This window comes from Kitasatospora sp. NPDC001309 (assembly GCF_042896295.1).
Taxonomy (GTDB): domain Bacteria; phylum Actinomycetota; class Actinomycetes; order Streptomycetales; family Streptomycetaceae; genus Kitasatospora.
This window is the reverse complement of sequence record NZ_JBIAXC010000055.1, coordinates 1-54,537: the sequence shown is the minus strand read 5'-3', so window position 1 is coordinate 54,537 and position 54,537 is coordinate 1. Positions and strand designations below refer to the sequence as shown.

The window sequence follows — 54,537 nt, the reverse complement described above, 5'->3', positions numbered from 1 at the left end:
CAGGCACTCGACGTCCCCGCCTTCAGCGTGCAGTACCACCCCGAAGCGGCCGCCGGCCCGCACGACGCCGCCTACCTGTTCGACCGCTTCGTGAAGCTCATGGAGGGCCAGCGTGCCTAAGCGCAGTGACATCAAGTCCGTCCTGGTGATCGGCTCCGGCCCGATCGTCATCGGCCAGGCCGCCGAGTTCGACTACTCGGGCACCCAGGCCTGCCGCGTCCTCAAGGCCGAGGGCCTGCGGGTCGTGCTGGTCAACTCCAACCCGGCCACGATCATGACCGACCCGGAGATCGCCGACGCCACCTACGTCGAGCCGATCACCCCGGACTTCGTCGAGAAGATCATCGCCAAGGAGCGCCCCGACGCGCTGCTGCCGACCCTGGGCGGCCAGACCGCGCTCAACACCGCGATCTCGCTGCACAGCGCCGGCACGCTGGAGAAGTACGGCGTCGAGCTGATCGGCGCCGACGTCGTGGCGATCAACAAGGGCGAGGACCGCGAGCTGTTCAAGGGCGTCGTCGAGGCCGTCAAGGCCAAGATCGGCCACGGCGAGTCCGCCCGCTCGGTCATCTGCCACACCATGGACGAGGTGCTGGCCGGCGTCGACACGCTCGGCGGCTACCCGGTCGTGGTGCGCCCCTCCTTCACCATGGGCGGCGCCGGCTCCGGCTTCGCCCACCACGAGGAGGACCTGCGCCGGATCGCCGGCCAGGGCCTGGCCCTCTCGCCGACCACCGAGGTGCTCCTGGAGGAGTCCATCCTCGGCTGGAAGGAGTACGAGCTGGAGCTGATGCGCGACAAGAACGACAACGTCGTGGTCGTCTGCTCCATCGAGAACTTCGACCCGATGGGCGTGCACACCGGTGACTCGATCACCGTCGCCCCGGCGATGACCCTCACCGACCGCGAGTACCAGATCCTGCGCGACATCGGCATCGCCGTGATCCGCGAGGTCGGCGTCGACACCGGCGGCTGCAACATCCAGTTCGCCGTCAACCCCGACGACGGCCGGGTCATCGTCATCGAGATGAACCCGCGCGTCTCCCGCTCCTCGGCGCTCGCCTCCAAGGCCACCGGCTTCCCGATCGCCAAGATCGCCGCCAAGCTGGCCGTCGGCTACACCCTGGACGAGATCCCCAACGACATCACCGAGCAGACCCCGGCCTCCTTCGAGCCGACCCTCGACTACGTCGTGGTGAAGGTCCCGCGGTTCGCGTTCGAGAAGTTCCCGAGCGCCGACGCCACGCTGACCACCACCATGAAGTCGGTCGGCGAGGCCATGGCCATGGGCCGCAACTTCCCCGAGGCGCTGCAGAAGGCGCTGCGCTCGCTGGAGAAGAAGGGCTCCCAGTTCACCTGGACGAGCCCGCTCGGCGAGAAGACCGAGCTGCTGGTCAAGGCCACCGTGCCGACCGACGGCCGGATCAACACCGTGATGGACGCCATCCGGGCCGGCGCCACCCCGGAGGAGGTCTTCGAGTACACGAAGATCGACCCGTGGTTCGTCGACCAGCTCTTCCTGCTGGACGAGATCGCCGGCGAGCTGGCCGAGGCCGAGGAGCTCACCCCCGAGCTGCTGCGCCACGCCAAGCGGCACGGCTTCTCCGACCAGCAGATCGGCGAGATCCGCGGCCTGCGCCCGGACGTCGTCCGCGAGGTGCGCCACGCGCTCGGCATCCGCCCGGTGTTCAAGACCGTCGACACCTGCGCCGCCGAGTTCGCCGCCAAGACCCCGTACTTCTACTCGTCCTACGACGAGGAGAGCGAGGTCGCCCCGCGCACCAAGCCGGCCGTGATCATCCTCGGCTCGGGCCCCAACCGCATCGGCCAGGGCATCGAGTTCGACTACTCCTGCGTGCACGCCTCCTTCGCGCTGGCCGAGGCCGGGTTCGAGACCGTCATGGTCAACTGCAACCCGGAGACCGTCTCCACCGACTACGACACCTCCGACCGGCTCTACTTCGAGCCGCTCACCCTGGAGGACGTGCTGGAGATCGTCCACGCCGAGCAGCAGGCCGGTCCGCTGGCCGGTGTGATCGTCCAGCTCGGCGGCCAGACCCCGCTCGGCCTGGCCCAGGCGCTCAAGGACAACGGCGTGCCGATCGTCGGCACCCAGCCCGAGGCGATCGACCTCGCCGAGGAGCGCGGCGCCTTCGGCCGCGTGCTGCGCGACGCCGGACTGCCCGCCCCCAAGCACGGCACCGCCTTCTCCTTCGCGGAGGCCAAGGCGATCGCCGACGAGATCGGCTACCCCGTCCTGGCCCGCCCGTCCTACGTGCTCGGCGGCCGCGGCATGGAGATCGTCTACGACGAGGCCTCGCTCGCGTCCTACCTGGAGCGGCACGCCGGTCTGATCTCCGAGCACCCGGTGCTGATCGACCGCTTCCTGGACGACGCGGTGGAGATCGACGTCGACGCGCTCTACGACGGCACCGAGCTCTACCTCGGCGGCGTCATGGAGCACATCGAGGAGGCCGGCATCCACTCCGGCGACTCCGCCTGCGCGCTGCCCCCGATCACCCTCGGCGGCTACGACATCAAGCGCCTGCGCACCTCCACCGAGGCCATCGCGCGCGGTGTCGGCGTCCGCGGCCTGATCAACATCCAGTTCGCGCTGGCCGGGGACATCCTCTACGTGCTGGAGGCCAACCCGCGCGCCTCCCGGACCGTCCCCTTCACCTCCAAGGCGACCGCGGTGCCGCTGGCCAAGGCCGCCGCCCGGGTCTCGCTCGGCGCCACCATCGCCGAGCTGCGCGCCGAGGGCCTGCTCCCGGCCGAGGGCGACGGCGGCACCCTGCCGGCCGACGCGCCGATCGCGGTCAAGGAGGCCGTGATGCCGTGGAGCCGCTTCCGCGACATCCACGGCCGCGGCGTGGACACCGTGCTCGGCCCGGAGATGCGCTCGACCGGTGAGGTCATGGGCATCGACAAGGTCTTCGGCACCGCCTACGCCAAGGCCCAGGCCGGCGCCTACGGCGCGCTGCCGACCAAGGGCAAGGTCTTCGTCTCGGTCGCCAACCGGGACAAGCGCAACCTGGTCTTCCCGGCCCGGGCGCTGGTCGGCCTCGGCTTCGAGGTGCTCGCCACCGCCGGCACCGCCGAGGTGCTCCAGCGCGGCGGCATCCCGTCCACGCTGGTGCGCAAGCACAGCGAGGGCGAGGGCCCGAACGGTGAGAAGACCATCGTCCAGCTGATCCACGACGGCGAGGTCGACCTGATCATCAACACGCCGTACGGCACCGGCGGGCGCCTGGACGGCTACGAGATCCGCACCGCGGCGGTCTCCCGCGGGGTGCCCTGCCTGACCACCGTCCAGGCGATGGGCGCGGCCGTCCAGGGCATGGACGCGCTGCTGCGCGACGAGGTCGGAGTGATGTCGCTCCAGGAGCACGCCGAGCTGATCAACGCCGGCCGCAAGTAGCACCACCGCAGTGGGGGGCACCGGAGCCGGATTGGTGCCCCCCACTCGTATGCCCGCCCGTCGCCCGCCACCACCCTTCCTTCGACGGGCTGCGCCCGCGCCCTGAACCCGCTGCTGCCTTCGGAGTTGATCCCGCTTTGTACAAGTTCCTGTTCGACCTCGTCTTCAAGAGGATGGACCCGGAGAAGGCCCACCACCTGGCCTTCTTCTGGATCCGCCTCGCCTCCTCGGTGCCCGGCCTGCGCACCCTGGTGCGGCTGGTGCTCGCCCCGCGCGACCGGGCGCTGCGCACCCGTGCCCTCGGCCTCGACCTGCCCGGCCCGTTCGGGCTCGCGGCCGGCTTCGACAAGAACGGCGTCGGCATCGACGGCCTGGCCATGCTCGGCTTCGACTACGTCGAGATCGGCACCATCACCGGGGAGCCCCAGCCCGGCAACCCGGCGCCCCGGCTGTTCCGCCTGGTCGAGGACCGCGCGCTGATCAACCGGATGGGCTTCAACAACCAGGGCTCGGCCCGGGTCGCGGCCCGGCTGGCGGCCCGCCCGCACACCAGCTCCACCCCGGTGATCGGCGTCAACATCGGCAAGACCAAGGTGGTCGAGGAGGCCGACGCCGTCGCCGACTACGTCAAGTCGACCGAGCGGCTGGCCAAGTACGCCGACTACCTGGTGGTCAACGTCAGCTCCCCGAACACCCCCGGGCTTCGCAACCTCCAGGCCGTCGACCACCTGCGCCCGCTGCTCGCCGCCGTGCGCGAGGCCGCCGACCGCGCCACCGCGCACCACGTGCCGCTGCTGGTCAAGATCGCCCCGGACCTGGCCGACGAGGACGTCGACGCCGTCGCCGACCTCGCCCTGGAGCTGGGCCTGGACGGCATCATCGCCACCAACACCACGATCGGCCGCGGCGGCCTGCTCGCCGACCCGCAGCGGGTCGAGGAGATCGGCATGGGCGGCCTGTCCGGCGCCCCGCTCAAGGCCCGCGCCCTGGAGGTCCTCCAGCGGCTGCGCGCCCGCACCGGCGGCCGGCTGACCCTGGTCTCGGTCGGCGGCGTGGAGACCGCCGAGGACGCCTGGCAGCGGATCATCCACGGCGCCGACCTGGTGCAGGGCTACAGCGCCTTCATCTACGAGGGTCCGTTCTGGTGCCGCCGGATCCACAAGGGCCTCTCCGCCCGGATCCGGGCCGCGGGCTTCCGCGACCTCGCCGCGGCCGTCGGCAGCGCCGTCCGCGGCGCCTGAACCCCCTGACCGGTCTCGCAGCAGGCCGTACCACCCCTGGAAAGGACGACATGACCCTCGCCCCGTTCGGCGCCCGGCTGCGCCAGGCCCTCGACGCCCGCGGCCAGCTCTGCGTCGGCATCGACCCGCACGCCTCCCTGCTCTCCGCCTGGGGGCTCGGCGACGACCTCGCGGGGCTGGAGACGTTCAGCCGCACCGTGGTGGAGGCCCTGGCCGACCGGGTCGCGGTGCTCAAGCCGCAGGCCGCCTTCTTCGAGCGCTTCGGCAGCAAGGGCGTCGCGGTGCTGGAGAAGGCCGTCGAGGAGGCCCGGGCGGCCGGCGCGCTGGTGCTGATGGACGCCAAGCGCGGCGACATCGGCTCCACCATGGCCGCCTACGCGGAGGCCTTCCTGTCGCCGAGCAGCCCGCTGTTCTCGGACGCCGTCACGGTCAGCCCGTACCTGGGCTTCGGGTCGCTGCGCCCGGCCCTCGACCTGGCCCGCGAGCAGGGCTGCGGGGTGTTCGCGCTGGCGCTCACCTCCAACCCGGAGGGCGCCGAGGTGCAGCGCGCCGTCGGGGCGGACGGCGAGCCGGTCGCGGCCTCCGTGCTGCGCCAGCTGGCGGCGGAGAACGCGGACGCCGCGCCGCTGGGCTCCTTCGGCGCGGTGGTCGGCGCGACGCTGGCCGACGCGGGCGTGGACCTGGCCATCAACGGCCCGCTGCTGGCCCCCGGGATCGGCGCCCAGGGTGCGACCATGGCGGACCTGCCGCGGGTGTTCGGCGCCTCGGTGATCAACGTGGTGCCGAGCGTCAGCCGGGACGTGCTCAAGCACGGGCCGTCGGTTCCGGCGCTGCGGGCGGCGGCGGAGCGCTTCGTCGGCGAGTTCGCGGACGCCGTCAAGTAGGCACCGGCGGACGCCGTCAAGTGGCCGGAGCGGTCCGGCCGGTGGGGCCGCGGTAGCCGATCGGTGACCGTGCGCAGTGTCCGCAGGACGGCGGGGCGGCACCGGAGTTGACGTGAGCGCCGTCACATCGAGCCCGCCAAAGTCTCGCAATCGCGGTCATTTTGCCCTGGAAAGTCCTGGTCGGCCTTGGCTGACCAGGACTTTTCGTGTTCTTTTCCTGACGCGGCGCCGCAATCCGGGTAGTGTCCGGCGATAGGTCATCGGCGAGCCGCGAACCCGTAGCTCCCGCAGGTCAGGGCCCTGTGGTTCCCCATTGGGCTCCCCTTGCGGACGGTGTCCTAGGTACCGAACCAGTCATAGCTCAATCCCTTCCTTCCACACCCTGAGGTGAACGGCGTGGCTCTTCCGCCCCTTACCCCTGAACAGCGCACCGCCGCGCTCGCCAAGGCCGCCGAGGCTCGCCGGGAGCGCGCCGAGGTCAAGAACCGGCTCAAGCACTCCGGCGCCTCCCTGCACGAGGTGATCAAGGCCGGCAAGAATGACAACGACGTCATCGGCAAGATGAAGGTCTCGGCCCTGCTGGAGTCCCTTCCGGGCGTCGGCAAGGTTCGTGCCAAGCAGATCATGGAGCGCCTCGGCATCAGCGAGAGCCGCCGTGTCCGCGGTCTCGGAACGAACCAGATCGCCTCCCTGGAGCGGGAGTTCGGCGGTGGCGCCGCCTGACCGTGCCCCCGTGGTCCCAGGATCGTCCGCGATCCGGGATAATCGGTGCATGAGTGAGCGTCCGCGGCTGACCGTGCTCTCCGGCCCCTCGGGGGTCGGCAAGAGCACGGTCGTCGCTCATATGAGGAAGATGTACCCCGAGGTCTGGCTCTCGGTGTCGGCCACCACCCGTCACCCGAGGCCCGGCGAGAAGAACGGGGTCCAGTACCACTTCGTCGACAACGACGAGTTCGACAAGCTGATCGCCAACGGCGAGCTGCTGGAATGGGCCGAGTTCGCGGGGAACCGCTACGGCACCCCGCGCGCGGCGGTGCTGGAGAAGCTGGAGCGCGGTGAGCCCGTCCTGCTGGAGATCGACCTCCAGGGCGCCCGCCAGGTGCGCGAGTCGATGCCCGACGCCCAGCTGGTCTTCCTGGCTCCGCCGAGCTGGGACGAGCTGGTCCGTCGGCTGACCGGCCGGGGCACCGAGCGGCAGGACGTGATCGAGCGGCGGCTGGAGGCGGCCACGATCGAGCTCGCGGCCGAGACCGAGTTCGACACAACCCTTGTCAACACCTCCGTCGAGCAGGTAGCGGCCGAACTGCTAGCCTTGCTCGGTGTAGCCTGACCTGTCAGTCTTTTCCACCCTTTCGGAAGGTTTTCGCGTGTCCTCTTCCATGACCGCGCCCGAGGGCATCATCAACCCGCCGATCGACGAGCTGCTTGAGGCCACCGACTCGAAGTACAGCCTCGTGATCTACGCCGCCAAGCGCGCGCGCCAGATCAACGCTTACTACTCCCAGCTCGGCGAGGGCCTGCTGGAGTACGTCGGCCCGCTGGTCGACACCCACGTGCACGAGAAGCCGCTGTCGATCGCGCTGCGCGAGATCAACGCCGGCATGCTGACCGCCGAGGCGGTCGAGGGCGCCGCCTGAGGCAGCCCCGCAACTTCCCCGGAGGGCCGGGCGGAATTCTTCCGCCGGGCCCTCCGGCGTTTTCCGGTAGGGGTCGCCGGGCCCTCCGGCGTTCTCCGCTCGCCGTCCCCCGGTCGGGGTGGGGCACGGTGCGAGTGATCGTCGAGGGGTCGTAGGGTGGGCGGGTTCCCGATCTGTCGGGTGCCCGATGCGGAGAAAGGCCGGTAGATGAGCGCGAGTGCGGACGCCCCCCGCGTGGTCCTCGGTGTCAGCGGCGGGATCGCCGCCTACAAGGCGTGCGAGCTGCTGCGCCGGTTCACCGAGTCCGGCCACCAGGTCACCGTGGTGCCCACCGCGGCGGCGCTGCACTTCGTCGGCGAGGCCACCTGGGCCGCGCTCTCCGGCCGCCCGGCCGCCACCGAGACCTGGGAGCGCGTGCACGAGGTGCCGCACGTGCGGATCGGCCAGCAGGCCGACCTGGTGGTGGTCGCCCCCGCCACCGCCGACCTGATCGCCAAGGCCGCCCACGGGCTCGCCGACGACCTGCTCACCAACACCCTGCTCACCGCCCGCTGTCCGGTCGTGGTGGCGCCCGCGATGCACACCGAGATGTGGGAGCACCCCGCCACCCGGGAGAACGTCGCCACCCTGCGCCGCCGCGGCGTGATCGTGCTGGAGCCGGCCGTCGGGCGGCTGACCGGCAAGGACACCGGCAAGGGGCGGCTGCCCGAGCCCGGCGCGATCTTCGAGGCCTGCCGGGCCGTGCTGCGCCGCGGCGGGGCGGTGCCGACCGACCTGGCCGGCCGGCACCTGGTGGTCTCGGCCGGCGGCACCCGGGAGCCGCTTGACCCGGTGCGCTACCTCGGCAACCGCTCCTCCGGCAAGCAGGGCTACGCGCTCGCCGTGACCGCCGCGGCCCGCGGGGCGCGGGTGACCCTCGTCTCTGCCAACGCCGAGCTGCCCGACCCGGCCGGGGTGGACGTGGTGCACGTCTCGACCGCGCTGGAGCTGCGCGAGGCGGCGCTGGCGGCGGCCGCGGCCGCGGACGCCGTGGTGATGGCCGCGGCGGTGGCGGACTTCCGGCCCGCCGAGTACGCCACCGGCAAGATCAAGAAGGTCGAGGGGGTCGAGCCGGCGCCGGTCGCGCTGGTCCGCAATCCCGACGTGCTGGCCGAACTGTCGGCGCACCGCCCCCGTTCGGGCCAACTGGTGGTGGGTTTCGCGGCGGAGACCGACGACGTGCTCGCCAACGGCCGCGCCAAGCTCGCCCGGAAGGGGTGCGACCTGCTGGTGGTCAACGAGGTGGGCGACGGCAAGGCCTTCGGGCAGGACGTCAACGAGGCCGTGGTACTGGGCGCGGACGGCACCGAGACCCCCGTACCGGTGGGCCCCAAGGAGGTGCTCGCGGACGTGGTCTGGGATCTGGTGGCAAAGCGGCTGGAATCGGGTCGGAACTGATCGATTCCCGCTCGATTCCCGATGGATTCCCGCTGGAGAACGTTCTTGATTTCCGGAAGCGGGTGACGTTCGGCGGAAGCAGCCGGTTAGACTCCAGGAATCAAGTCTTTCCGGATGTCCCCGGTTCGCCGGGGGCCTTCAGTCAGCAGCCGCTGCAACCCCAGGGAGCGCTGTGTCTCGCCGCCTGTTCACCTCGGAGTCCGTGACCGAGGGACACCCCGACAAGATCGCTGACCAGATCAGCGACACCATCCTTGACGCTCTCCTGCGGGAGGACCCGACCTCCCGGGTCGCCGTGGAGACGCTCATCACGACCGGCCAGGTGCACGTGGCCGGCGAGGTGACCACCAAGGCGTACGCCCCGATCGCCCAGCTCGTCCGGGACAAGATCCTGGAGATCGGCTACGACAGCTCCAAGAAGGGCTTCGACGGCGCCTCCTGCGGCGTGTCGGTGTCCATCGGTGCCCAGTCGCCCGACATCGCGCAGGGTGTCGACACCGCGTACGAGGCCCGGGTCGAGGGCGACGAGGACGACCTGGACAAGCAGGGCGCCGGCGACCAGGGCCTGATGTTCGGCTACGCGTCCGACGAGACGCCCGAGCTGATGCCGCTGCCGATCACCCTGGCGCACCGCCTCTCCCGCCGCCTCACCGAGGTGCGCAAGAACGGGACCATCCCGTACCTGCGCCCCGACGGCAAGACCCAGGTCACCATCGAGTACGACGGCGACAAGGCCGTCCGCCTCGACACCGTGGTCGTCTCCACCCAGCACGCCAGTGACATCGACCTGGAGTCGCTGCTCACCCCGGACATCCGCGAGTTCGTCGTGGAGCCGGAGCTCAAGGCGCTGGCCGACCAGGGCATCAAGCTGACCACCGAGGGCTACCGCCTGCTGGTCAACCCGACCGGCCGCTTCGAGATCGGCGGCCCGATGGGCGACGCCGGCCTCACCGGCCGCAAGATCATCATCGACACCTACGGCGGCATGGCCCGCCACGGTGGCGGCGCCTTCTCGGGCAAGGACCCGTCCAAGGTGGACCGCTCGGCCGCGTACGCGATGCGCTGGGTGGCGAAGAACATCGTTGCCGCCGGCCTCGCCCGCCGCGCCGAGGTGCAGGTCGCGTACGCGATCGGCAAGGCCGAGCCGGTCGGCCTGTTCGTGGAGACCTTCGGCACCGAGACCGTCCCGGTCCTCAGCATCCAGAAGGCCGTCTCCGAGGTCTTCGACCTGCGCCCGGCCGCGATCATCCGCGACCTGGACCTGCTGCGCCCGATCTACTCCCAGACCGCCGCGTACGGCCACTTCGGCCGTGAGCTGCCGGACTTCACCTGGGAGCGCACCGACCGCGTGGAGCAGCTCAAGGCTGCCGTCCAGGACTGACGTCCCGGCTCTGCCGAGCGGCGCCCACCCCCGTCGCGGGGTGGGCGCCGCTCCGCTTTGTGCGTCCTGTCGGTGTGACCTGGTAGTACTTGGGAGCGATGAGCAGCACAGGGGAGAACGGGGGCGCCGAGCCGGAGCAGCTGGCGTTCATCCGGGAGACGGTCAAGCGGGCCAAGCCCCGGTCGTGGCGCGGGGCCAAACGGGCCGAGCACCTGCCGGTGGCCCGGGTCGTGGTGGACAAGGGCGTGCTCACCATCGACAAGCTCTTCGACTACGAGGTGCCCGCCGCGATGGCGGAGGAGGCCCAGCCGGGCGTCCGGGTGCGGGTGCGTTTCGGAGCGCGGGTGGTCAAGGGCCAGCGCGAGGGGGGGGAACTGCACGACGGGTTCATCGTCGCCCGGCTGGAGAAGAGCGATTTCGCCGGCCCGCTCGCCCCGCTCGCCCAGGTGCTCTCGCCCGAACCCGTGCTCAGCCCGCAGCTGCTGCGGCTCTGCCGCACCGTCGCCGACCGGTACGCCGGGACGCTGGCCGACGTGCTCCAGCTCGCCGTGCCGCCCCGGCACGCCAAGGCCGAGGCCGAGCCCTCCCCGGCGCCGCTGCCGCGCCCCCAGGCCCCGGCGCCCGGGGGCTGGCAGCGCTACCCGGCCGGGCCGGACTTCCTCACCGCGCTGGCCGACGGCGGCTCGCCGCGGGCGGTGTGGGCGGCGCTCCCGGGGCCCGGCTGGCCGTACGAGATCGCCCGGGCGGTCGCGGCGACGCTGGCCGGCGGGCGCGGCGCCCTGGTCGTGCTGCCGGACCGCCGCTCGGTCGCCCGGGTCGACCGGGCGCTGACCGAGCTGCTCGGCCCCGGGATGCACATGGCACTGGAGGCGGACCTCGGCCCGCGCGAGCGCTACCGGCGCTGGCTGGCGGTCAGCCGCGGCTCGGTGCACGCCGCGATCGGGACCAGGGCCGCCATGTTCGCGCCCGTCCGCGACCTCGGCCTCGTCGTGGTCTGGTCCGACGGGGACGGCAGCCACAGCGACCCGCGCGCCCCCCACCCGCACGTGCGCGAGGTGGCGCTGCTGCGCGCCGCCGAGGAGGGCGCGGCCGTGCTGCTCGGCGGGCACACGGTGACCGTGGAGGGCGCCCAGCTGGTCGCCACCGGCTGGGCCCGGCCGCTGGTCGCCGACCGGGAGACGGTGCGGCAGGTCGCGCCCCGGGTGCGGACCGTCACCGACCAGGACCAGCACCGGGACGCCGCCGCCCAGGCCGCCCGGCTGCCCTCGGTCGGCTGGGAGGCCGCCCGGGAGTCGCTGGCGGCCGGGCACCCGGTGCTCATCCAGGTGCCCCGGCGCGGCTACGTGCCCCGGCTCGCCTGCGGCCGCTGCCGCACGCCCGCCCGCTGCCGGCGCTGCGAAGGGCCCCTGGAGGCGCCCTCGGCCGACGCCCCGCTCAGCTGCGGCTGGTGCGGGGAGGCGGAGAACGACTGGCACTGCCCCGAGTGCGGCTCCTTCCGGCTGCGGGCCCAGGTGGTCGGCGCCCGGCGCACCGCGGAGGAACTGGGCAAGGCGTTCCCGCGGATCCCGGTCCGGACCTCGGGGCGGGACGCGGTGCTGGACACCGTGCCGGACGAGCCCTCGCTGGTGATCTCCACCCCGGGCGCGGAGCCGGTGGTCGAGGGCGGCTCCGGGTACGGGGCGGTGCTGCTGCTGGACGGCTGGGCCCTGCTCGGCCGGCCCGACCTGCGGGCGGGGGAGGAGACCCTGCGGCTCTGGCTGGCCGCCGCCGCCCTGGCCCGGCCCGCCGGGGAGGGCGGGACGGTCGTCGTGGTCGCCGAGCCCTCGGCCCGGCCGGTGCAGGCCCTGGTCCGCTGGGACCCGCTGGGGCACGCCGGGCTGGAACGGGACGAACGGGCGCAGCTGCACTTCCCGCCGGTGTCGCGGATGGCCGCCGTCAGCGGGAGCCCGGCGGCCGTCGCCGACCTGCTGAACCTGATCCGGCTGCCGGAGGGCGCGGACGTGCTCGGCCCGGTGCCGGTGCCCGCGCTGCGCGGGGAGGAGCAGGAGCGGGCGCTGCTGCGGGTGGCGCCCGGGCAGGGGGCCGCGCTGGCGGCGGCGCTCAAGGCGGCGCAGATCGCGCGGATCGCGCTGCGGACGCCGGAGCCGGTGCGGGTGCGGGTGGATCCGACGGACATCGGGTAGCGGTGGGGGTGGCTGGGGGCTGCTGACCGGTGGTGGCCGGCGGGGGTGACGGACCTGCGGGGGCGGGGTGAGTGGGCCACCCCGCCCCGGGGCGGCCCGGTCGGCGGCGCGGGTGGTCAGCCGCGGAGGGGGATGCCGGTCGGCGGGCGCTCGGCGGGCGTGCGGTCGCGGTCGACGGGGGTGCGGTCGAGCGGCGTCCGGTCGACGGGGGCGCCGACGGGGGTGCGGTCGAGGGGCGTCCGGTCGACGGGGGTGCCGACGTGGGTGCGGTCCATCGGGGTGCGGTCCAGGGTGTTGCGCTCCAGGCTGGAGCGGTCCAGGCCGCCCTGGCGGGCCGCCGGGACGGTGGCGGCCAGGCCGCCGCTGCGCTCGGCGGGGACGGGCAGCTCCTCGGAGCGGTCCGGGCGGGCGGGGCCGGGGACGGCGCCGCTGGCGGCGAGGAGTTCGCTGGTCGGGCGGCGCATCCCGTAACGGCGGTGGACCGCCTGCTTGGTGACCCCGAGGGCGGAGCCCACCGAGTCCCAGGAGAAGCCCAGCGCCCGGTCGAACTCGACCGCCGCCGCCACCAGGGTCTCCACGCTCTCCCGCAGCTCCTGCGCCAGGCGCACGGTCGGCGCGGGCGCCCGCCCGTACACCACGAAGCCGGCCGAGGTGCTCGGCCGGCGGGGTCGGTAGACGTTGCCCAGCTGGGCGGTGAGCGTCCGCAGCGCGTCGACCTGGCGCCTCACCCGCTCGATGTCCCGCACCAGCAGGTGCAGGCTCGCCCGCGCCCGGGCGTCGTGGTTGATCTGCTCGGCCATGGCCTACGTGCCACCTTCCGTACGGTTCAGCTCGGCCGGAGCGCGGTGTCCCGTGCGCCCGGCCCCGGTCAATCTCTCTTGACCAACGCCGAAGCGGGGGCCGGGGTAACGCGGCTCGGCAGACTCGGGATATGCCAGAAGCCGGTGCGGGCGTCCGAGGACGGCCCGTCGGAGCGCCCGGGCGGGTTGCATAGACTTGGCGGGAACCAGCCGTTGCCCGCAGCCCGAGCCCAGTCCGGACAGGAGCCCGTACCCCGTGGCGATCCAGCCGATCCGTCTCTTCGGAGACCCCGTCCTGCGGGCCAGCGCCCAGCCGGTGACCACCTTCGACAAGGAACTGCGCAGGCTGGTCGCCGACCTCACCGACACCATGCTCGACGCCCCCGGCGCCGGCCTCGCCGCGCCCCAACTCGGCGTCTCGCTGCGGGTGTTCACCTACCACGTGGACGGCGTCACCGGGCACCTGATCAACCCGGACCTGTCGCTCAGCGAGGACGAGCAGGAGGGCCCGGAGGGCTGCCTCTCGCTGCCCGGACTGCGCTACGACACCAAGCGCGCGTACGGCGTGGTGGCCAAGGGCTTCAACATGTACGGGGACCCGGTCACGCTGGAGGGCACCCAGCTGCTCGCCCGGTGCATCCAGCACGAGACCGACCACCTGGACGGCATCATCTTCATCGACCGGCTCGACCGGGAGCAGCGCAAGGCCGCGTTGAAGGCCATCCGGGAGGCCGACTGGGGCACCGGGCCGGCGCCCGTCGTCAAGGTCTCGCCGCACAGCACCTTCGGCTCCGCACGCTGAGTTCGTTCCTCGATTCCCGTATGCAGAAAGGCACTTGATGCGTCTCGTCTTCGCCGGCACCCCCGAGGTCGCCGTTCCCGCCCTCGACGCGCTGATCGCCTCCGACCGGCACGAGGTCGTCGCGGTGGTCACCCGCCCCGACGCCCCCGCCGGGCGCGGGCGCAAGCTGGTCGCCAGCCCCGTCGCCCAGCGCGCCGAGGAGGCCGGGATCGAGGTCCTCAAGCCGGCGAAGCCCAGCGACCCGGACTTCGTCGCCCGGCTCACCGAACTCGCCCCCGACTGCTGCCCGGTGGTCGCCTACGGCGCGCTGCTGCGCCCCGGCACCCTGGAGATCCCGAAGCACGGCTGGGTCAACCTGCACTTCTCGCTGCTGCCCGCCTGGCGCGGCGCGGCCCCCGTCCAGCACTCGGTGCTGGCCGGAGACGAGGTGACCGGCGCCTCCACCTTCCTGATCGAGCAGGGCCTGGACTCCGGCCCGGTCTACGGGGTGATCACCGAGGAGGTCCGCCCGAGCGACACCAGCGGCGACCTGCTCACCCGGCTCTCGTTCTCCGGCGCCCGGCTGCTCGCGGCCACCATGGACGGCATCGAGGACGGCTCGCTGCACGCCGTGCCGCAGCCCGCCGAGGGCGTCACCCTCGCGCCGAAGATCGCCGTCGAGGACGCCCGGATCGACTGGACCCACCCCGCGCTGCGGATCGACCGGGTGGTGCGCGGCTGCGCGCCCGCGCCGGGTGCGTGGACGGAGTTCCGGGGCGAGCGGCTCAAGGTCACCGGGCCGGTCAAGCTGCTGCCGGAGTCGGCCGAGCTGGCAGCGGGCGAGGTCGCGATGGTCGGCAAGAACAGCGTGCGGGTCGGCACCGGCTCCCACGACCTGGAGCTGGGGGAGGTGCGTCCGCAGGGGAAGAAGGAGATGCGGGCCGCCGACTGGGCGCGCGGGGCGCGGCTGGAGGCCGGGGAGCGGTTCGGAGGCTGAGCCTCCGGTTTGGCGTTACTGTTCGTTTGATCCGTACGATCCGCATGTTTCGTACGAAAAATAGCCACCGCAGCACTTTGAGGTATCTGTGAGCACGCCCCCGAACACCCCCGCAGGCGCCAAGCGCGCCCCCCGTCCGCACCGGCGGCCCAAGAAGGACCCGGCCCGGATCGTCGCGTTCCGCGCGCTGCGCGCCGTCGACGAGCGTGACGCGTACGCCAACCTGATCCTGCCCTCCCTGCTCCGCGAGGCCGAGCAGAAGGGCATGGACCGGCGCGACGCCGCCCTCGCCACCGAACTCGTCTACGGCACCCTGCGGCTCCAGGGCACCTACGACGCGGTCATCGCCGCCTGCATCGACCGGCCGCTGAGCAAGGTCGACCCGCCGGTGCTGGACGTGCTCTCGCTCGGCGCCCACCAGCTGCTCACCACCCGCATCCCCAGCCACGCGGCCGTCTCGGCGACCGTCGAGCTGGCCCGGGTGGTGCTCGGCGACGGCAAGGCCAAGTTCGTCAACGCCGTGCTGCGCCGGATCAGCGCCCACGACCTGGACGCCTGGATCGAGCGGGTCGCCCCGCCGTACGACAAGGACGCCGAGGACCACCTGGCGGTCGTGCACTCGCACCCGCGCTGGGTGGTCTCCGCCCTCTGGGACTCGCTCGGCCGCTGGCAGCCGGACGCCTCCGGGCGCACCGCGATCGAGGAACTGCTGCGGGCCGACAACGCCCGGCCCGAGGTCACCCTGGTCGCCCGGCCCGGCCGGGCCACCGTCGGCGAGCTGGCCGAGGTGCTGCCCGAGGCCGAGCCCGGACGCTGGTCCCCGTTCGCGCTGCGGCTCGCCGAGGGCGGCGACCCCGGTGCGCTGACCGCCGTCCAGGAGAACCGGGCCGGCGTCCAGGACGAGGGCAGCCAGCTGGTCGCCCTGGCGCTCGCGAGCGCGCCGCTGGACGGCCCGGACCGGCTCTGGCTGGACGGCTGCGCCGGCCCGGGCGGCAAGGCCGCCCTGCTCGCCGCCCTGGCCGCGGAGCGCGGCGCGGGACTGGTCGCCAGCGAGAAGCAGCCGCACCGGGCCCGGCTGGTGGCGCGGGCGCTGGAGGGCAACCCCGGCCCGTACACGGTGATCGCGGCCGACGGGACGCGCCCGGCCTGGCGCTCCGGCGGCTTCGACCGGGTGCTGGTCGACGTCCCCTGCTCCGGCCTGGGCGCGCTGCGGCGCCGCCCGGAGGCGCGCTGGCGGCGCCGGCCGGCCGATGTCGCGGCCTTCGGCCCGCTCCAGCGGGACCTGCTGCGCTCGGCGATCGAGGCCACCCGGATCGGCGGCGTGGTCGGCTACGCGACCTGCTCGCCGCACCTCGCGGAGACCCGGGCGGTGGTCGACGACGTGCTGCGCGAGCAGGGCGGCCGGGTCGAGTGGATCGACGCCCGGCCGCTGCTGCCCGGCGTTCCCGCGCTCGGCGACGGGCCGGACGTGCAGCTGTGGCCGCACCTGCACGGGACGGACGCGATGTACCTGGCGCTGCTGCGGCGGACGGCCTGAGCCACTGGTCGCCCGGGCGGCCTTGGGGGCCCGGGTCGCCCGGGTCGCCTGGGCTGCTGGGGTTGCCGGGGCCTGGGCTGCCGGGGTTGCACCTCCTGTAGGGGGAGGCGGCAGGGTGGTGGGCATGAACGGCGATGCGCTCCCCACCCTCCTCACCATCGGTGAACTGGCCCGGCGGACCGGGCTGACGGTGAAGACCGTCCGGTTCTACTCGGACCAGGGGATCGTGTCGCCGGCCGACCGCAACCCGGCCGGCCACCGGCGGGTCTGCGGTGCCCGGCGCGGAGGGGTGCTGGGGTGGGGTGGCCGAGTCGCTGACGCCCCGGCTGCCGGAGCGGCCGTCGGACGAACAGGTCGAGGCCTGGGTGGAGTTGGCGCTGCTGGCCGGGGACGACGGGTTCCGGGAGCTGTTGCGCGGACTGGCGGAGGACGAGGCGGCGGAGGGTGCGACCGGTGCACCGCCCCGGCCTGGACTGGCCGTGCTGGTGCGGAGGGCGGTCGGCCCGGCGGTGGCGGCGGGGGTGGAGCCGGGATCGGCGGAGGCGGCGCGGGTGGTCGCGGTCCTGCTGGAGCGGTACGCGGAGTTGGTGGGCAGGGCCGGGGCGGGGGAGCAGCTGCGGGCCCGGCTGCCGGAGCGGCTGGTGGAGTGCCTGGTGGACCGGCTGGTGGACCGGCTGGTGGGGCGACTGCGGGCGATGGCGGACCCCCGGCGGGAGCGGTACCTGGAGTTGCTGGCGGTCGTCAACGGGTGGGTGGCGCCGGAGAGTTCGGGTGAGGTGCTGGACTGGGCGGTGCGGGCCGTGCAGGCGGCGCGGGCAGCGCAGGCGGTACGGGCCGTACGGGTGGGCGGGGTTACGGCTGGAGGGGTGGCGGGGCCGGGCAGTTGGTGAGGAAGGCATGGGCCTGGGCGCGGAGGTGGTCGACCGGGGGGTCCTCGCAGATCACCTCCAGGCCGAGCGCGGCGAACTCGCGCAGGTGGTGGGAGGACTGGTAGGCGAGGTACGGGCGGTGGCCGTCGTCGGGGTCCAGTCCGACGGCGAGGGTCGCGAAGAGGGTGCGCTCCCGCTCGGTGTGGGCGAAGTCCGTCCGGGAGAGCGTCCATTCGAACTCGTACGGCTCGGGCTCGGCGGGCAGGTCGAGGAGGGTCTGGGCGAGCCGGCGGACCTCGTCCGGGTCGGCGAAGGGGAGTGACTCCGAACCGAACGGAGCGGACGCGAACAGCTCCCACGCCGGTCCGTTGCGACGGACGGTCAGTTCCCACGCGCCGTCCTGGTCGTGCCAGTGGCAGCTGAGGATCGAGTCCATGGTGGTCAACCTCCCTGTGGAGCCGGGCCGTTACGTTACGTTCTCCTCATCGTGGCACACCGGTCCGACGGGGGCGCCTGGCGTGGGCCGCTCGCGGGCGGTCCGCCAGGCCTGCTGGAGGGCGTCGTAGCCGAGCACGGTGATCGCGTGCTCGGCGAGCAGGCGGCGGGCCTCGGGGGAGACCAGGAACTCGTAGTCACTGCGGCGCACGGGCCGGCCTTCGTCGGGGCCGGTGGCGAGGCCCGGGTGGACGGCCCACTCGGTCAGGCCCGGCGGGAGGGCCGCGAGCAGGCGGGCGTAGTGGGCGGGCTTGTCCTCTACCGGTACGGCGAAGCTGTCGAGGAAGCCGTGGTCGACCACCGGCAGCCCGCGCTGGCGCAGCCGGTCCAGGGCGGGCGGCAGCCAGACCCGCACCGCCAGGTCGTACTCGGCGCCCAGGGCGAGGGCGAGGTCGAGGACGTCCTCGCGGCCGCCGTCGGCCAGGCAGTGGAAGTCCAGGTGGGTCGGGCTGAGGCCGCTCGCCCCGACGGCGTCGATCTGGGCGCGGAACTCGCGCTCCACGTCGTCGATCCGGGCGTTCGCGGTGAGCGCGGTCCGGCCGGCCGGGGTGGGGGCGTGGAACCCGCCGTCCGGCGCGAGGAGGGAGGGCACCCGGTCGCGGGCGGTGAGCGGGCCCCAGCGCAGGTGCGGTGCCTCGCAGACCAGGGTGAGGTGGACGCCGAAGGGGATCTCCGGGTGGCGGCGCAGGAGGCGGAGCGCGTGCGGGGCGGCGTGACAGGGGGTCATCAGGCTGGCGGAGGCGGCGATGCCCTGGCGGACCGCCTCGATCACGGCGAGGTTGACGGACTCGTCCAGGCCGAGGTCGTCGCAGTTGAGCAGCAGGAGGCGGGCCTCGGGAGGATGGCCGAGGAGGTGGTTGGCGCGCGGACCGTCCGGGGCGGGGACTGCGGTGGGCATGGGGGCAGTCTTCACCGGGAGGGGTGGTCGGCGCGCGGGGATTTCCGCTCGGTCGGGCTCAGTCTGTGGTGGGGGTGGGGTGCCACGGGCGGTCGGGGCGGGTCTGGACGGGGGCGGAGGTGAGGCGCAGGGCGTACACGTCGTGGTCCGGCGCCGGGGAGGGGACCGGGCCGAGGTACTCATGGCCGGTCAGGTGGCACCAGGCGGGCAGGTCGAGCGGGGCGGCCGGATCGGTCGTCAGGATGTGGACCACGGCCCCGGCCGGGAGGTGGGCGATCTGCTTGCGCAGGCGGAGCAGGAGTTGGACGCAGAGCAGGCCGGTGCCGTCGACGGTGAGCTCGGGAGCCGTACCGTCGGCGGCGGGGCGAACAGCGTCGTCGGGGGTGGTCATCGGGGGGTCTCCTGGGTGATGCGCCGGAGGTGGCGGGGCAGGTCGCCCTCCTCGAAGGCGTGGACCTCGGCGAGGGCGGGCTCCCGGCGCGGCGCCGCGCCGGGCGGCGGGCCGGGAGTGCGGGTCATGGTGGTGCCCTTCGCGGAGGTGAGGCGTGGTGCGGGTAGGGCTGGTGGTGCTGTTGGTGGCCATGGTGCCGGTGTTTCGGGTCCAGCCTAGGGCTTCGGGATGTGGCGGTGTTCGGGGGCGGTGCCGCCGAGGCGGGTGAGCAGGGCGGAGAGCCGGGTGAGGTCCTCGCCGCTCCACTGGTCGGCGGCGAAGTGCTCGGTGGCGACCTGGCGGGCGGTGTACAGCATCTCGGCGAGCCGCTCGCGACCGGTCGGGGTGAGGGCGGCGTACGCGACCCGGGCGTCGCGGGCGGCGGCCTCGCGGGTCACCAGGCCGATCCGCTCCAGCGGGGCGAGGCCGCGGGTGACGCCGGAGGCGGTGAGGCCGAGGGCCTCGGCGAGGTCGACCCGGCGCATCCGGCCGCCGGGGGCCTGGGCGAGGTGCAGCAGCAGGGTGAAGTCGGACAGGCTCACGCCGTGCAGGCCGCTGAGGCTCGCGTCGAAGCGCTTGACCACGGCGGTCTGGGCGCGGACCAGGCGTAGTGCGGTGTCGAGCGGGTCGGGGCGGGGGGTGGTGTCGGGGCTCGGGACGGGGTTGGTGCTGGGGCTGGGACGGGTGCTGGGGCCGGGGCTGGGGCTCGTGAGGTTTGTCATTGCCACCTCCTTGACTGCTCAAGTATATGCACGGGCGGAGCCGTCAAGGAGGTGGCAGAGGGAGGGGGTCGGTCAGCCGGTGGTGTTGGCGGCTCGGCGTTGGCGCTTGCCCAGTGGCGCCTGGGAGAGGTCCTCGGCCTGGGAGCGGAGGTTCTTGTAGCCGTAGCCGCGGTCCGTCAGCCAGGACTGCGCGACCTGTTCGGCCCGCTCGGTGGCCTCCAGGATGTCCTCCTCGGCCTCGCCCTCGTCCAGGAAGCGGAAGGTGAAGGCGGTGCGTGCGGCGAGGTCGTAGCTGAGGTGGCCCGCGCGGGTGAAGGCGGCGTGCAGCACGTCGTGCTCGGGGGCGGCGGCGAGGAGCTCGGCGCGCTGCTCGTCGCTGAGCCCGTCGAAGACGCCGCGCACCATGATGCGGAAGGTTCGGGTGGTCATGCCCCGACGATAGGCAGTGGAGGTGGCGGACCGCCAATGCGATTTCGCGGTCGAGGGGAAGGGGCGGGAGGGGCGGGGACGGGTCGGGTCACCGGTGGTCGGCCGGGGTGGGGAGGCCTGCCGTGAAGGACTCGACGGCGTCGGCGAGGGCGGCGGGCGCTTCCAGCGGGAGCAGGTGGCCGGCGTCCGGGACGACCGTGAGGCGGGCGGGCGGGAGGTGGGGGAGCAGATGGGTGCGGAGCAGGTCCGCCGGCTCGACCCGGTCGTGTCGGCCCGTCAGGACCAAGGTGGGTACCCGGATCCGGGCACTGGCGGCAGTGATGTCGGTGGCGAGGCCGTGCAGTGGCCACTCCTCGCGGGCCGGGACGTCGGCGGCCAGGCTGTCCTGGACGGCGGCGGCGCGGACCTCCGGTGGCAGCGGGGCGGCGGTCAGGATGTGGTCGAGGGCATGGCCCGCGGACTGCGGCGAGTCGTAGGCGTGGGCGAGCGCCTGCCGGTGGTCGAGGGTGGCGGTGGGGGCCGGCCGCGGTGGGGCGGGGGCGACCAGGACGAGCCCGGCCAGGCCCTCCGGCCGCCGCGCGGCGGCGAGTTGGCACACCTTGCCGCCCATGGAGTGGCCGACCAGGACGAAGTGGTCCAGGTCGAGCCGGCGGGTGACGGCGAGGAGGTCCTCGGCGAGCTGTTCCAGGTGGTACGGGCCGGGCAGCGCGCGGGACCGGCCCCAGCCGCGCTGGTCGTAGCGCACGGTGCTGCGCTCGGGTGGCAGGTGGCCGACGAACGCGTCCCAGGTGCGGGCCGAGCCGCCCCAGTAGTGGGCGAGGACCAGGGTGGGGCCGCCCCGCCCCTGGCACTGGGCCTGGAGGGTGCCGCCGTCGACGGGGACGGGGACGGGGACGGGGACGGGGATAGGGACGGGGGTGTGGGGAAGGGCAGAGGCAGGGGCGGGGCGGATGGTGGATTCCGGCAGCATGGTGGTCTCCTCGGGAGGGGTACTCCTCGGAGGCTACGGTCAGGAGTGGGCCTGAGGCCCGGTCGAAAGGTGCACGGTGATGGTGGAAAGCGGACACGTGCCCGGGATTCGGCAGGTGCGGTACAGCCCGGAGGCCGGGTCGGCGGGGTTCGGGGTGGAGGTGCTGAGCTTCGAGCGACTGCGCCGGATGGACCGGGCCCGGCGCCGGGAGCGGCCGCAGCGGCCGGACTTCCATGTGCTGGCGCTGGTGCGGTCGGGCCGCGGCCGGCAGGTGGCGGACTTCGTCGACCACCCGCTGGGGGAGCGGAGCGTGGTCTGGATCCGCCCGGGTGTGGTGCACCGGTGGGCGGAGGTCGACGGGGTGGACGGGCCGCTGGTGCTGTTCGAGCCGGAGGTCCTGGCGGGAGCGGTCGGGGTAGCCGAGGCAGCTGGGGTGGCCGGGGCTGCCGGGGTTGCCGCGTTCGGGGCGTCCTGCTGGCAGGTGGACCAGGAGGACTGGGGGTTGGTGCTGGCCGGGGTCGAGCACCTGGCGCGGGAGCACGCGGCTGCGGTGGCCCGGGAGGAGCCCTTCTCCAGGGCGTTGCTCGGGCACCTGCTGGCGGCGCTGCTGCTCCGGGCGGGCCCGCCCGAAGCGCTGCGGCCGTCGGCGGCGGCCGGCGACCGGGAGGTCTTCCGGCGGTACCGTGCGGCGGTCGAGGAGGGCTTCGCCCGGCGGCACCACGTCGCCGACTACGCCCGCGAACTCGGCTGCACCGTGCGGACCTTGACCCGGGCGAGCCGTGCGGCCAGTGGGCTCGGGGCGAAGCGCTTCCTGGACGAGCGCATCCTGCTGGAGGCCGAGCGGCTGTTGGCGCACACGGACCTGCCGCTGGCCCGGTGCGCGGAGCGGGTCGGCTTCGACGACGCCGCCAACTTCGCCGCCTTCTTCCGACGGCTCGCCGGGGAGTCGCCCGGCCGCTGGCGCGAGGCCGCGGCCGGGCGTTGAACCGGTGGGGGAGGTGTTGATGAAGGTCGCGTTGATGAAGGTCAGCGGGCGAAGGGGCCGAAGACGGTGGCGGCCAGGCGCAGGGCCTGGGGCGGCGTGCCACCGCTGGAGCCGACGGAGTAGACCAGGCGCTTGCGCAGGTCCGCGGTGGCGAACACGCCTCCGGAGTAGCCGAGATCGTGCCCGGTCTTTCCCCAGACCACGGTGCCGTCCGACAGTGGGAGGGACAGCAGCCCGGCGCTGTAGCAGGCCTTGCCCTTGTCCGGCCCCAACTGGCAGTCCCCGGTGCCGCGGTAGGGCAGCAGATGCCCGGAGGCGTCGTGCGGCAGGGCGAACAGGTCGTGCCGTTGCTGCGGGGGCAGGAGCTCGCCGTCGAACAGGGCGCGCAGGAAGCGGTCCAGGTCGGCCGGGGTGGAGACCATCGATTCGGAGTTGCCGCCCTGCTCGGAGACGTCCGTCGGGACGCCGGCGTTGCTGTCGAGGTATCCGGCCAGGTGCGGTTCGGGCATCTGCGGCGCGCCCCCGGTCAGTTCGGTGTGCCGCAGGTGGAGGGGTTCGAGGATGCGGGTGGTCACCTCCTGCTGGAGCGGGTGGCCCGTCACGCGTTCGATGAGCAGGCCGGCCAGGCGGTAGTTGAAGTTGTTGTACTCCTGCTCGGCGCCCGGCGTGGTCGGTACGGGCCAGGGCCGGTCGGTGGGCCGCAGGGTGCGCTGGACGACCTCGTCGAAGGTCTCGACCCCGAAGCGCTGGGCGATCAGGCCGTCGTTGTCGCCGTCCTTGACTCCGGCCGGGCCCTCCACGGCCTGTGGCAGCCCGCTGGTGTGGTCGAGGAGTTGGCGGACGGTGACCGCCGGGTAGACCGGGCTGCCGTTCGCCCCGTCGGGCAGCACCCCGGGCAGGTACTGCTGGACGGTGCCGTCCAGGTCGATCCGCTGCTCGGCGGCGAGCTGGAGCACCACGGCGGCGACGAAGGTCTTGTTGATACTGCCGATCCGGAAGGCGGCGTTCGGGGCGACCGGCTGCCCGCTCACTCGGTCGTCGGCCGTGCCGCGCCAGGTCCGACCGTCGACCGTCACCCGGGCGAGCGCACCCGCGGTGGGATCCCCTGGTCGGGTGGCTATGGCGGCGTTGAGGGCGGCTCGGTCGGGGCCGCCCCGGGGCGCGGTGTCGTCGGCCAGGGCGGCCGTTGGCGTGGCGGCGAGGAGCAGGCCGCCGAGGGCGAGGGCGGTGCGCTGGGCGATGGGCATGGGTTCTCCGGGGCTGGTGGGGCGGGCGGGTTCTGCGGTGGCAGCCTTGGAGGGGGACGCGGGGTGACGGTCGGTCAGTTCCTTTCGCCTCGGGGGCGTGCGGGCGGGTCCGGTACGCGCTGGTGCAGACGGCCGCCCAGGACAGCGGCCACCGGCACGGCAGCTGCTTCGGGCCGGGTCAGGGGCCGGACGGGGTGGGCAGTTCGACGGAGTGGACCGTGAAGCCGCCGCTGGTGACGGGGGCGAAGGGGGCCAGCGCCATGCAGGTGCCCACGACGGGCTGGTAGGGCTTGCCGTCCTTGTCCACGTCCACGTTGCCCACGCCCCAGGAGAAGCCGAGGCGGTCCCGCCCGTGGCCGGGGGCGTCGTAGATGCTCAGGCCTATTCGCTGCCCGACCGGCATGGCGTCGGACTTGGTGATCACGGCCGTCAGGGTGGCGACGGGGCCGCCGGTGGCGAGGCAGTCGACCGCGGCGTCGGCCTGGCGGACTTCGCCGGTCCCGACCACGCGGTGGGAGAAGTGGACGGTGCCCCGGGCGTCGGTGGGCAGACCGTGCGGGATGCCGGGGAGTGGGCGGCTGCCGGGGGCGGCCACGGCGTCGACCGTGAAGCGGATCTCGTCGTCCGGGCGGGGGGCGTAGTGGATCCGGCCGGATCCACTGACCCGGGCGGTGAGGGTGGCGGTGGGGTCGGTGGAAGGGGCGGTGGAGGGGGTCGCACCCGCCGGTGCCGGTGCGGTGAGCGCCACGAGGGCGAGCGCCGCGAGGGCGGCCCGGGCGGAGACCTTGCGGAAGGTACGGGCGAAGCGGAACACGGTGGAGACCCCCTTCTCCGGCGGCCCCGGTGGCCGCCGTCTCGGTGACTCCAAGACTGGCCGCCGGGACCCTCTCCCCACATGTGCCGATCGGCATAACCGATCCACCGGGTTCGGCGTCCGGCCCTGCCGATCGGCCGGGCCGGGCCGGGCCGGGCCGGGCCGGACGCCGGACGCCGGACGGCCTGGGAGCCCGCCCCCGGCTACGCCCGGGCCGGCAGCCGGGTGCAGACCGCACCCGTCGCCAGCGGCGCGGCCTCGGCGCCCAGCACCGTGAGGGCGAAGTCCGTGATCAGCGCATTGATGTCGGCGCTCTGCCGGACCAGGTAGTGGCTCCCGCCGGGCACCTCGTACCGCGCGAGGTCGGGCGCGACCTCCCGGGCGCGCAGCGCGTACTCCAGGGACTGGGCGGCGTTGGCCGCGCTGTGGTCGGCGGTGCCGTGCACGATCAGCACCCGTCGCCCGGCGAGCTGGTCGACCCGGTCGCCGGTGGGCAGCCAGGGGGCGAGCCCGGCCACCCCGACGACGTTCGGGTGCCCCGCGCACCAGAACGCGGCCCGCCCGCCGAGCGAGTTGCCGATGAGCAGCACCGGCACGCCCGGGTAGCGGCGGTCGAGTTCGTCGAGCGCCCAGCGGGTGTCGACCGCGGTGTCGGCGTCGGCGCCGTTCCAGCCGCTGTAGCGGTAGTGCAGCAGGTGCACCGCCAGCCCGTGTGGACGGCCGCGGTCGGTGAGTTCGGTGGCGAGACCCTGGAGGCCGAGTTCGGCGATCCGCAGTGGTCCGCGCTTGCTCCGGAGGAACCCGCCGGGCAGCAGCAGGGCGACGCCGGAGACCGGTCCGTCGCCCTCCCACGGGGTGAGCTGTGCGGTGTGCGGGCGCTGCGCTCGGAACACGCCGGTCCTTCCTGGTGGACGGTCGGGGGTGACGGTCGGGGGTGACGGTCTGGGGTGGTGGTGTCCGGATGGGGACAGCCGGATTCTACGGTTCCGGCGGCGGGTCGCGGTGCGTGAGGAGCGCCCGCGGGGTCCAGCCGCTCACCTGGGTACGGGCAGGACGGCGAGGGGCGGCGCCGACGGCGGGTCAGGCTCGGCCCTTGACCGACTCGTGTGGTGGAAGCGGGAGTTGGTCTACTCGCCGGGCCGCTCGCGGTCCGCCCCCGACCCGTTCCGCCCGGCCGCCCGGGAGCGGTTCCCGAGCAGCTCCTGCACGCTCGGGAGCCGCCGCCGCTGCTGTGCGGGCGGGGCGATCGGCTGCTGCCGGGGCTCCGGGGCCGGGCCGAGCCCGACCTTGGCCGCCGCGTCGGCCAGGAAGTCCGAGGCCTGCCGTCGGGCGTTGTCCACGCTGTGCCGAAGCTGCTCGGCGTCGCCGCGGAGCTTGTCGGCCTGGCGGCTCAGCAGGTCGTCGCGCTGCTCGGTCCCGCCGCGCTGCTCGCTCCCGCCGCGCTGCTGGAGGCCGGCCGCGGCCCGGGCGGCGGATTCGCGTTCGAGCTGCTCGCCGCGGGCCCGGGCGTCGGCGATGATCTGCTGCGCCGCGGATTCGGTGAGGGTCCGGATCTCGGCCATGTCCTGCTCGGCCTGGCGGCGGAGGAAGGCGGCCTCGGCCTCGAACTGCTCGCGGAGCCGGGCGACTTCCGTGCGGGCGCGGTCGAGCAGGGCGTCCGCCTCCTGGCGGCGGGCCAGGACGTACGGGTCCGGTTCGGCGGTGCGGGCGTCCAGGAGGGTGGGCCGGTGCCCTGCGGTCCGTGGCGGTTCGGCGATCCGGCGCAGGCGTTCGGCGACGCCGTCGGCCTCGGCCGGTCGGTGGGCCGGGTCCTTGGCGAGCAGGTCCAGCACCAGGGCGTCGAGTTCGGCCGGCAGTCCGGGCCGCAGGGCACCGGGGGCGGTCGGCGGGACCTCGCCGTGCATCCGGATCAGCTCGTACAGGGTGCCGCTGAACGGCGGGCGGCCGGTGAGGAGTTCGTGCAGCAGGCAGCCGAAGGCGTAGAGGTCGGAGCGGGCGTCGAGGGCGCGGTTCTCGAAGCGCTCGGGGGCCATGTAGGCGGGGGTGCCGACGATCACGTTGGTGCTGGTGACGCCGTCGTCGGCGGTGCCGGTGCGGGCGATGCCGAAGTCGACCACCTTGACCGCACCGGCGGACTGGACCATCACGTTGGCCGGTTTGACGTCCCGGTGGACGACCCCGGCCCGGTGCGCGGTGGCCAGTGCCCCGGCGATCTGGGCGGCCCAGTCGAGGGCCAGGGGCAGCGGTGGCGGCCCGGCGGCCAGGTGGCGGCTGAGCGGGGCGCCGTCGAGCAGCTCCATGACCAGGAAGAACACCGGGCGGTCGGCGGTGCGGTGCTGCCCGAAGTCGTGCACGGTGACGATGGACGGGTGGTTGAGCGCGCCGGCGGTGGCCACCTCCCGGGCGAACCGGGCGGCGTCCTTTCCGGAGCCGGCACCACCGGTGGCACCGGGGAGCAGCACCTTGACGGCGACGAGGCGTCGGATGCGCGCGTCGCGGGCCTTCCAGACCGCGCCGAAGGCGCCCTCGCCGATCTGCTCGACCAGTTCGTACCGCCCGTCGAGTACCTCGCCCGGCTGCATCCCCCGCCCCTTCCGCGCTCCGGCGCCCGTGCCCCGCTCCGGCGCCCGTGCCCCGGTCCGTTTCAACCTACCCCGGGGGCACGGGCGTTCGTCACCCGGCGCGGGCGGGCGTCAGCTCGTCCAGGACGGCGCCGAGCAGGCCGGGGAGGCGGGCGTCGAGCGCGTCGCGGCGGAGCGTGACCAGGCGGGCCTTGCCGCTGGTGCGGACGGTGACCAGGCCGGCCTCGCGCAGGATCCGCCAGTGGTTGGAGAGGGTCGACTTGGGGACGGTGAGCCCCTCGGGGCTGCAGGTGGTCTCGCCCTCCTCGGCGAGGCGGCGGACGAGTTCGAGCCGGACCGGGTCGCCGAGGGCGTGCAGGACGGTGGCGAGGTCGAAGTCCTCGGGGTGGGGCTGGGGCAGGGTCCGCATCTGGGTCCTCGGGTTCCTCGGGTTCCTCGGTGGCTCCGGCCGGCCCTGGCGGCGGGGCGGCGCGCTGTCTAGTATCTCAGTTCGACAGTTCGGGAAAGCCGAACTGATCTTGGTGGTCGAGTGGATCCTCCGGAGGTTGTGACGATGAAGGTGCTGGAGACTCTGGCCCGGGTCTACGTGGACGACCTGGAGGCCGCCCTGCCCACGCTGCGCGAACTCACCGGCGAGCGCGAGGGGTTGCGCTTCCCGTACGCCGGGGTGGAGGTCGCGCGGATCGGCGGTCTGCTGGTCGTCGCGGGCCCGGAGGAGGCGGTGGCGCGCTTCCGCAGGGTGCAGAGCACGCTGCTGGTCGACGACCTGGACGGCCTCGGGCCCCTGCTGGCCACCCTTGGGGGCGAACTGCTGGACGGCCCCAACGAGGTGCCGACCGGCCGCAACGCGACCGTCCGGCACCCGGGCGGGGCGGTGTTCGAGTACGTCGAGTTCGTGAAGGACCGGCCGGTCTTCGCGGACTGACGCGACGTCGGGGCCGGGGAAATTGCCGGTGCGGACGGGCGTTTCCGGGGGTAGGGTCCGCCGGTGACTGGTGATCGTGGGGGAATAGTGGAGGCCGGCACCACCGGGCCGGAGCCGGAGCCGGAGCCGGAGCCGGAGGCGGAACCCGGGCCGGAGGCAGGGTCTGAGGCAGGGCCTGCGGCGGAGGCAGAACCCGGCCCCGGCCCCGGAGCCGACGGCCGGGCGCCGCGGGTGGGCGTGCAGGTCGCCCTCGCGGTCGTCCTGGTGGGGGCGCTGTTCGCCGGCCTCTGGTACCTGACCGGGGACGGCCGGGGCTTCGGGCCGAGCAACACGCCGGCGAAGTGCAGTCCGGCGAAGCCGACGGACTCGGCCAGGTACCCGGCGCTGTGCGCCGCGCTCAACCGCCCCGACCTGCCGGTGCTGATGGGCGTGCCGAAGGAGCGGGTGCTGGTGGCGCAGGCCGGGATGACGCTGAGCGGCGGGTCGGCCCTGGACAAGGACGCCTACGGTGCGGCGGAGGTGCAGTTCGGCGAGCTCTACGTCCAGCTCGCCGACAGCGCGGACGTCGACGTGGACGACTACGCCCGGCTGTACCCGCCGGCGGACCCGCGCGCACCCGTCCTCGGGCACAAGGCGATGTTCTACCGCACCCCCACGATGACGTTCTCCTTCGCCCTCGGCGGCGGCAAGTCCACCGCGGGCACCGGCGCCCCCGCCCACGCGCTCGCCGTCGCGAAGAACCCGGACGGGACGGGCGGCAGCTTCGAGGTGAGTGCCTGGCGCAAGGACTCGCTGCCGATCGACGACGCCGCCCTCTACCGCCTCGCCGAGGCGGTGCTGCCGGGCCTCCCGGGCTGGGAGGCGGGCTGACCGGTCGTAAGCGCCGCAGGTGTGGGCGGCTGGTGGGGCGGTGGGGCGCGATTCGTCACGATCGCGCCGGTCAGGGCCTCCCATGTGCAGGGAAGGACGTGGTTTTCCCTGCTCTTTGTTCAGGATCTTGCCCCGTTCTGCGACGATCCGATGATCGACGTCCCACTGCGGGGGCGGCGCTTCGCAGGGGAGAGACGGGCATGGCCGAGCGGCCCGAGGACAGCGTCGTCCGGGCAAGGACGAGGTGGGCAGCCAGGTTCGCCGAGCACCGGGAGACCGGGGCGGTACTGACCGGCGGTGTGCTGGGGGCCATGTTCGCGAGCATGGGCCTGGCCGTGCTGTTCGGCCCCGCGAACGGGTTCGGCGGCGACAGCCTGGGCTACCTGGGCGCCGTCAGTATCCTCGGCCTGCTGCCCTGCGGCGCCGGCTTCGTCTGGGCGCTGATCCACCCCAGGCGCGGGCTGCCCGCGGCGGCGGTCGGCGCCGTGCTGGGGCTGGCGATCTTCCTCGGCTTCGCCGGGGACGGCCTCAACGACGCCTGGCGGGCCCCGGCGGACCGTCCGTCCACCGTCCGCGCGGTCGGCAGCTGGACCAGCGGCAGCCTGGTGGTGCGGGTCCGCCCCGACCAGGTGGTCGCCTACCGCAGCAGCGGGGGAGCGGTCGCCTGGCAGTGGACGCCGCCCGGCTCCGACTCCGTGTGCACGATGAGCCGGGGGATCGGCGCGGGCGGCATCGGCCTGGTCGGGCACTCCCCGCACGGCAAGCCCTGCGCGGCGGTCACCTCGCTGGACCTCGCGGACGGCAAGCAGGGCTGGACCGCCACCGTGGACGCACCCGCCCGGGACGGCGACACCGCGGACTCCGACCTCGTCGCGGTGGCGGGCGCCCAGGCCGTGCTGCAGGGCACCGACGGCTGGCGCGCCGTCCGGCTGACCGACGGCCGGGAGCTGTGGCGCAGCGCGCCCGACACCGGGTGCACCCCGGTCGAGGTCGCGGGCGCGGACCAGGACGTGGTGACGGCCGCGGAGTGCGGTGACGGGACGGCGGTCGTGCACACCCTGGCGTCCGGGGACGGGCAGGGGCGGACGCGGGCTGCCATGCCGGCCGAGGGCGGGCTCAAGAACTTCATGGTGGTCTCCGTCGACCCGCTCGTGGTCTGGGTCGACGCCCAGGCCGAGCGCGGCACCCACGCGGTGTTCAGCTTCGACCGGACGGGTCGCCAGCGGGCGTCGATCGCGGTCTCCGGCGGCGAGTACGACCTCGATGTGATGCTGGGCGGCGTCCACGCCTTCGACGAGTTCACCGCCCGGCCGCTGCTCGGCGCGGTGGTGGTCGGGGACCTGTTCATCGTGCCGGGGGAGCGGCAGGGCGACGTCAGCATCAGCGGCGGCCCGCACCCGAGCCGCACCGCCACCGGGCGGCTGGTCGCGTACTCCCTCGCGGACGGCACCAAGCAGTGGACGGCGGGCCTGGACGACCAGGTGACGGGCGTGCTGGTCGACGGGACGTCGGTGTGGGCGATGACCCGCGACCGGCTGGCCCGGATCGACGCGGCGACCGGCCGGCAGAGCCGCGAACTGGACGTCAACGACACCTCCTCGCTCTACCCGGTGGACCTCTCGGCGGCCGGCCGGGAGGAGTTCACGGTCGTCGCCGAGGACGGCACCAGGGACGAGCCGCCGGTCCGCGGCATGGGCTGAGAGGGCCGGACGCGACCCGAGGGCGCGGCTACTGTGCCGGTCATGTCTGATGATCTGCGGAACATCCGCCCGGGTGCTGAATCCTCCGTACCGTGGGGCGTCGAGCGGGCCACCGGCTCCCCGCCCGACCGCTCCGTGCGTCGTATCGCGACCGGCCACACCGAACCGCTGCTGGCGGTGGCGACGGCGGTGGTCGACGGCCGTCCCCTGGCGGTCACCGGCAGTTGCGACCGGACCGCGCGGGTCTGGGACCTGACCACCGGCCGGCAGATCTGCCCACCCCTCGCCGCCCACACCGGCGAGGTGTGCGCGGTGGCGACGGCGGTGGTCGACGGCCGCCCTGTGGCGGTCACCGGCAGTTGCGACCGGACCGCGCGGGTCTGGGACCTGACCACGTGCGAGCAGGTCGGCGAACCGCTCACCGGCCACGCGGCCGCGGTGGCGGCCGTGGCGACGGCGGTGGTCGACGGCCGCCCCGTCGCGGTCACCAGCGGCGGGGACGAGACGGTGCGGGTGTGGGACCTGACCACGTGCGAGCAGATCGGCGAGCCGCTCACCGGCCATGAGGAGGGGGTGCGGGCGGTGGCGACGGCGCTGCTCGACGGCCGCCCCGTGGCGGTCACCGGTGGTCACGACGGGACGGTGCGGGTGTGGGACCTGACCGCGTGCGAGCAGGTCGGCGAGCCGCTCACCGGCCACGACGGCTGGGTGCTGTCGGTGGTCACGACGACGATCGGAGGCCGCCCCCGCATCGTCAGCGGAGGCGAGGACTGGACGCTCCAGGTGTGGGATCCGGCGACGGTCAGGCGGGTCGGCGCGCCGGTGGTCGGCCATGCCGACAAGGTGCGGGCGATGGCGACCGCGGTGCTGGACAGCCGCCCCCATGTGATCTCCGGCAGCCAGGACGGGATGCTGCGCGTGTGGGACCTGGCCCCGAGCGGCCAGGTGGGTGAGCCGTAGCGGCCCGGCCCGTTGGTGAACGGGCCGGGCCGGGATGGTAGTTGGGTGTACGGCAGCGCGGCAGGATCTGGGGCGGGGGGCCGTGTCGGGCGGGAGAGGTCCGCGGGGGCGGGGACTCTGCGGGCCCCCTTGTTCCGCAGGGCGGAGCGCGGGGCCGGGCGGCGGTGCGGTCCGTCGGGGGGCGGGCGTGTGCGGTGTCTCGGTGCGGGCCGGCCTCCGGGCTCTCCGCAGGACAGGCTTGGGTGCGGGATCTACGGTGGAACCGGGTAGCCGCTCTTTGCCGAATGAGTGTCCACGTCGGTTCTTGTCGGCGAGTCTTCCGGCACCGGCTTCGTCCGACCTGGCGAAGCGCAGCCTCGTTCTCCCAGGAGGGGTTATGGCTACTGGGACAGTCAAGTGGTTCAACGCCGAGAAGGGCTTCGGATTCATCGAGCAGGACGGCGGTGGTCCGGACGTGTTCGTGCACTACTCGAACATCGACAGCCAGGGCTTCCGTGAACTGGTGGAAGGCCAGAGGGTCGAGTTCGACATCACCCAGGGCCAGAAGGGACCGCAGGCCGAACGCGTCCGCCTCGCAGGGTGACGGGTCGGCCCGGGCCCGCCCTGGGGCCGGAGCCAGGCGAGCCCGGGCCCGCCCGGGCCGACACGCGGGAGGACATGATGAGCGTTCGGCACACCCTGAACATCATGGACTGGCACGAGGACGGCTCCTCGACCTGGCTGCGCTGGGCCGTCAGCGCGGATCAGATGAGGATGGTCCGGGACCTCCTCGACCGGGCGCCGGACGCCGAGGGCGTCGTGACCCCGGAACAGGCGGACCAGGCACGCGCGGCCGCCGATCGGTGGCTGACCTGCGCGAACCAGGACTGGTCACCCCCGGGGTGAGGTCACACCGGAGTCGGTGCGGGGCAGCGGACACCGCCCTCTCGCGCCGTCTTCTCGCGCTCACGGCCGTTTCGTGGTGCCGAACCTCGGGCCGGGAAGGTTCAGCACGCCGACCCGTCGCGGTGTGGCGACCACCAGAGCGGGCTTGACGCCGAACGCCACCACCCGTGCGGCGACGGCCCGTTCGCCGAGCCCGGGCAGTTCGGCGACGACCTGGCGTTGGTTCAGGTCCCAGACCCGGATGGCGCCGTCGAGGACGTGAACCACGACGACCCGCCGGAGGAAGTCGTACACCAGGGCCAGTTCCCCGGACCGTTCGCCCCCGGCCGTGGCGATCGGCAGGCGGCCGAGTTCCGTGCCGGTGGCCGTCTCGTGGACGGCGACGGCGTCCGGGCCGGACACGCAGGCCAGCGTGCCCGAGGTGCTGAGGGCGAGGCCGGTCACCACCGGGCTGCCACCGAAGGCGTGCAGGACCCGGCCGTTCGACCCGTCCCAGGCGACGGCACCGGCCGGGGCCCGGCCCGTGCCGTCGCCCCAGCCGATCACGATGCCCTCGGCGGCGGACAGCAGCTGCCGGGGGTGCGCGCCGCCCGCGAAGCGCAGGCGACGGTTCGGTCCCGTCAGGGCGAAGGGTGGTACGCCCGGCCCGGCCAGGGCGATCGCCCGTATGCCCTGGTGGGGGAAGGCGGCGCCGGTGGTGTACGGCTGCGACCCGTCCGGTGCGTCCAGTGCGTCCAGTGGTCGGCCGAGGACGGGTGCCTGCCCCCGCAGATCGGCCTCGACGAGGACCTGCCGGGGCCCCTGGGAGGACGGGTCCGGCATCCGCTGCAGGACGGTCAGGGCCGCGGTGTCCGGCCCGTCCGCCAGCACCACCCCTTCGTCCGGGCCGAACAGCCCGGGCACCGGCAGGGCCGGCGACAGCCTCATCAAGCCGTGGACCTCCACCGACGACCAGAGCCGCCCCAGGGCCTGCCCGCGCAGGCACACCGCCAGTGCGGGCGAGCCCTGGGCGCGGACCGGCTGCAACCACGCCTGCTCGACGACCTGTTCGGGCGTGCAGGTGAACAGCGGCCGCAGGGCCGCCAACGAGGTCGGGCCCTGGACCGGCGGGTGGTTCGGCGGAGGCGGAAGCGGAGGCGAAGACGGAATCGGGTTCGGGTTCGGGCTCGGGACGTGGTCGACCCTCGTCGGTACGACCACGGTCGGGGTGTAGCCCGGCAGCGGGCTCCGGAGGCTGCGGCGCAGCGAGTCGGCCGTCGCGAGCGCGTCCGGGCGCAGCGACGGGTCCTTGCTCAGCAGCGTCCCCAGCAGATCGGCCAGTGGCCCGGCGTTCCTGAACGGCGCGGGCTGCTGGGTGAGGATCGAGACGTACAGCGCCGTCAGCGTCGTCGCGTCGAACGGGCGGCGGCCCTCGACGATCGTGTACAGCGTCGCGCCCAGCGACCACATGTCGCTGGCGGGCGCGGCCTCGACGCCCTCCAGTTGCTCGGGCGACATGTAGTGCGGGGTGCCGATCGCAACGCCGGTGCGGGTGAGTTGGGTGGTGGCGTCCAGGAGCCGGGCGATCCCGAAGTCGGCGATGACGGCGCGGTCGCCGGCGAGCAGGACGTTCTCCGGCTTCAAGTCGCGGTGCACGACGCCGGCGGCGTGCGCGTGGGCGAGTGCGTCGGCCATGGCGGCGCCGAGTTCCGCGACCCGGCGCCAGTCCATGGCCCCGCGTTCGCGGACCTCCTCACCGAGGGAGGAACCGCGGACCAGCTCCATGACGATCCACGGGATGCCGCCGTCGGTGATGATGTCGTGGACGGTGATCACCCCGTCGTGCCGCAACCGGGCCGCGACGCGGGCCTCGCGCATCGCCCGCTCCACCAACTCGCGGCGCTCCTCAGGGGGGAGGTCGTCCGGGAGCATCAGCTCCTTGAGCGCGACGACCCGGTCGAGGTTGGCATCGTGGCCACCCCACACCCGGCCCATGCCGCCGCGCCCGATCAACCGGTCCAGCCGGTACCGGCCGCTGACCACGTATCCCACCCCGATAGACATGCGGGTCACTGTAGGCAATGCCTGATCGACGGGCGAGCCGCACGGGGGAGTCGGCCCACGCCCCTGCCCGGCCCGTTGGTGAACGGGCCGGGCAGGGGGAGCAGTTAGGCGGTGAAGCGGGGGTCGCGGGCTTCGATGGCCTGGGTGAAGGCGGTCCACTCGCTGTGGTTGAAGGCGAGGTGGGGGCGGTTGGGGTTCTTGTCGTCGCCGAGCCAGACGTCGCCGTTGTCGAAGCGGGCGATGATCACGCAGTTGCCGTTGGACTCGCCGGAGAAGGGGGACTTGACCCACTCGGCGTCAGCGGGATCGTGGGAGTAGGGGTCGTGCTTGCTGATCACGTCAACTCTTCCAACTTGTGCTCAAGTGTGGTGATGGTGTCCTCCGGCGACAGGGAGTGTCGCTTGAGCCGAGCGAAGGCGCGTTCGGCTCGTCGCACATCGCGTCCCGACCTACGCGGGAGCATACCTCCGACGGCTTCGACGAAGACGAAGCTCTCTTCGCCGGAGAAGTGCATCAGCGTGAGGCCGGAAGAGAAGATCGCTTGACGTCCTGCGCTCAGCGGAACCATGCGCAGGGTCACGTTCGACTGCTGTGCCACCTCTATGACATGACGGATCTGACCGGCCAGGATGTCGCGATCGCCGCCGACCAGCAGAGCGACCTCGCCGAAGTACGCCTCCAGGTTGATCCGGGGTTCTTCGGTCAGCCGCCGTTGGCGTAGGACTCGGATCTCTGCGGCGGCTTCACTCTGGTCGTCGCTGAGGCCGTCGAGACCGGCGGCGATCACCTCTCGCGCATAGCTCTCGGTCTGGAGCAGACCGGGGAACGCGGACAGGTAGTAGTCGAGCATGTGTGTCGCATCGGCTTCGAGTCCGAGGAACTCCGCGAAAGCGGCGCCGATGGTGTCGGCGAACTCGTGGTCCTCCCACCAGTGTTTCGAAGGACCGTCGGTGGCGAGATGCTCGATCTCGGCGCGGTCATCCCCGGTGATTCCGCAGTGGTCCAGATAGGCGGCCAAGTCGGCGGCGCTCACTGGTAGACGGGCTCGTTCGATCTTGCTCAGCCGAGCCGGATTCCAGCCTCTCAAGCCGGTGGTGACGTCGGCCAGCGTCTTGTTGTTCTCCAGCCGCCACTGCCGCAGTTCTTCTCCGAGGCGGATGTTCCTGATCACTGACGGGTCCGTGCCCAACGCTGCCCTCCCTTGGGTGTGGGTCCAGTCTAGCCGCGTTCAAGATCAACTAATTTGTTTCCTCTTTGGAGCTGTTTGGGTTGCAAACTCAAATCGAACTCCTCCACACTCAACGTGACCGCACGGACACGTAACTGACGTCGTGTCGAAGCGAAGGGGCACCCATGTCCGCGTTGAGCACACCTCTCCTCCGCACCTCCGAGCTCACCCTCACCGAGCACTCCACCTCGGTCCGCATCGCCCGGCGCCACATCCGCAACCAGCTCGGCCTCTGGGGCTACTGCGGCGACAAGGTCGACGACCTCGTCCTCATCGGCTCCGAGCTCGTCACCAACGCCGTCGTCCACGCCTGCCAGGGCGACGGCGAAGTCCGCCTCTACCTCCAGGAGTTCAGCGGCGACTGCCGCCTCGAAGTCTGGGACCCGCGCTTCGACCTGCCGCTCCAGAAGCCCCGCCTGCGCCGCTTCAACGAGGGCGGCCGGGGCATCCAGCTCGTCCGCGAACTCTCGCTCGACTTCGGCGTCGTCGTCCGCCGGGGCTCGGGCAAGCGCGTCTGGGCGCGCGTCCTCCTCACCTGACCTCCCTACCCCTGTCGATCACCCCGCAAGGAAGTCCACCCGCCATGCACCCCGCCGCGATCGCCTTCCGCAACCCCGCCGCCCTGCACGCCCGTTGCGACTACGGCCGCCCCCGTCGCCTCTACTTCGAGCCCGACTACGAGACCGGCGCCGCCGTCCCCGACCCCACCGCCTGGGAGCCCCTCCCCGGCGGCTACCCCGAGCGGTTCGCCCCCGGCTACTTCACCCCCGCCTCCGGTCTGGTCGAGCTGTTCCGGCTCCCCGACACCGTCACCGACCGCGACACCCTCGCCGCGCTGGTCGAGACCCTCGGCGATCCGCACCCCGTCACCCTCGGTGACGCCGACGACCCGCCCGGGCAGTCCACCACCCACGTCCTCCCCGAGTCCGGCCGGCGCCCCGGCCTCCACATCGACAACCACCAGAACCTCCCCTACGGCGAGCGCCGGAAGGCCCGCCGACGACTGTGCGTGAACCTCGGGCCCGGCCCCCGCTACCTCCTCCTCGCCGACACCGACATCCTGACCATCTGCCGCTGCGTCCAGGAGCGCTACGAACAGCACCGCCCCTCCACCGACGACCTGCGCATGTACCTCGCGCTGCACCGCCCGCTGCGCCTGCTCCGCCTGCGCATCGACCCCGGCGAGGGCTGGTTCGCGCCCACCTCCTTCCTCCCCTACGACGAGTCCACCGAGGGCCTGGCCCTGCCCTCCTCCACCTCCTCCTGGCTCGGTCACTGGGAGCCGCACCTCTTCGAGTCCCCGATCTGACCGCTCTGACCGCTGTGACCGCCCTGACCGATCTGTCCGTTCCGCGCGCCTGTGTCAGGCTGGTGAGGGAGCACCGCCGACATCGGGAGGCTCGTGATGGCCGAGATCAGGGTGAACGGGGTCGGGCTGCACTACGAGGCCCAAGGCGAAGGCCCCGGTGTCGTCCTGGTGCACGGCTCGTGGACCGACGCGGACTCCTGGGCCCGGGTGATGCCGGGCCTTGCCGAGTCCACCACCGTCGTCGCCTACGACCGCCGGGGCCACAGCCGCAGCGAGGACCCGCTGACCCAGGGCTCGGTGCACGAGGACGCCGCCGACCTGGCCGGGCTGATCGAGGGCCTCGGCCTCGCGCCGGCCTTCGTCTGCGGGAACTCGTACGGTGCGCTGATCGCGCTGCGGCTCGCCTCCGCCCGGCCCGACCTGCTGCGGGGGATCGCCGTGCACGAGCCGCCGGGCACCGGCGTCCTGCTCACCGACCCGGAGCTGCGGCCGATCGCCGCCGCCCTCGCCGTCCGGATCGCCGCCGTCCGGGAGCTGCTGGAGCAGGCGGAGTCGGCCGCGGCGGCGGAGCTGTTCGTGGAGACGGTCGCCTTCGGGCCGGGGGCGTGGGCCCAGTTGCCCGCACCGGTGCGGCACACCTTCATCCGCAACGCCCCGACCTACCTGGACGAGTTGCGGGACCCGGACGCGCTGGATCTGGACCTGACCGCGCTCGGCGACTTCACCGAGGCCGTGCTGCTCACGCAGAGCGACGACAGCCCGCCGATGTACGGCGAGGTGCTGGACATCATCGACCTCACCCTCGCGAAGGCGGAACGGCACCTCTACCAGGGCGCCGGTCACGCTCCGCACCTGTCGCAGCCGGAGGAATGGGTGCGGGTGGTGCTCCCGCGCGCATTGGTGTGAAACGGACCTGAGGGGCGCGAAATCGGGAGCACACGCCCGCTCATGCGCCCTTCGCGGTGCGCTCCTCAGGGCGCCGTCACCAGCTCCTCCCCGCGCGGCGTCCGCCGGTACAGCACCTCCCGCCCGCTGCGGACCCGGCTGACCAGCCCCGAGCGGTGCAGCACCCCCAGGTGGTACGAGACCGTTCCGGCGCTGAGGAAGTGCCGGGCGGCCAGCGCTGCGGTGGTCGCCGGGTCGACCAGTGCGGCCAGCAGGTCCGCCCGGGTGGGCCCGACCAGCTGGGCCAGGGCGGGCGCGGGTGTCCGGGGCGCGGGCACGGACGGTGTGATCGGGTACATCAGCGTCGGCGCCCGGTGGCAGCCGTCGACCGTGTCGAGGATGACGTGGATCGAGCGGCTGACCAGCGTCGGCATCAGCAGCACCATGCGGGCCGGCAGGTTCACCTCGAAGCGGCTCTCCAGCTGGATCATCCCGTTCGACCAGGAGAGTTCCGGGGAGAGCGAGTTGAACAGCGAACCGGTGCCGTACCGGGCGACGTGCCGGCCGCGCTGGTCGATCTCGGCGTCCAGCACCGCGCGGGCGTCCGGCCAGTACGGGGCGACCGCCAGCTCCCAGTACCGGCCCAGCTCGTCCGCGACCCGCTCGGCGAAGTGGCGCGGGCCGCGCCGCAGCGTGCGCAGCACCACGTCCGGCAGCGGCCGGCCGGCCAGGTTGGCGGCGGGCAGCCCGTGGCGGACGGTGTCCAACTCGGCCAGCACCCGCTCCGGGTCGGCGCGGCGGACGGCCGTCAGCTGCTCGGCGATCGTCGGGTCCGGGCCGGTCGGGTGCGGGGCGAGGAAGTCGGGGAGGTAGCCGCCGGCCCGCTCCAGCGCCAGCCCGGACAGCAGCTCCAGCCCCTCCCGGCGCAGCACCCGGCGGGTCCGGCCGACCCAGGCGTACGGGCCGGTGCGGGAGTTGAGCGCGGAGGCGGCCATCAGGGTGTTGACCGCCTCGTGCAACGGGGAGACGACGAACCGGGTGCGGGCGAGCCCGGTCGAGTCGATCGTGAGCCGGATCATGCCGTCCACCCCTCTGCCGGCCGGCCGGAACGGTCGGCTTTGTCGCCCTTTCGGTCGTCAACCCTTCGACCCTGGTCGAATCCTGACACGAATGCTCGCCATCGAAGTCGCCCGGGCGCAGGCTTCTCCCGTGACCGCGTCAGCACGGACGCGGCGCGAGCGGAAGGAACCCCGACGAACATGACGAGCACGCGCGGCCGCATCGCCGCCCTGCTGGGCGCCGTCGCGGTGGTCGCCGGCACCACCCTGGCCGGCCCCGCCGTCGCCGCCCCGGCCGAACCCCAGCGCCACGGCGGCGGCGTCACCGGGCAGGCACCCTGCCAGGGCGCGCCCGAATTCACCTGCGGAACCCTCACCGTGCCGCTCGACCACAGCGGCGGGACCCCCGGCACCCTCCAGCTCGACGTGGCGATGACCGGCAACGCCGACGCCCCCAAGGGCGACCTGGTGTTCCTCGCCGGGGGCCCCGGCCAGCCCGGCGTCCCGCTGATCCGCCGGATCGCGAGCAAGCTGGAGCCCGTCCTCAAGGACTACCGCCTGATCATGTACGACCAGCGCGGCACCGGCGAGCGGGCCCTCCAGTGCCCCGGCCTCCAGGAGGACATGGGCTCCTCCGACCTCGCCGTACCCCGCAAGCAGTCCATCGCCGACTGCGCCACCGCCCTCGGCCCGAACGCCCGCTACTACAGCAGCGCGGACACCGTCGCCGACATCGACCTGCTGCGCCAGGCCCTCGGCGACCGGCGGATCACCCTGGACGGCGTCTCCTACGGCACCTTCGTCGCCGAGCGCTACGCCCTCGCCCACCCGGCGCACGTCGACCGGCTGGTGCTCGACTCGGTCGTGCCGCAGGGCGGCTACGACCCGATGGACCTGATCGCGCTGCCCGCCACCGCCCGGGTGCTGCGCACCGCCTGCCAGGCCACCGGCTGCACCACCGACCCGGCCGCCGACCTCGCCACCACCGTGCAGAAGTACGGCAACGGCGCGCAGATCCTGGACGCGCTCACCAGCTACGAGTTCGCCGACCCCAACTACGGCGGGGTGCCGGAAGCCCTGCACGAAGCGGCCGGCGGCAACCCGCAGAAGCTCCAGTCCTTCATCGACGACGTCCACAAGAACGACGCCGCCCCGGCCGAACTGCTCAGCCAGGGCCTGCACGCCGCCACCCTGTGCGCCGACGGGCGCTACCCGTGGGGCTCCTCGGACACCCCCGTGGCGGGCCGGGCGGCCGCGCTGGAGCGGACCCGGAAGAACCTGACGGCCGAGCAGACCTGGCCGTACGACCCGGCGACCGCGACCGGCCTCGGCAGCCTGCTGGTCTGCCTGGACTGGCCGCGCGAGCAGGTGCCGCCGCTGCCGCCGGCGCACCGCAAGCTGCCGAACGTGCCGGTGCTGCTGCTCGGCGGGGACCGGGACCTCTCCACCCCGTACGAGTGGCTGTACCAGCAGGCGAAGCTGACGCACGACCCGCAGGTCGTGATCGTCCCGGGGGCGGCGCACTCGGTGCAGACCCGGGCGGCCAACCCGGCGGGGCGGCAGGCGGTCTACGACTTCCTGCTCAAGTAGCCGGTTCCCGCTCAAGTAGCCGGTTCCCGCTCAAGGAGCTGGTTCCTGCTCAAGGAGCCGGAAGGCGGCGGGCCGTTCCGCACAGGGGACGGAACGGCCCGGCGCCGCCTCAGAGTTCGGACGAGTCCCAGCCGTCGTCCGGGAGGGACGGGTCGGGCCCCGGGCAGTCGACGTGGTCCCAGCCCCACATCATCACCTTGTACAGCATCCAGTCCGCGAGCGGCGGGTCCTCCCGGTTCTCGCGGTCGGTGAGGATCAGGGCCACCCAGACGTCCTCGACGGGCGAGAACTCCAGGGTCCGCTGGTCGGGCAGGTTCTCGTACTCCACCGTCCGCCAGGTGCAGCCCGCCGCGGTGAGTGCGGCGGTCAGCTCGGACTCGACGACGGCGGTCCGGTAGGTCCGCGTCCCGCCGCCGTCCACGGGGAGTTCGAGTTCGCCCTGCCAGGTCGCCAGGGACACCGAACGGAGCTGCCGGCAGTGGCAGAACACCGTGAGCGCGTCGCCGAAGCCGAAGGCGTGTGGCCAGCGGCCCTCGCGGTGGATCCGGCCGCCGTCCCACGGGGCGCCGTAGCGGGCGGAGAGCTCGGACAGCCGGGCGCCGTAGCGCAGTTCACCGAGGGCGCCGGTGGCGAAGAACCGGGTGAGCCGGTCGAGGAAGTCCGTCACCCCAGGCACCCGCGCACCGCCTCGATCAGCCGGTTGGCGCGGGCGTCGCCGTGGCCGATCATCCGGTTCGCGACGTAGCCGAAGCCGACGCCGAACTCGTCGTCACCGAAGGCGAACTGGCCGCCGGCGCCGTCGTTGCCGAAGCTGCGCGCGCCGAGCAGCGGGCGGAACCCGGCGGAGTCCAGCAGCAGGCCGGAGCCCCAGCGGGCGCCCATGTCGAAGCCCAGGAAGCCCTGGCCGGAGGAGACTTCGCGCACCGCGTCGGTCACGGTGTCGGCGGAGAGCAGCCGGGGGCCGCCGTCCAGGCCGGTGGCCGCGGCCGCGTACAGGCCGGCCAGTCCGGTGGCGGAGGCGACCGCGCCCGCGCCGGGCAGCTCGATCGCGTGCAGGGCCGGGTCGTTCCAGCCGTGCGGCACGTCCAGACCGGGGAACACCAGGGCGCCGTTCATGGTGACGATCCGGGTGAGCAGGTGCTCGGGGCCGGGCATCGGGCGGCGGCCCTCGGCCTCCACCAGCCGGGCCAGGCGCGGGAGTTCGCTCTCCGGCAGGCCGATCCACAGCGGCAGGCCGAGCGGCCCGGCGATCTCCTCGCGCAGGAACGCGCCCGGGGTCAGGCCGGTGATCCGGCGGATCACCTCGCCGACGGCGAAGCCGAACACGTGGCCGTGGTACTCGTAGGTGGTGCCCGGCTCCCAGAGCGGCTGCTGGGCCTCGATCGCGCGGATCACCGGATCCCAGGCGGCGACCTCCTCGAACGGGAGCACCGCGTCCAGGGCCGGGATGCCCGCCCGGTGGCCGAGGATCGTCCGGACGGTGACGTCCTGCTTGCCGTGGCGCGCGAACTCGGGCCAGTATCGGGCGACCGGGGCGTCCAGGTCGAGGCGGCCCTGCTGGGCGAGCAGCAGGGCGCTGATGCTCACCGCGCCCTTGGCGCAGGAGAACACCGGGACGACGGTGTCCTGCGTCCAGGCCCGGCCGGTCCGCTGGTCGGCGGTGCCGCCCCACAGCTCGACCACCTTGCGGCCGCCGACGAAGACCGTGACGGCGGAGCCGAGTTCGGGGAAAGCCGCGAAGTTGCCCGCGAAGGCGTCGGCGACGGCGCCGAAGCGCTCGTCGACCCAGCCCTGGTAGTCCTGCATGGTGTACCGCCCCGTTCCGCATGCTCCAAGATCGTTGACCGGACCACGGTACGGCGTCAGGACGGTCGGGACGAGGGGATTTCCCCGGGTCGGGGAGGGTGGGGCGGATGGGGCGGGCGGGCCGCCCGAGGGCCGTCCGGCGGGTGGTCAGCGGGCCGTGGGCGGGCCGGCGGCGGGCCGTCCGGCTCAGTCCGCGGCGGGGTCGTACAGCGGCAGGAAGTTGACCACCGGCTCCTCGTACGGGTGGGCGGCGCGCACGGCCGCGAGCACGGCGGCGGCCTGCTCCCGCTCGCAGGAGGACTCCACCCGGCACTCCTCGGCCCGTTCCACCTCGCCGGCCGTGCCCAGGTGGGGCCGGGCGGCGGCGGAGGGCAGCCAGGTGCCGGTGACCCGCCAGACGCTGGCGCAGCGGGAGTACTCGCCGATCCGGCCGGCGCCGGCGGCGTGGAGGGCGTCGACGACCTGCTCGACGTGGCTCTCCGGGACGGATATCTCGATCTTGAGGCGGGACATGCCGGGGACTCTAGCGGGCGGCCGGTCGGGCGGTGCGTCGCGGCGGTCGGGGTGGTGCGCCGGGCCGGTCGGGGCCGCCCGGGTGGGCGGGGCGGACGGGACGGATGGCCGGGCGCGGGCGTGGGCAGGCTCGGGCGGACACGTCCGTACGCAGTGAGGGAGCTGCCGACATGACCGCAGTGCACGAATCCGTCCTGGACGCGATCGGCGGGACGCCGCTGATCCGCTTGGCCCGGCTGGGCGCCGGGATCGCCGCGCCGGTCTACGCCAAGGCCGAGTTCCTCAACATCGGCGGCAGCGTCAAGGACCGCGCCGCGCTGTCCATGGTGCTGGCCGCCGAGCGGGACGGGCTGTTGGGCCCGGGCGGGACGATCATCGAGGCGACCTCCGGGAACACCGGGATCGGGCTGGCCCTCGTCGGGCGGCAGCGCGGCTACCGGGTGATCGCCGGGGTGTCGGACAAGTCGGCGCCGGAGAAGGCCGACATCCTGCGGGCGTACGGCGCGGAGGTGGTGCTCGCACCGACGGCGGTGGCGCAGGAGGACCCGCGGCACCTGTTCAACGTGGTCACGCGGCTCAGCGAGGAGATCCCCGGCGCCTGGCTCGCCAACCAGTACGACAACCTGGCCAATCCTGACGCGCACCTCCGGACCACCGGCCCGGAGGTCTGGGAGCAGACCGGCGGCCGGGTGACCCACTTCGTCGCGGGCGTCGGCACCGGCGGCACCGTCACCGGCACCGGCGGGTACCTCAAGCAGGTGTCCGGCGGTTCGGTGACGGTCGTCGGCGCGGACCCGGAGTCCTCCTCCTACGGCGGCGGGGACGGCAGCCCGTGGTTCGTGGAGAGCATCGGCCACTTCCTCCACCCCGAGACGGTCGAGGACCGCTGGCCGCAGGCCCTGGACTCGGAGGTCATCGACTCCTACGAACGGATCCCGGACCGCGAGTCGCTGCTGACCGCCCGCCGGCTGGCCCGCGAGGAGGGCATCCTGGCCGGGCCCTCCTCCGGTACGGCGGTGGCGGCGGCGCTGCGGGTGGCGCGCGGGCTGGGGCCGGATGGCCTGGTCGTGGTGGTGCTGCCGGACTCGGGCCGCTCCTACCTGTCCAAGGTGCACAGCGACGCCTGGATGCGGGAGTGGGGCTTCCTGGAGGACCGGGAGGAAGCGGAGGAGGGGGCGGGCGGTCTGCGGGAACTGCTGGACGCCGCCGGGCCGCTGGTCGCCGTCGGCGCGGACCTCACCGTGGCCGGGGCGTTGGAGGCGCTGCGGGCGGCGCCCGGCGGGATCGCCCCGGCGGTGCTGGCGCGGGCGGCGCGGCCGTACGGGGTGAGCGCGACCGAGGTGGTCGGCTCGGTGTCCCGGGAGGTGCTCACGGCCGCGCTGGCCGAGGGCGGGGCCGAGCCGGACGACCCGGTACGCCCGCTGCTCGGGCCGGCCCTGCCGACGGTCGGGGTCGGGCAGTCGGCCGCCGAGGCGCGGGCGGCGCTGGCGGGCGGGCGCCCGGCGGTGGTGGTGCTGGTGGACGGCCGGGCGGCCGGGGTGCTGACCCGGGAGGTCCTGGGCTGACCTCCCCGCGGCGGGGCCGTGCGTCTCAACCCCCCGCCGCGGGCCGTGCGCCCTAACCCCCCGCCGCGGGCGCCAGGATGGCGTGGATGACCCGGTCCAGGGTGCGGTCGAAGGCCTGGTCCGGGTCGGCGGGCGGGCCCGCGGTGGCGAAGGCCTGGGCCAGGTTCGGGTAGGCGCCGCTCATCGCCGCCTGGGTGAGGTAACCGACCATCTCCGCCTGCCACTTGGCGCCCGCGGCCGCCGTCTGCTCGTACTGGGCGAACTGGCAGATGAAGCCGTTGAACAGCGCCATCGCCTCCATCCGGGCCCCGCCCGGCAGGCCGGTGGGGGCGGTGACGGCGAGGAAGTGGTCGGTGTAGCGCAGGGCGTTGGGGCCGATGCCCGGGCGGGCGAGGACCAGGGCGGGCAGCCAGGGGTGGCGGCGCAGGAGCGCGAGCTGCTCGTGCGCGAGGCCCGCCAGGTCGGCGCGGACGTCTCCGCTCGGGGCGGGCGGCAGCCGGTACTCGGCGGTGGCCGCGTCGAGCATCAGGTCGAGCAGGTGCTCCTTCTTCGGCACGTAGTTGTAGAGCGACATGGTGCCCGCGCCGAGCGCGGCCGCGACCCGGCGCATCGAGACGGCCTCCAGGCCCTCGGCGTCGGCGATGACGATGGCGGCCGCCGCGATGGAGTCGCGGCTGTGGGCCGGCCGCGGGCCGCGGCCGGTGCGCTCGGGGCGCAGCCAGATCAGCTCAGGGGCCTCGGGCGGCGTGGGCCGCGCGGGCTGCTCGGGCTGGTCGGGCCGGTCGGGAGTGCTGGGGGGCTTGCTGGACGGCACTGGAAGATCACCTCGCTTCCCCATCTTAGATACGTACGTCGTACGTAGTAGCATGGCGTTCAGCTTCTACGTACGCTGTACCTAGAGAAGGGCGTAGCCATGTCCGACACCTCCCGACCCGCCATCGAGATGGCGGGCGTGCGGAAACGCTTCGGGGCCACCGAGGCCCTGCGCGGCCTCGACCTGACCGTGCCGGCCGGGACCGTCTGCGGTCTGCTCGGCCCCAACGGCGCCGGCAAGACCACCGCCGTGCGCGTCCTCGCCACCCTGGTCGCCCCCGACGAGGGCACCGTCCGGGTCGCCGGGCACGACGCCGTCCGCGAGGCCGAGGAGGTCCGGCGGGCGATCGGCCTGGCCGGCCAGCACGCCGCACTGGACGAGGGCATCACCGGCCGGGACAACCTCCGGCTGTTCGGCCGGCTGCACCGCCTCGGCGCCCGCCGGGCCCGGGAGCGCGCCGACGAACTGCTCACCCGCTTCGGCCTCGCCGAGGCCGGCGACCGGCTGGTGCGCACCTACTCCGGCGGCATGCGCCGGCGCCTCGACCTGATCGCCAGCCTGGTCACCAGCCCGCCGGTGCTGTTCCTGGACGAGCCCACCACCGGGCTCGACCCGCGCAGCCGCCAGGGGATCTGGGACACCGTCAAGGAGCTGGCCGACGGCGGCACCACCGTGCTGCTCACCACCCAGTACCTGGAGGAGGCCGACCGGCTCGCCGACGACGTCGTGGTGGTCGACCACGGCGCCGCGATCGCCACCGGCCCACCCGAGCGGCTCAAGGCGGCGATCGGCAGCCAGGTCTCGGTGACCCTGGCCACGGTGGAGCAGCTCGCCGCCACCGCCGTGGTGCTGTCCGCCCTGTCGGGCGGCGACGCCCAGGTGGACGTCGCCGAGCGGACGGTCACGGTGCTGACCGCACCCGGGGCGTCCGTCCTGCTGCCCGCGCTGGTGCGGGAGTTGGACGGGGCCGGGGTCGTCGCCGAGGACGTCGCCGTCCGGGCGCCCTCGCTCGACGACGTGTTCCTCGCCCTCACCGGGAAGACCCGGGAGAACGCCGAGCTGGGGAGGGCCGCCTGATGGCCACCGCCGTCCGCACGTCCGCCCGCACCGCCGTCCCCGCCGCCGCGCGCCCCTCGCTCGGCGCCCGGCTGGTCTCCGACACCTGGACGTCGATGCTCCGCATCCTGCTCAACTACCGCCACTCGCCCGGCCTGCTGGCCGCCTCGCTGGGCGTTCCGGTGGTCATGGTGGTGGTCTTCGGGTACGTCTTCGGCAGCGCCATGCAGGTGCCCGGCGGCGGGGACTACCGGGAGTTCCTGATGCCCGGGCTGTTCGCCATGGTCGCCACCAACGGCATCATGCCCACCATGGTCGGCGCCGCCCGGGACGTCGGGCGCGGGGTCACCGACCGGCTGCGCTCGATGCCGGTCTCCCGTACCGGACTCCTGCTCGGGCAGAACCTCGCCGACCTGCTGGTCAGCGTCGTCGTGCTGGCCCTGCTGGCCCTGGTCGGACTGGCCGCCGGCTGGCGCGCCCGGCACGGCGCCGCCGACGCGCTGGAGGGGTTCGCACTGCTGCTGCTCTTCCGCTTCGTGATGACCTGGGTCGGCACGCTGCTCGGCCTGGCCGTCGGCAAGGAGGAGGCCGCCGGGCAACTCTCCGTCGTCGTCTTCCCGTTGGCGATGGTCACCAACGCCTACGTGCCCACCGGCGGGATGCCCGGCTGGCTGCGGGTGATCGCCGACTGGAACCCGATCAGCTCCGTGGTGGAGGCGAGCAGGGAACTCTTCGGCAACCCGGCGGCGCCCGGCTCCGCGTGGCCGATGCAGCACGCCGTCCTCGCCACGCTGCTGTGGAGCGCCGCCCTGCTGGCGCTCTGCGGGCCGCTGGCCGTACGGAAGTTCGCCACGCACGGGCGGTGACCCGCCGGGTCGCCGTAATGTGCTGGACACCGTGGCCGGTGTGGCTTTAGGTGGGGCGCCATGGAGTACACCCACCTCGGCCGTACCGGCCTGACCGTCTCCCGCCTCTGCCTCGGCACCATGAACTTCGGCCCCCACACCGAGGAGGCCGAGGCCCACCGCCTCATGGACACCGCCCACGAGCGCGGCATCAACTTCTTCGACACCGCGAACTCCTACGGCCGCGACAGCGAGGGCAACCTCCAGGGCCGCACCGAGGAGATCATCGGCCGCTGGTTCGCCCAGGGCGGCGGCCGCCGCGAGCGCACCGTCCTGGCCACCAAGGCCTACGCGAACACCAGCGACTGGCCCAACGACGGCAAGCTCTCCGCCCTCGCCATCCGCAAGGCCGTCGAGGCCAGCCTGCGCCGGCTGCAGACCGACCACATCGACCTCTACCAGATGCACCACATCGACCGGGCCACGCCCTGGGAGGAGATCTGGCAGGCGATGGAGGTCCTGGTCGCCCAGGGCAAGATCATCTACGTCGGCTCCAGCAACTTCGCCGGCTGGCACCTCGCCCAGGCCCAGGAGGCCGCCCGCTCCCGGCACTTCCTCGGCCTGGTCAGCGAGCAGTCCCTCTACAACCTCCTCGACCGGGCGATCGAACTGGAGGTCATCCCCGCCCTCCAGCACTACGGCCTCGGGCTGATCCCGTGGTCCCCGCTGCGCAGCGGCCTGCTCGGCGGCGTCCTGCGCAAGGAGCGCGAGGGCACCCGCGGCCGCAGTGCCATGGGCTACGCGAGCGAACTCCTGGACAAGCACCGCGAACAGCTCCAGGCCTACGAGGACTTCGCCGACGAACTCGGCACCGACCCGGCCGACCTCGCGCTCGCCTGGCTGCTCTCCCGCCCCGCCGTCACCGCCCCCATCATCGGCCCCCGCACCCCCGCCCACCTCGACGCCGCCCTCCGGGCGCTCGACCTGGACCTCGACCAGAAGACCCTGGACCGCCTCGACGAGCTCTTCCCCGGCCACAAGCCGGCCCCCGAGGACTACGCCTGGTAGACCCGCGGGCCGCCCGGCCCCGGCACCCCGCCGTCCGGGGTGCCGGGGCTGGTGCGCGAGGAGCTGGTGCGCGAGGGGCCGGGGACGCGCCGCCCCGACACCCCGGCGCTGTGGTAGCAAGACGGGTATGACGGAACGGATCAGGGAGCGGGACCGGGGCGCCTACCACCACGGGGCGCTGCCGGAGGCCTTGGTGGCGGCGGCGTTCGAGGTGCTGGACGAGCAGGGCCAGGAGAAGGTGAGCGTGCGCGAGGTGGCGCGCCGGGCGGGGGTCTCGGCGGGGGCGCCGTTCCGCCACTTCGCCGACAAGCAGGCGCTGTTGACGGCGCTGGCGGACCGGGTGCTGGCGGACTTCGCGCGCTGGCAGGAGGTGGAGGTGGCGGCCGCCGAGGCGGTCGGCGGGTCGGCGATGCGGGCACTCGGGCTGGGCTTCGTCCGGTACGCGCTGCGCCATCCGCGGCGGTTCGAGCTGGTGCGCTCGCGGGTGTTCTCGGCCCCCCGGGACCCGCAGCTGCGGGAGCAACTGGACGGCCTGGACCGGGCGTTCGCCGGCCTGGTGGTGGCGGACCAGCAGGCCGGGCGGGTCGGCCCCGGCGATCCGGAGCTGGTGCTGCTGTCCGGGCAGGCGCTGGTGTACGGGCTGGCGCAGATGATCGTGGACGGCTACCTGCCCGCCGAGCGGGCGGAGGAGCTGGCCGTCCGGGTCCTGGACACCTTCCGCGCGGGGATCGCCGGGACGGTCAACCCTCCTGAGCGGTAACGGAATTGTGGCTGCGGCGAACCTTGACCGGCCTGGTGCGCGCTGATGTAATCGCCGATTACATGAGCGCGAGTCGTGAGTCGTGAGCGCGAGTCGTGAGCGCGAGTACCGGGAGGCACAGATGCCGCTGTTCGCCAAGCCGCAACCGGGCTACACCACCGCCGCCGCCACCGGCGACACCGTGGTGCTGCTGATCGGCATGCGGATCAACCGCTTCTGGGCGGTGCACCACTGGGGCCCGGTGATGTTCGCGATGTTCCGGATGCTCTACGAGCTGGCCCGCAGCCCCGAGCGCGGCCTGCGCGGCCGCATCCTGCTCACCGCCTCGCCGCGGACGTACTACGTCGTCCAGTACTGGGAGTCGAAGGAGCACCTGTACCGCTACGCGAGCGCACCGGACGGCTTCCACCACACCGTCTGGGGCATAGCCAACCGGAAGATCCGGGAGGGCAAGCTGCGCGGTCACGTCGGGCTCTGGCACGAGACGTACATCGTCCCCGAGGGCGGCTACGAGTCGATCTACTTCGACATGCCGGCGTTCGGCCTGGCCGGCGCCACCGGCCAGCTGCCGCTGGAGGCGCGCGGCCGGCACGCCGCCCAGCGCCTGGCCTTCCGCTCGGGCGACGGCTCCGACGGGGCGGGCGGCGCGGAGCAGGCGGAGGGTGCGACGGCCGGTCCGGACGGCCTGAGCTGCCCGTACGTCGCGGACGGCGCCGACGACCGGACGGGCGCTCAAGGAGTGTCGTGAGTCCGTCCGGCGACCCCGGTGTGGGAGCGTCGGGGGATGGTCGATCAGGAGGGCGCCGTCCGGCCGGCGCGGGTGGTGCACGAGGTGCCCTACCGGGCGCAGTGGGAGTCCGCGGAGCTGGTGCGGGACATCGTCGACGGGCGGCTGGACGCCGCGCGGGACCCGCGCTGGGGGCAGTCCGGGGCCGCCACCCCGGAGGAGTACGCCTGGTGGTCCTGGCGGCTCTGCGGCGTCGCCTGCCTGCGGATGGCCCTGGAGCACTGGTGGGGCGTCACCCCGGCGGCGATGGTGCTGGCCCGTGAGTGCCTGGCGGCCGGCGCGTACGTCCGGGACGGCGACAGCCTGCGCGGGCTGGTCCACGTGCCGTTCGCCGACTACGCCCGGCGGCGCTGGGGACTGGCCGCCCGGGCGACGGAGTCGACGCCCGCGCAGGTCGCGGACGAGCTGGCGGCCGGGCGGCTGGTGATGCTCTCGGTGCACCCGTCGATCCGGGAGCCGCACGGGCCCGAGCCGGTGCGGCGCGGCGGCCACCTGGTGCTGGCGGTGGGGACCACCGGGACGGCGCTGCTGATCCACAACCCCTCCGGCTTCCCGGGGGAGTCGCAGGCCTTCGCCCGGGTGCCGTGGCGCTCCTTCGGACCGTTCTACGCCGGGCGGGGGATCGTGCTCGGCCCGCCCGGCGCCGACGACGGTCAGGTGTTGTCCGGCAGCCCCACCGGGTAGAACGGCAGGCTGCTCCGGCACAGGGCCGAGATCGGCTTCAACGCGGCGGCCAGGGAATCGAGTTCGGCGCGCGGGTAGTCCTCCCAGACGCGCGCGGCGGCCAGGTCGGTGGCGGCCTCCAGGGCCTGGTGGTGGGTCCGGCCCAGCTCGGTCAGCGAGCCGGTCGCGGTCAGCCAGCCCCGCTCGACCAGGCGCTCGGCGGCGGCCTCCCACTCGGTGTCCGTCCAGCCGCGCACCGGCTGGAGCTGCTCGCGCCGCATGTCCATCGCGCAGCGGACCACCAGGGCCTCACAGCCGTCCAGCCCGGCCGCGACCAGCGCGGCCACGTGACCGTCCCCGCGGTGCTCGCGCATCACGGTGGCGGCCCGCCAGAGCCGCTCGTACAGCCCCGGCGGGGCCGGGAGCGCCGCGTTGGCGGCGGCCAGCACCCGGCCGGCGCAGTCCAGCCGCTCGGCGGACTGCTCCATGGTCTCGACCGCCCGCTCGACCAGACCGCGGTCCACGTGCTCCAGCAGCCGGGCCAGCGCGGCGCCCGCACCCTTGCTGCGGGCGGCCAGCGCCTCCTCCGGGCTGGCCAGCGACCACAGCGCGGGCAGGGCCCGCTCGACCATCGCCGGGGCGAAGTTGAAGAACGCGGCGGTCACCGGCGGCGCGTCCACCGCGCCGAGCGGGGCGGAGCGGCCGGCGAAGTAGCCGCGCCAGAAGCCGCGCAGGCCGGCCGCCTCGAAGGCGTCGCGACACTCGGGCTCGAAGTAGGTGACGGCGTGCACCGGCTCGAAGAGCCACCAGAGCGCGCGGGCGGGATGGACGAGATCGGCCATCGGGAGACCTTCCTCGGACGGGGCTCCGGGCGGGCGCGGGGAGCTCGGCTGGTCGGTACGGCGGCGGCGGTCGCGCGGGCGGCGGATCGTCGGGGTCGCCCGGGCGGGTGCGTGGGCCGTTCACGTGCTGATGACCACGGGGACGGCCCCGGTAATCCCCGGCGGGGTGTGACGACGGTCACGTGCGGGGGTGTCGGGGGTGTGCGGGCGGGTGGCCGGGGGCGGTCGGGCGGGTGTCGGGTGGGTCCCCGGCGGGTCCCGGGTGGGGATCCGCTCAGGCCCGCACCGGCGGCATCGCGAGCGGGTCGATCGGCATCTCGGCCCGGCAGATCGCCGCGATCGGCCGCAACGCGGCGGTCAGGCAGTCGAGTTCGCCGTCCGGCCGGTGCTCCCAGACCCGGCCGGCGGCCAGGTCGGTGGCCGCCTCCAGCTCCCGGTGCCGGATCCGGCCAAGTTCGGTGACCGCGCCCGCCGCCGTCAGCCAGCCCCGGCCGACCAGCCGCGCCGCCGCGGCCTCCCACTCCTCGTCCGTCCACCCCCGCAGCGGCTGGAGCACCTTGCGGGAGGCGCCCGTGGCGCAGTGCAGCACCGGCGCCTCGCAGCCGTCCAGCCCGGCGGCGACCAGCGCGGCCACGTGGCCGTCCCCGCGGTGCTCGCGCAGCACGGTCGCGGCGTGCCACAGCCGCCCGTACACGTCCGCGTCCGTGGGTCGGGGCAGCGCGGCGTTGGCGGCGGCCAGCACCCGGCCCGCGCAGTCCGCCCGGTCCACGGCCTCCTCCAGCGCCGTCGCCGCGGTCTCGACCAGCTCGGGCGCCACCGGCGCCAGCAGCCGGGCCAGCACCGCCGCCGAGCCCTCGGTCCTGGCCGCGAGCACCCGCTCGGGGCTGGCCCTGGTCCACACCCGGGGGAGGGCGCGTTCGACCGCCGCCGGGGCGAAGCTGAAGAACGCGGCGATCACCGGCGGGGCGCCCACCGCGCCCAGCGGGGCCGAGCGGGCGGCGAAGTAGCCGTGCCAGCCGCCGTCCAGCCCGGCCGCCTCGAACGCCGCCCGGCTCTCGGGCTGGAGGAAGGTGACGGCGTACACCGGTTCGAAGAGCCACCAGAGCGCGCGGGCGGGGTGGACGGGTTCGGACAATCGAGACACCTTCCTCTTCGTGGGCGGGGCCCGACGAACGGGAGGGCACCGGCGGTCGCTCCAGAGCTGACCGCCACCGGGGCCGTCCCGGCAACCCGGGCAGCGTGTGATCACGGTCACGCGCCGGTCGGCGGGTGCGGTCGACGGCCGTACGGCGCGAGATGATGGCCCGAGGCGCCCGCCTCCCGGGTGCCCAGCCCTCGCAAGCCCTCGTACGAAGGTAGTCGGCCATGCCCCAGATCAGCCCCAGCATCCTCTCCGCCGACTTCGCCCGGCTCGCCGACGAGGCCGAGGCGGTCCGGGGCTCCGACTGGCTGCACGTGGACGTCATGGACAACCACTTCGTGCCGAACCTGACCCTGGGCGTCCCGGTGGTCGAATCGCTCGCCCGGGCCACCGACATCCCGCTCGACTGCCACCTGATGATCGAGGACCCGGACCGCTGGGCCCCGCAGTACGTCGAGGCCGGCGCCGGCTCGATCACCTTCCACGTGGAGGCCGCCGCCGCCCCCGTCCGGCTGGCCCGCGAGATCCGCGCCAAGGGCGCCCGCGCCTCGATGGCGCTCAAGCCGGGCACCCCGATCGAGCCCTACGAGGACCTGCTGCCCGAGCTCGACATGCTGCTGATCATGACGGTCGAGCCCGGCTTCGGCGGCCAGGCCTTCCTGGACATCATGCTGCCGAAGATCCGCCGCACCCGTGAGCTGATCGCCAAGCACGACCTGGAGCTGTGGCTGCAGGTCGACGGCGGCGTCTCGGCGGCCACCATCGAGCGCTGCGCCGAGGCCGGCGCGGACGTGTTCGTGGCCGGGTCGGCCGTCTACGGCGCGGCGGACCCGGCCGAGGCCGTCCGCAGCCTGCGCGAGCTCGCCGCCGGGGCGAGCAAGGACGCCTGGTGGGCCTGCGAGCACTGAGTCGCCCCGCCGCCGGGGCGGCGCCCGCGACGCTTTCACGGCGGCCCCCGCAGTGGCGGCCGGATGGCCGGGCACGGGTGGAGGAACCCCGCACCGTCACGGATGATCGGTGACGGTGCGCCCTCCCCGGCCCGGCCCTTCCCATGACGGTGGTGGAACCGCGATGAGCAACCTCGACCTCAAGCCCGCCCCGACCACCTGCGGCCGCGAGGCCAGCAGCGGACCGGTGCAGGACCTGCTGACCGGACGCCTGGTCCAGCTCGGCGAGAGCACGGCCGTCCGCCGACTGCTCCCCAACCTGGGCCGTCGGATGGTGGGCGCCTGGTGCTTCGTCGACCACTACGGCCCGGACGACATCGCCGACGAACCCGGGATGCAGGTGCCGCCGCACCCGCACATGGGCCTGCAGACCGTCAGCTGGCTGCACAAAGGGGAGGTCCTCCACCGCGACAGCCTCGGCAGCCTGCAGACCGTCCGGCCGTACGAGCTGGGCCTGATGACCTCCGGGCGGGCGATCTCCCACTCCGAGGAGTCCCCGCGCCCGCACGCCCGCTACCTCCACGGCGCCCAGCTCTGGGTCGCCCTCCCGGACGCCCACCGGCACACCGCCCCCTCCTTCGAGCACCACCCCGACCTGCCGGTGGTCACCGCGCCCGGCCTGCGCGCCACCGTCATCCTCGGCACCCTGGACACCGCCACCTCGCCCGGCACCACCCACAGCCCGCTGATCGGCGCCGACCTCGCCCTCACCGAGGGCACGGACCTCCGGCTCCCGCTGGTCCCCGAGTTCGAGTACGCCGTCCTCGCCATGACCGGCCGGATCGACGTCGACGGCGTCCCCGTCGAACCCGGCTCGATGCTCTACCTCGGCTGCGGCCGTCGCGCGCTCCCGCTCCTCGCCCGCTCCGACGCCTCGGCGCTGCTCCTCGGCGGCGAGCCCTTCGAGGAGAAGATCGTCATGTGGTGGAACTTCATCGGCCGCTCGACGGAGGACATCGCCCAGGCCCGCGCCGACTGGACGACGGGCGACCGCTTCGGCGACGTCCACGGCTACGCCGGAGCGCGCCTCCCCGCCCCGGAACTCCCCGCCGCCCCGTTGAAGCCGCGCGGCCGCGAGCGCTGAGCCCGGCCGGGTGTGCTGCCGAGCCCGCCACCGGTGTGACCGGCCCGTTTGCGCGGGGCCGCTGCCGGGCGTAGTGTTCTCTAGCTGCTCGGCTGGGAGCACCGGACACGCGTAGGCGCGGACGGTCCCGGAGCAGCCAATCCCTTGAAACACCACTTCCCGTCCTGGGCTGTGTCGCGTCCGCTTTTTCGCGCCGCGGCCCGAGGTTAATTCGGCGTGCGCGTTTATGGGGATTGCGGCTGGATTCGCTTTTCGAAGCGGGGGTCGGCTACAGTTTGAAACGTCGGACGGGGCGCCAAGCCGCAGAAGACACCAGCAAATCCGATAAATGAAACTCCGGAAAACGGAGCGGAAAACGTCTGGTAAGCTGGAAACACGAAAGAACGAAGCGCCCGGAGGGCCCGCTGGAAGGCGGTCCGAAGGAAGCGTCCGTTCCTTGAGAACTCAACAGCG

56 protein-coding genes and 2 pseudogenes (1 of these 58 only partly in view) are annotated in these 54,537 nt (G+C 73.9%); 35 read left to right on the top strand and 23 right to left on the bottom strand.

The features are described 5' to 3' along the window. From carA to ACFY2K_RS37255, 10 genes are all read left to right on the top strand, one after another. Positions 1-120 carry the final stretch of a glutamine-hydrolyzing carbamoyl-phosphate synthase small subunit gene (gene carA, locus ACFY2K_RS37300; RefSeq protein WP_387717130.1) on the top strand. The gene continues 1,038 nt to the left of window position 1, outside the view, so the window shows 120 of its 1,158 coding nt (coding positions 1,039-1,158); its start codon lies beyond the left edge, outside the window; it ends in the stop codon at positions 118-120. Continuing rightward, positions 113-3,421: a carbamoyl-phosphate synthase large subunit gene (carB, locus tag ACFY2K_RS37295; protein ID WP_375889933.1), complete on the top strand. Its 3,309-nt coding sequence runs from the start codon at positions 113-115 to the stop codon at positions 3,419-3,421. The genes carA and carB overlap by 8 nt, the downstream gene beginning before the upstream one ends. A 137-nt stretch (positions 3,422-3,558) precedes the next feature. Next, positions 3,559-4,662, top strand: coding sequence for a quinone-dependent dihydroorotate dehydrogenase (locus ACFY2K_RS37290; RefSeq protein ID WP_387717128.1), 1,104 nt, complete (start codon positions 3,559-3,561; stop codon positions 4,660-4,662). Between the two features lie 50 nt (positions 4,663-4,712). After that, positions 4,713-5,546, top strand: coding sequence for an orotidine-5'-phosphate decarboxylase (gene pyrF / locus ACFY2K_RS37285; protein ID WP_387717126.1), 834 nt, complete (start codon positions 4,713-4,715; stop codon positions 5,544-5,546). 396 nt (positions 5,547-5,942) lie between these two features. Next, on the top strand, positions 5,943-6,269 hold the full coding sequence (gene mihF, locus ACFY2K_RS37280; RefSeq protein WP_030290269.1) for an integration host factor, actinobacterial type: 327 nt from the start codon (positions 5,943-5,945) through the stop codon (positions 6,267-6,269). A 49-nt stretch (positions 6,270-6,318) separates the two neighbouring features. Further along, a complete protein-coding gene (gmk, locus tag ACFY2K_RS37275; RefSeq protein ID WP_387717124.1) occupies positions 6,319-6,876 on the top strand; it encodes a guanylate kinase in 558 nt (185 codons plus the stop codon). Positions 6,877-6,913: 37 nt separating this feature from the next. Next, positions 6,914-7,183, top strand: a complete 270-nt coding sequence (gene rpoZ, locus ACFY2K_RS37270) for a DNA-directed RNA polymerase subunit omega (protein ID WP_188297240.1) — start codon at positions 6,914-6,916, stop codon at positions 7,181-7,183. A 207-nt stretch (positions 7,184-7,390) separates the two neighbouring features. Next, the gene (coaBC, locus tag ACFY2K_RS37265; RefSeq protein ID WP_380524826.1) at positions 7,391-8,620 is read left to right on the top strand and encodes a bifunctional phosphopantothenoylcysteine decarboxylase/phosphopantothenate--cysteine ligase CoaBC; all 1,230 of its coding nucleotides are present in this window, start codon (positions 7,391-7,393) and stop codon (positions 8,618-8,620) included. A 172-nt stretch (positions 8,621-8,792) separates the two neighbouring features. Further along, positions 8,793-10,001 (top strand): methionine adenosyltransferase, encoded by a 1,209-nt coding sequence (metK, locus tag ACFY2K_RS37260; RefSeq protein WP_375889924.1) that lies wholly within the window; start codon positions 8,793-8,795, stop codon positions 9,999-10,001. Between the two features lie 98 nt (positions 10,002-10,099). Continuing rightward, entirely contained in the window at positions 10,100-12,184 is a 2,085-nt protein-coding gene (locus tag ACFY2K_RS37255) for a primosomal protein N' (RefSeq protein ID WP_380593315.1), read from the top strand. 448 nt (positions 12,185-12,632) lie between these two features. On the opposite strand, the pseudogene ACFY2K_RS37250 reads toward ACFY2K_RS37255, so the two are convergent. Continuing rightward, positions 12,633-12,984, bottom strand: a pseudogene (locus ACFY2K_RS37250) (hypothetical protein); the annotation flags it as partial. A gap of 256 nt (positions 12,985-13,240) precedes the next feature. Between ACFY2K_RS37250 and def the strand changes: the two are divergent. From def to ACFY2K_RS37225, 5 genes and pseudogenes are all read left to right on the top strand, one after another. Continuing rightward, positions 13,241-13,786 (top strand): peptide deformylase, encoded by a 546-nt coding sequence (def, locus tag ACFY2K_RS37245; RefSeq protein ID WP_375889921.1) that lies wholly within the window; start codon positions 13,241-13,243, stop codon positions 13,784-13,786. 37 nt (positions 13,787-13,823) lie between these two features. After that, positions 13,824-14,762: a methionyl-tRNA formyltransferase gene (fmt, locus tag ACFY2K_RS37240; RefSeq protein WP_380524830.1), complete on the top strand. Its 939-nt coding sequence runs from the start codon at positions 13,824-13,826 to the stop codon at positions 14,760-14,762. An 88-nt stretch (positions 14,763-14,850) separates the two neighbouring features. Further along, the gene (locus tag ACFY2K_RS37235; protein ID WP_375889917.1) at positions 14,851-16,299 is read left to right on the top strand and encodes an RsmB/NOP family class I SAM-dependent RNA methyltransferase; all 1,449 of its coding nucleotides are present in this window, start codon (positions 14,851-14,853) and stop codon (positions 16,297-16,299) included. 124 nt (positions 16,300-16,423) lie between these two features. Continuing rightward, positions 16,424-16,513: pseudogene (locus tag ACFY2K_RS37230) on the top strand (MerR family DNA-binding transcriptional regulator); the annotation flags it as partial. An 88-nt stretch (positions 16,514-16,601) separates the two neighbouring features. After that, positions 16,602-17,189, top strand: coding sequence for a hypothetical protein (locus ACFY2K_RS37225; RefSeq protein ID WP_387717120.1), 588 nt, complete (start codon positions 16,602-16,604; stop codon positions 17,187-17,189). Here ACFY2K_RS37225 and ACFY2K_RS37220 read toward each other — a convergent pair. From ACFY2K_RS37220 to ACFY2K_RS37190, 7 genes are all read right to left on the bottom strand, one after another. After that, complete coding sequence (locus ACFY2K_RS37220) at positions 17,152-17,604, bottom strand: hypothetical protein (protein WP_375889914.1); 453 nt, start codon at positions 17,602-17,604, stop codon at positions 17,152-17,154. The two genes, ACFY2K_RS37225 and ACFY2K_RS37220, sit on opposite strands and share 38 nt — an antisense overlap. Before the next feature lie 30 nt (positions 17,605-17,634). Next, complete coding sequence (locus tag ACFY2K_RS37215; RefSeq protein ID WP_387717117.1) at positions 17,635-18,561, bottom strand: polysaccharide deacetylase family protein; 927 nt, start codon at positions 18,559-18,561, stop codon at positions 17,635-17,637. Between the two features lie 58 nt (positions 18,562-18,619). Continuing rightward, the gene (locus ACFY2K_RS37210; protein ID WP_380524835.1) at positions 18,620-18,952 is read right to left on the bottom strand and encodes a sulfurtransferase TusA family protein; all 333 of its coding nucleotides are present in this window, start codon (positions 18,950-18,952) and stop codon (positions 18,620-18,622) included. Further along, on the bottom strand, positions 18,949-19,080 hold the full coding sequence (locus ACFY2K_RS37205) for a hypothetical protein (RefSeq protein ID WP_387717115.1): 132 nt from the start codon (positions 19,078-19,080) through the stop codon (positions 18,949-18,951). The genes ACFY2K_RS37210 and ACFY2K_RS37205 overlap by 4 nt, the downstream gene beginning before the upstream one ends. 87 nt (positions 19,081-19,167) lie before the next feature. Beyond that, positions 19,168-19,713: a MarR family transcriptional regulator gene (locus ACFY2K_RS37200; RefSeq protein ID WP_387717113.1), complete on the bottom strand. Its 546-nt coding sequence runs from the start codon at positions 19,711-19,713 to the stop codon at positions 19,168-19,170. 72 nt (positions 19,714-19,785) lie between these two features. Then, positions 19,786-20,142 carry a DUF6204 family protein gene (locus tag ACFY2K_RS37195; protein ID WP_387717111.1) on the bottom strand — a complete coding sequence of 119 codons (357 nt, stop codon included), beginning with the start codon at positions 20,140-20,142 and terminating at the stop codon, positions 19,786-19,788. 88 nt (positions 20,143-20,230) lie between these two features. Then, positions 20,231-21,112, bottom strand: coding sequence for an alpha/beta fold hydrolase (locus tag ACFY2K_RS37190; RefSeq protein ID WP_387717109.1), 882 nt, complete (start codon positions 21,110-21,112; stop codon positions 20,231-20,233). Positions 21,113-21,227: 115 nt separating this feature from the next. Here ACFY2K_RS37190 and ACFY2K_RS37185 point away from each other — a divergent pair, with 115 nt between their 5' ends. After that, the gene (locus tag ACFY2K_RS37185; RefSeq protein WP_387717107.1) at positions 21,228-22,097 is read left to right on the top strand and encodes a helix-turn-helix domain-containing protein; all 870 of its coding nucleotides are present in this window, start codon (positions 21,228-21,230) and stop codon (positions 22,095-22,097) included. A gap of 41 nt (positions 22,098-22,138) precedes the next feature. Here the strand turns inward: ACFY2K_RS37185 and ACFY2K_RS37180 are convergent, their stop codons facing one another. The 5 genes from ACFY2K_RS37180 to ACFY2K_RS37160 form a co-directional block, all read right to left on the bottom strand. Beyond that, the gene (locus ACFY2K_RS37180) at positions 22,139-23,344 is read right to left on the bottom strand and encodes a serine hydrolase domain-containing protein (RefSeq protein ID WP_387717105.1); all 1,206 of its coding nucleotides are present in this window, start codon (positions 23,342-23,344) and stop codon (positions 22,139-22,141) included. A 178-nt stretch (positions 23,345-23,522) separates the two neighbouring features. Beyond that, positions 23,523-24,158, bottom strand: a complete 636-nt coding sequence (locus tag ACFY2K_RS37175; protein WP_380643007.1) for a hypothetical protein — start codon at positions 24,156-24,158, stop codon at positions 23,523-23,525. Between the two features lie 203 nt (positions 24,159-24,361). Next, positions 24,362-25,051: an alpha/beta hydrolase gene (locus ACFY2K_RS37170; protein WP_380524842.1), complete on the bottom strand. Its 690-nt coding sequence runs from the start codon at positions 25,049-25,051 to the stop codon at positions 24,362-24,364. A 234-nt stretch (positions 25,052-25,285) separates the two neighbouring features. Then, complete coding sequence (locus ACFY2K_RS37165; protein WP_387717102.1) at positions 25,286-26,740, bottom strand: protein kinase; 1,455 nt, start codon at positions 26,738-26,740, stop codon at positions 25,286-25,288. A 91-nt stretch (positions 26,741-26,831) separates the two neighbouring features. Next, positions 26,832-27,149, bottom strand: a complete 318-nt coding sequence (locus ACFY2K_RS37160) for an ArsR/SmtB family transcription factor (protein ID WP_375889894.1) — start codon at positions 27,147-27,149, stop codon at positions 26,832-26,834. A gap of 144 nt (positions 27,150-27,293) precedes the next feature. Between ACFY2K_RS37160 and ACFY2K_RS37155 the strand changes: the two genes are divergently transcribed. The 6 genes from ACFY2K_RS37155 (at position 27,294) to ACFY2K_RS37130 (ending at position 32,080) form a co-directional block, all read left to right on the top strand. After that, positions 27,294-27,665 (top strand): hypothetical protein, encoded by a 372-nt coding sequence (locus tag ACFY2K_RS37155; RefSeq protein WP_380593305.1) that lies wholly within the window; start codon positions 27,294-27,296, stop codon positions 27,663-27,665. A 231-nt stretch (positions 27,666-27,896) separates the two neighbouring features. Next, a complete protein-coding gene (locus ACFY2K_RS37150) occupies positions 27,897-28,535 on the top strand; it encodes a DUF6215 domain-containing protein (RefSeq protein ID WP_387717099.1) in 639 nt (212 codons plus the stop codon). Positions 28,536-28,735: 200 nt separating this feature from the next. Beyond that, positions 28,736-30,235, top strand: a complete 1,500-nt coding sequence (locus ACFY2K_RS37145; protein WP_387717098.1) for a PQQ-binding-like beta-propeller repeat protein — start codon at positions 28,736-28,738, stop codon at positions 30,233-30,235. Between the two features lie 42 nt (positions 30,236-30,277). Next, positions 30,278-31,195 (top strand): WD40 repeat domain-containing protein, encoded by a 918-nt coding sequence (locus ACFY2K_RS37140; protein ID WP_387717096.1) that lies wholly within the window; start codon positions 30,278-30,280, stop codon positions 31,193-31,195. A gap of 376 nt (positions 31,196-31,571) precedes the next feature. After that, positions 31,572-31,778 (top strand): cold-shock protein, encoded by a 207-nt coding sequence (locus tag ACFY2K_RS37135; protein WP_375889879.1) that lies wholly within the window; start codon positions 31,572-31,574, stop codon positions 31,776-31,778. 77 nt (positions 31,779-31,855) lie between these two features. Next, the gene (locus tag ACFY2K_RS37130; protein ID WP_375889877.1) at positions 31,856-32,080 is read left to right on the top strand and encodes a hypothetical protein; all 225 of its coding nucleotides are present in this window, start codon (positions 31,856-31,858) and stop codon (positions 32,078-32,080) included. A 60-nt stretch (positions 32,081-32,140) separates the two neighbouring features. Here ACFY2K_RS37130 and ACFY2K_RS37125 read toward each other — a convergent pair whose 3' ends face one another. The 3 genes from ACFY2K_RS37125 to ACFY2K_RS37115 form a co-directional block, all read right to left on the bottom strand. Beyond that, positions 32,141-34,123, bottom strand: a complete 1,983-nt coding sequence (locus ACFY2K_RS37125) for a protein kinase (RefSeq protein ID WP_387717094.1) — start codon at positions 34,121-34,123, stop codon at positions 32,141-32,143. Positions 34,124-34,227: 104 nt separating this feature from the next. Beyond that, complete coding sequence (locus ACFY2K_RS37120; protein WP_387717092.1) at positions 34,228-34,461, bottom strand: DUF397 domain-containing protein; 234 nt, start codon at positions 34,459-34,461, stop codon at positions 34,228-34,230. Then, positions 34,458-35,294: a helix-turn-helix domain-containing protein gene (locus tag ACFY2K_RS37115; protein ID WP_380524852.1), complete on the bottom strand. Its 837-nt coding sequence runs from the start codon at positions 35,292-35,294 to the stop codon at positions 34,458-34,460. The genes ACFY2K_RS37120 and ACFY2K_RS37115 overlap by 4 nt, the downstream gene beginning before the upstream one ends. A 182-nt stretch (positions 35,295-35,476) precedes the next feature. Here ACFY2K_RS37115 and ACFY2K_RS37110 point away from each other — a divergent pair, with 182 nt between their 5' ends. The 3 genes from ACFY2K_RS37110 to ACFY2K_RS37100 all read left to right on the top strand — a co-directional run bounded on the left by ACFY2K_RS37110 (position 35,477) and on the right by ACFY2K_RS37100 (position 37,566). Further along, on the top strand, positions 35,477-35,890 hold the full coding sequence (locus tag ACFY2K_RS37110) for an ATP-binding protein (RefSeq protein ID WP_375889867.1): 414 nt from the start codon (positions 35,477-35,479) through the stop codon (positions 35,888-35,890). Positions 35,891-35,934: 44 nt separating this feature from the next. After that, positions 35,935-36,660: a hypothetical protein gene (locus ACFY2K_RS37105; RefSeq protein WP_387717090.1), complete on the top strand. Its 726-nt coding sequence runs from the start codon at positions 35,935-35,937 to the stop codon at positions 36,658-36,660. Positions 36,661-36,756: 96 nt separating this feature from the next. Beyond that, positions 36,757-37,566: an alpha/beta fold hydrolase gene (locus tag ACFY2K_RS37100; RefSeq protein WP_380642991.1), complete on the top strand. Its 810-nt coding sequence runs from the start codon at positions 36,757-36,759 to the stop codon at positions 37,564-37,566. A 65-nt stretch (positions 37,567-37,631) separates the two neighbouring features. Here the strand turns inward: ACFY2K_RS37100 and ACFY2K_RS37095 are convergent, their stop codons facing one another. Then, entirely contained in the window at positions 37,632-38,624 is a 993-nt protein-coding gene (locus ACFY2K_RS37095) for a helix-turn-helix domain-containing protein (protein ID WP_380524854.1), read from the bottom strand. 180 nt (positions 38,625-38,804) lie between these two features. On the opposite strand from ACFY2K_RS37095, the gene ACFY2K_RS37090 reads away from it, so the two are divergent. After that, positions 38,805-40,193 (top strand): alpha/beta fold hydrolase, encoded by a 1,389-nt coding sequence (locus ACFY2K_RS37090; RefSeq protein WP_387717088.1) that lies wholly within the window; start codon positions 38,805-38,807, stop codon positions 40,191-40,193. Positions 40,194-40,302: 109 nt separating this feature from the next. Here the strand turns inward: ACFY2K_RS37090 and ACFY2K_RS37085 are convergent, their stop codons facing one another. From ACFY2K_RS37085 to ACFY2K_RS37075, 3 genes are all read right to left on the bottom strand, one after another. Continuing rightward, a complete protein-coding gene (locus ACFY2K_RS37085; protein WP_375889856.1) occupies positions 40,303-40,860 on the bottom strand; it encodes a hypothetical protein in 558 nt (185 codons plus the stop codon). Then, positions 40,857-41,999, bottom strand: coding sequence for a serine hydrolase domain-containing protein (locus ACFY2K_RS37080; RefSeq protein ID WP_380524857.1), 1,143 nt, complete (start codon positions 41,997-41,999; stop codon positions 40,857-40,859). Before ACFY2K_RS37080 ends, ACFY2K_RS37085 begins: the two co-directional genes overlap by 4 nt. Positions 42,000-42,185: 186 nt before the next feature. Continuing rightward, the gene (locus ACFY2K_RS37075) at positions 42,186-42,512 is read right to left on the bottom strand and encodes a hypothetical protein (RefSeq protein WP_375889852.1); all 327 of its coding nucleotides are present in this window, start codon (positions 42,510-42,512) and stop codon (positions 42,186-42,188) included. Between the two features lie 170 nt (positions 42,513-42,682). Between ACFY2K_RS37075 and ACFY2K_RS37070 the strand changes: the two genes are divergently transcribed. Next, positions 42,683-44,077 carry a pyridoxal-phosphate dependent enzyme gene (locus ACFY2K_RS37070; protein WP_380593291.1) on the top strand — a complete coding sequence of 465 codons (1,395 nt, stop codon included), beginning with the start codon at positions 42,683-42,685 and terminating at the stop codon, positions 44,075-44,077. 52 nt (positions 44,078-44,129) lie between these two features. On the opposite strand, the gene ACFY2K_RS37065 is transcribed toward ACFY2K_RS37070, so the two are convergent. Beyond that, on the bottom strand, positions 44,130-44,891 hold the full coding sequence (locus ACFY2K_RS37065; RefSeq protein ID WP_380524859.1) for a TetR/AcrR family transcriptional regulator: 762 nt from the start codon (positions 44,889-44,891) through the stop codon (positions 44,130-44,132). Between the two features lie 99 nt (positions 44,892-44,990). On the opposite strand from ACFY2K_RS37065, the gene ACFY2K_RS37060 reads away from it, so the two are divergent. From ACFY2K_RS37060 to ACFY2K_RS37035, 6 genes are all read left to right on the top strand, one after another. Beyond that, the gene (locus tag ACFY2K_RS37060) at positions 44,991-45,968 is read left to right on the top strand and encodes an ATP-binding cassette domain-containing protein (RefSeq protein ID WP_380644926.1); all 978 of its coding nucleotides are present in this window, start codon (positions 44,991-44,993) and stop codon (positions 45,966-45,968) included. After that, on the top strand, positions 45,968-46,813 hold the full coding sequence (locus ACFY2K_RS37055) for an ABC transporter permease (protein WP_375889844.1): 846 nt from the start codon (positions 45,968-45,970) through the stop codon (positions 46,811-46,813). The genes ACFY2K_RS37060 and ACFY2K_RS37055 overlap by 1 nt, the downstream gene beginning before the upstream one ends. Before the next feature lie 60 nt (positions 46,814-46,873). Then, positions 46,874-47,860 carry an aldo/keto reductase gene (locus tag ACFY2K_RS37050; protein WP_387717084.1) on the top strand — a complete coding sequence of 329 codons (987 nt, stop codon included), beginning with the start codon at positions 46,874-46,876 and terminating at the stop codon, positions 47,858-47,860. A 127-nt stretch (positions 47,861-47,987) separates the two neighbouring features. Next, positions 47,988-48,620 (top strand): TetR/AcrR family transcriptional regulator, encoded by a 633-nt coding sequence (locus ACFY2K_RS37045; protein WP_387717082.1) that lies wholly within the window; start codon positions 47,988-47,990, stop codon positions 48,618-48,620. 127 nt (positions 48,621-48,747) lie between these two features. Further along, positions 48,748-49,368 (top strand): DUF4188 domain-containing protein, encoded by a 621-nt coding sequence (locus ACFY2K_RS37040; RefSeq protein WP_380644928.1) that lies wholly within the window; start codon positions 48,748-48,750, stop codon positions 49,366-49,368. A gap of 36 nt (positions 49,369-49,404) precedes the next feature. Further along, the gene (locus ACFY2K_RS37035; protein ID WP_380524861.1) at positions 49,405-50,091 is read left to right on the top strand and encodes a C39 family peptidase; all 687 of its coding nucleotides are present in this window, start codon (positions 49,405-49,407) and stop codon (positions 50,089-50,091) included. Here the strand turns inward: ACFY2K_RS37035 and ACFY2K_RS37030 are convergent. Both ACFY2K_RS37030 and ACFY2K_RS37025 read right to left on the bottom strand, forming a co-directional pair. Then, positions 50,061-50,912, bottom strand: a complete 852-nt coding sequence (locus tag ACFY2K_RS37030) for a hypothetical protein (protein WP_380524862.1) — start codon at positions 50,910-50,912, stop codon at positions 50,061-50,063. The two genes, ACFY2K_RS37035 and ACFY2K_RS37030, sit on opposite strands and share 31 nt — an antisense overlap. Before the next feature lie 274 nt (positions 50,913-51,186). Next, on the bottom strand, positions 51,187-52,047 hold the full coding sequence (locus ACFY2K_RS37025; RefSeq protein WP_380593289.1) for a hypothetical protein: 861 nt from the start codon (positions 52,045-52,047) through the stop codon (positions 51,187-51,189). Between the two features lie 230 nt (positions 52,048-52,277). On the opposite strand from ACFY2K_RS37025, the gene rpe reads away from it, so the two are divergent. Beyond that, positions 52,278-52,961: a ribulose-phosphate 3-epimerase gene (rpe, locus tag ACFY2K_RS37020; protein ID WP_380401604.1), complete on the top strand. Its 684-nt coding sequence runs from the start codon at positions 52,278-52,280 to the stop codon at positions 52,959-52,961. A gap of 163 nt (positions 52,962-53,124) precedes the next feature. Then, positions 53,125-54,084 (top strand): pirin family protein, encoded by a 960-nt coding sequence (locus ACFY2K_RS37015; protein ID WP_387717080.1) that lies wholly within the window; start codon positions 53,125-53,127, stop codon positions 54,082-54,084. The last annotated feature ends 453 nt before the right edge of the window (positions 54,085-54,537 follow it).

What these genes read in the sequence shown, in the direction of transcription:
- ACFY2K_RS37220 (WP_375889914.1), bottom strand. Translation starts at nt 17,604, where the DNA reads ATGGACTCGATCCTCAGCTGCCACTGGCACGACCAGGACGGCGCGTGG.
- ACFY2K_RS37195 (WP_387717111.1), bottom strand. Translation starts at nt 20,142, where the DNA reads ATGACCACCCGAACCTTCCGCATCATGGTGCGCGGCGTCTTCGACGGG.
- ACFY2K_RS37205 (WP_387717115.1), bottom strand. Translation starts at nt 19,080, where the DNA reads ATGACCCGCACTCCCGGCCCGCCGCCCGGCGCGGCGCCGCGCCGGGAG.
- ACFY2K_RS37200 (WP_387717113.1), bottom strand. Translation starts at nt 19,713, where the DNA reads ATGACAAACCTCACGAGCCCCAGCCCCGGCCCCAGCACCCGTCCCAGC.
- ACFY2K_RS37125 (WP_387717094.1), bottom strand. Translation starts at nt 34,123, where the DNA reads ATGTCTATCGGGGTGGGATACGTGGTCAGCGGCCGGTACCGGCTGGAC.
- gmk (WP_387717124.1), top strand. Translation starts at nt 6,319, where the DNA reads ATGAGTGAGCGTCCGCGGCTGACCGTGCTCTCCGGCCCCTCGGGGGTC.
- ACFY2K_RS37110 (WP_375889867.1), top strand. Translation starts at nt 35,477, where the DNA reads ATGTCCGCGTTGAGCACACCTCTCCTCCGCACCTCCGAGCTCACCCTC.
- ACFY2K_RS37155 (WP_380593305.1), top strand. Translation starts at nt 27,294, where the DNA reads ATGAAGGTGCTGGAGACTCTGGCCCGGGTCTACGTGGACGACCTGGAG.
- ACFY2K_RS37035 (WP_380524861.1), top strand. Translation starts at nt 49,405, where the DNA reads ATGGTCGATCAGGAGGGCGCCGTCCGGCCGGCGCGGGTGGTGCACGAG.
- ACFY2K_RS37050 (WP_387717084.1), top strand. Translation starts at nt 46,874, where the DNA reads ATGGAGTACACCCACCTCGGCCGTACCGGCCTGACCGTCTCCCGCCTC.
- fmt (WP_380524830.1), top strand. Translation starts at nt 13,824, where the DNA reads ATGCGTCTCGTCTTCGCCGGCACCCCCGAGGTCGCCGTTCCCGCCCTC.
- ACFY2K_RS37030 (WP_380524862.1), bottom strand. Translation starts at nt 50,912, where the DNA reads ATGGCCGATCTCGTCCATCCCGCCCGCGCGCTCTGGTGGCTCTTCGAG.
- ACFY2K_RS37075 (WP_375889852.1), bottom strand. Translation starts at nt 42,512, where the DNA reads ATGTCCCGCCTCAAGATCGAGATATCCGTCCCGGAGAGCCACGTCGAG.
- ACFY2K_RS37210 (WP_380524835.1), bottom strand. Translation starts at nt 18,952, where the DNA reads ATGACCACCCCCGACGACGCTGTTCGCCCCGCCGCCGACGGTACGGCT.
- ACFY2K_RS37100 (WP_380642991.1), top strand. Translation starts at nt 36,757, where the DNA reads ATGGCCGAGATCAGGGTGAACGGGGTCGGGCTGCACTACGAGGCCCAA.
- ACFY2K_RS37105 (WP_387717090.1), top strand. Translation starts at nt 35,935, where the DNA reads ATGCACCCCGCCGCGATCGCCTTCCGCAACCCCGCCGCCCTGCACGCC.
- pyrF (WP_387717126.1), top strand. Translation starts at nt 4,713, where the DNA reads ATGACCCTCGCCCCGTTCGGCGCCCGGCTGCGCCAGGCCCTCGACGCC.
- rpe (WP_380401604.1), top strand. Translation starts at nt 52,278, where the DNA reads ATGCCCCAGATCAGCCCCAGCATCCTCTCCGCCGACTTCGCCCGGCTC.
- ACFY2K_RS37145 (WP_387717098.1), top strand. Translation starts at nt 28,736, where the DNA reads ATGGCCGAGCGGCCCGAGGACAGCGTCGTCCGGGCAAGGACGAGGTGG.
- ACFY2K_RS37055 (WP_375889844.1), top strand. Translation starts at nt 45,968, where the DNA reads ATGGCCACCGCCGTCCGCACGTCCGCCCGCACCGCCGTCCCCGCCGCC.
- ACFY2K_RS37160 (WP_375889894.1), bottom strand. Translation starts at nt 27,149, where the DNA reads ATGCGGACCCTGCCCCAGCCCCACCCCGAGGACTTCGACCTCGCCACC.
- ACFY2K_RS37130 (WP_375889877.1), top strand. Translation starts at nt 31,856, where the DNA reads ATGAGCGTTCGGCACACCCTGAACATCATGGACTGGCACGAGGACGGC.
- ACFY2K_RS37080 (WP_380524857.1), bottom strand. Translation starts at nt 41,999, where the DNA reads ATGCAGGACTACCAGGGCTGGGTCGACGAGCGCTTCGGCGCCGTCGCC.
- ACFY2K_RS37165 (WP_387717102.1), bottom strand. Translation starts at nt 26,740, where the DNA reads ATGCAGCCGGGCGAGGTACTCGACGGGCGGTACGAACTGGTCGAGCAG.
- coaBC (WP_380524826.1), top strand. Translation starts at nt 7,391, where the DNA reads ATGAGCGCGAGTGCGGACGCCCCCCGCGTGGTCCTCGGTGTCAGCGGC.
- ACFY2K_RS37140 (WP_387717096.1), top strand. Translation starts at nt 30,278, where the DNA reads ATGTCTGATGATCTGCGGAACATCCGCCCGGGTGCTGAATCCTCCGTA.
- ACFY2K_RS37135 (WP_375889879.1), top strand. Translation starts at nt 31,572, where the DNA reads ATGGCTACTGGGACAGTCAAGTGGTTCAACGCCGAGAAGGGCTTCGGA.
- ACFY2K_RS37190 (WP_387717109.1), bottom strand. Translation starts at nt 21,112, where the DNA reads ATGCTGCCGGAATCCACCATCCGCCCCGCCCCTGCCTCTGCCCTTCCC.
- ACFY2K_RS37090 (WP_387717088.1), top strand. Translation starts at nt 38,805, where the DNA reads ATGACGAGCACGCGCGGCCGCATCGCCGCCCTGCTGGGCGCCGTCGCG.
- ACFY2K_RS37095 (WP_380524854.1), bottom strand. Translation starts at nt 38,624, where the DNA reads ATGATCCGGCTCACGATCGACTCGACCGGGCTCGCCCGCACCCGGTTC.
- ACFY2K_RS37180 (WP_387717105.1), bottom strand. Translation starts at nt 23,344, where the DNA reads ATGCCCATCGCCCAGCGCACCGCCCTCGCCCTCGGCGGCCTGCTCCTC.
- ACFY2K_RS37045 (WP_387717082.1), top strand. Translation starts at nt 47,988, where the DNA reads ATGACGGAACGGATCAGGGAGCGGGACCGGGGCGCCTACCACCACGGG.
- ACFY2K_RS37060 (WP_380644926.1), top strand. Translation starts at nt 44,991, where the DNA reads ATGTCCGACACCTCCCGACCCGCCATCGAGATGGCGGGCGTGCGGAAA.
- ACFY2K_RS37070 (WP_380593291.1), top strand. Translation starts at nt 42,683, where the DNA reads ATGACCGCAGTGCACGAATCCGTCCTGGACGCGATCGGCGGGACGCCG.
- ACFY2K_RS37215 (WP_387717117.1), bottom strand. Translation starts at nt 18,561, where the DNA reads ATGCCCACCGCAGTCCCCGCCCCGGACGGTCCGCGCGCCAACCACCTC.
- ACFY2K_RS37015 (WP_387717080.1), top strand. Translation starts at nt 53,125, where the DNA reads ATGAGCAACCTCGACCTCAAGCCCGCCCCGACCACCTGCGGCCGCGAG.
- ACFY2K_RS37255 (WP_380593315.1), top strand. Translation starts at nt 10,100, where the DNA reads ATGAGCAGCACAGGGGAGAACGGGGGCGCCGAGCCGGAGCAGCTGGCG.